Source organism: Legionella nautarum, assembly GCF_001467895.1.
Lineage (GTDB): Bacteria > Pseudomonadota > Gammaproteobacteria > Legionellales > Legionellaceae > Tatlockia > Tatlockia nautarum.
Window position 1 is genome coordinate 1 of sequence record NZ_LNYO01000003.1, and the last position, 57,671, is coordinate 57,671.

Consider the following 57,671-nt stretch of genomic DNA (forward strand, 5'->3'; position numbering starts at 1 on the left):
TTTTTAAGGAACCCGCCCCGTTGGCGTGATGCGTATTCTACTCATCCTCATCGCCTTGTCAAACACTTTTTTAAAAATTTCTTAAAAAATTCTTTCGCTTATTTTAACTATGAAATAAACATTCAATATTTGTCTAACTAGTGGCTGTGTTTTTTGAAAATATCTGGATTTTCCTAACGCGCATTGATCTATTTTACACCATAAGTTATGATTTTGCACACTTTATAAACATTTTTTTAGGATTTGCTATGAGAATCTTTTCTTTACTTCTTATCTTCATATTTTTAAACCCAATTTGGGCCAACCGCTCCCATCATCATGGTTACGATAATCCTTCTAATTATGATAGCCACAATCATGGTCATGATAGCTTTTTATTTGCTGATGCCTTTCAAACTGGAATTGATACCAATAGAAAACCTTTATATCTTTGTATAGGAAAAATCTTTAATAGCGACCAACCAGGAAAAACTTGGGAAGGCTATGGACGATGCAATATCGCTTATGGTGGTAAAGAGTATATTGTTGACCGTTTTGATATACCTTCTCGTGCTAGGTTTAATGGAGCGTATTGGCAAAACTATCCTGAAACTGCTGTTCGAGTAGGCACGGATACTAATGGCACCCCTTTATTTTTATGCCAAGCTTATTTCCGTGGTAGTAGTCAACCTGGTAAAACCTGGCCGGGGTACAATCGTTGTAATATTTCTTATGGTGGTCGGGAAATTATAATAGATCGCTATATGGTTTTGGGAACTAATAGACCCGTACAAGCTGGTAAACATCATCGGTATCTAGGGCGTGGGACGACTATACATATTGGAGTTGGGCCTTAGTCTGTTGTTTTTATGATTTGGTTGGGCCAAGTCCCAACCAATAAAAATGTCAGGCTCAGCGACTGCCTCCTCAGCACGAACGGATTTATACAAAATCCACGAACCCGTGGTCAAGGCTGCGGAGGTTCAGTAATTCGTTCATAACGATAAAAAGTCATATCGTAACTATTTTTTTCATCGCGCTCGCGAAAAATTTTTTCCTCGCAATGCCAAGAGGATTCATTTAATTTTGGAAAAAAAACATCAGCTGCGAATTGATGGTGGATAACCGTTAAATAAATTCGAGTTGCGAAAGCTAGAGCTTGCTCATATATAGTTGCTCCGCCGATAATCATTGCTTCAGGAACGTCATCAACTAAAGCCAGGGCTTTGGGTAGGGTATCGGCTACTTCTACACCGGCTACTGAGATTTTATGGCGGCTCAATATAATATTAAGACGTCCAGGTAAAGGTTTGCCGATCGAGTGATAGGTGTTCCGACCCATAATAATCGGTTTTCCCATCGTAATTTTTTTAAAATGCTGCAGATCAGCTGGAAGATGAGCAAGTAAATGATTATCTTTTCCTAGGCCGTTATTTTCATCAATTGCGGCAATTAAACTAATAATTGTCATTTAGACTCCCTCGTCTTTGCCATTGAATAAGCCATATTGACTGCAGCTAACAGACTATTGGAATCAGCTAATCCAGTTCCTGCTAACTCTAAGGCAGTACCGTGATCGACTGAGGTGCGTATAATTGGCAACCCCAAAGTCACATTTACAGCTGAACCGAATCCTGCATATTTCAAAACAGCCAATCCTTGATCGTGATACATAGCAACAAAAACATCGGCTTGTTTTAAATTCTGCGGTGTAAATAGAGTATCTGCAGGAAAAGATCCTTGTACGTTTATTCCTTTCTTTTTTAATAAGGTCAGCGCAGGATCGATTATTTCAATTTCTTCCCGTCCTAAATAACCACTTTCTCCCGCATGTGGATTTAAGCCTGCCACATAAATTATTGGATTAGCAATAGCAAATTCTCGCTGCAGCGAGGCATGAACTTGTTCAATTACTTGACAAATTACTGAGCCTGTTATGGCCTTAGGCACATCCCTCAATGGTAAATGAGTGGTTACCAAAGCAACTTTCATTGCTTCGCAAGCTAGCATCATCACCACGGTTTCAACCTTACATTGCTTAGCTAAAAATTCGGTATGTCCAGTGAAGGGTATTCCGGCTTGATTAATCACAGCTTTATGCACTGGCGCAGTAATTAATGCAGCGAACTCTCCTTGCAAACATTTATCAACTGCCAAAGTTAACATATCAATGACATAAGGCGCGTTGAGAGGATTTAATTTTCCCGTAAGCACAGGTGCCTTACAAGGAATAGAAAGTATCGTTAGGTGGTTCGGTTCCAACGAAACTGGGCTATTCGCTTGATAATCAATAAAACTAAGCTCTTTGTTTAAATCTTTTGCGCGTTGGGCGAGTAAGTTTCTATCGCCCAAAACAACTAGAGGGAATTCACAAGCAGCAAGGGAGAGGCATAAATCAGGACCAATTCCTGCTGGCTCACCGCTGCTTACGAGTAATGGTTTCATGCCAATCTTTTATCCACAATTTTCACATAGGAATCGGCGCGCATATGTTGCTGCCAATTTTGTACTGCTTCCGTAAATTTGCGTTGTTGTAAAAATTGTCTGACTTGTTGACGTTTAAAGGCTTCAGAGTCATCAATTTTTTTGCGCTCTAAAACTTCGATTAAATGCCAACCGAAAACCGATTTCACCGGACGACTGACTTGGTGAATTGCCAAAGTATCCATGACTTTTTCAAACTCAGGCACTAATTCTCCTGGATTGACCCAACCTAAATCTCCACCTTTGATTGCACTGGCTGCATCTAAAGAATATTGTTTTGCTAACAGGGCAAAATCTTTTCCTGATTTTATTTGTTGGTAGAGATTATTGGCTTGTCTCATTGCCTCATCCATGGTCATGCTTGCATCTTGTTTCACTAAGATATGTCGAACATGGGTTTTGGTTACCTGATGATGTTGCTCAGCGCCATTGACCGCAATAAGTTTGATCAATTGAAAACCATTTCCCGTGCGTATAGGACCAGCAACTTGCCCAACGTTCATGTTGATAACTTGTTTAGCAAAAATGTCAGGAAGCTCGGCTAAATGTCGCTCTCCTAAATCGCCACCTTCTAAAGCAAATTCACCGCTCGATTCTGCAATCGCTATACGATTAAAATCATCTCCGCGCTTAATTTTAGTCAGTAATTCAGTTGCTTTCTGCCGTGCTTTTTTTAACTGTTCGGTCGTTGGCTCTTCCGGCAGAGGGATCACGATATTTTGTAAATGGTAGGTTTGCTGAGTTGTATTATCATTTTTAGAATGTTTTAAATAATCTTCTACTTGCTCAGATGTCACAGCAACATCCTGGCCTACTGCTTTTTGTTGCACTCGGCTAATTAATATTTCCTTACGGATATTTTCCCTAAAGGTTTCCCAACTTAAACCTTGTTTAGCCAGCTCTTCACGCAACTGAGTTAGGGTTATATGGTTATTGCTTGCAATTTTTGCAATTGCATCATTAAGATCCGTGCTATCGACAGTGACATCATTACGTTTTGCAAGTTGTAATTGTAAATCAACATCGATCAAATGTTGCAAAACTTGCTTTCGTAAAACGGTATCTGGTGGAAGTTGCATCTTTTTAGCTCTAATTTGCTCTTTTAGTAATTTAACTTGCGCATCTAACTCACTGGCAGTAATCACCCCATCATTAACAACAGCAACTACCTTATCTAAAGGCTGTGCCGTAACTGTAAATACCTGCAATAGCAATATAAAAAATACGATTCGTTTCAACACGCTAGCTCCCCCTTCATTACCTGACTTTTAAGCACAATTGACTTGTGGTTTATCAGTCTTATTCGTCAGGGCAATTTAGGTTATTCTTAAACAAAATACAAGCAACCTTATTTAATTTAAACCAAATACCCTTATTATTTTTTCTTATCTATGGAACAAATCATTATAACCAGGGATGTAGGTTCGTACTCTGCTCGAAGGATCGCTATTTCCTACAGAACCTAGCCCTTTTAATAAAACTTGTAAAAATACGTTGTTATTATATCGGGGTCGGGCTAGAGAATCCAAGCTTTGGAAAGTACGTCCACCAATTAATCGGACAGCCCAACAACAATTATCATACTGCACACCTAAGAAAGACATCATTTCATATCGTTTACTAATGTTGTAATTGTAAGCGCCCAAAGTACTCCAATGGATGCTGAAAGGCCAAGCATATGCGAAAGTAGCCTGATGTAAAGGATTATTTTGAGTATTAGTGTAGGCCACCCTAGTAATATCGCCATTAACCAAATAGGTATAGCCGACGCCAATAATTTTATTATTACTTGATTCTGGTTGATAATGAAAATTGACATGTCCATTATTAGTAGCCCGCGTCGCAGGATTCCAAACATAATCTGCTGCCACGACCCAGTCGGGGTTAAAATGGTACTCGCCCCGAGCGGCTACGGGCGAGAATTTATTCGTCAATGATAACAATCCGAGAGTATCTATATTCTCTTCACAAAATCCCGTCACACTTTGACACAGTTTGACTCGTCTTTTAGCAAAATAACGAGCTTGGCCGATAGATAGAATTGCTTTTTCTCGACCCGACTCATCGGATAGCCAGCGGGAACTCAGAGAATAAGAAAGTTGATTAGTATCACCAATCCGATCAAAACCTGAAAACCGATTCGTTCTAAATAACTGATCATGGCTGAAGATCATATAACCGGAATCAAAAACTGGGATCTGTGTTTGATCATGAAAAGGAACATAGAGATAAAAAAGTCGTGGCTCCAAGGTTTGTGTGAAGCTCTCGTTTCTAAACGATGTTGAACGTTCAAAATACAAACCACCATCAACATCATAACGCGGGATAACGCGATTAAACTTTGATTTTTGACGAAAAAATTGATCGCCATAATAAAATCGATCGCCATAAATAAGCTGATTTTTATAAAAAAGTTGATCAAGATAATTAAAAGAAGCAGGTCCGTTCACGTCATAATAATTTTCGACCAACTCCACCGAGGGCGTTATATAACCCCAAGGTTTTGAGCGTGGAAGCGAAAGAATGGGATTTAAATGATATCGACCACCCTGGGGTTGAAAAGGTGTTCTTCTTGGCTGGGGAAGCTCAAACAGATTTCTTCCTGGCCAGCGAAAATAATCAAACTGCCCTTGTATTGAAAGCCGACTATCAAAAGGAAGTTCATCATAGCTACCGTTTGCGAGCAATTGCGGTAAACGTTGATAGCTATCGTTAATCGGTGTTTCATTAATTGGATGAAGGGTTTGGTAGCTTTGTAACATCCCACGGAAAAACCAATGATCCGTTACATAAGATAAATCACCCTGACGTAACAACTGTCTTTCGGTCAAGGTCGCTAAATTCGTACTGAAATCTTGTAGAAAATAATCATCGGAAACCTGACTAAAATTGACACCAAGATGCAAGTCACGAGTAATCAGGGTCGAGTCTTGTAATTGAAGAGACCATCGATCGGCTGATTTGGAACGTAATAAAGGATACCTATCGCGATTTTCTAGTAAAAATCGATTAAAGGCTCGATCATGGGGAAGATAGCGTGCGCGAATATTGCCAAAGGATTTTTTGGTCAAATAACGAAACTCGCCGCCCATCATGAAGCCTCGTTTAGTATAAAGATGGGGGATCAAAGTGGCATCATAATTTGGAGCGATATTCCAATAATAGGGAAGCGCCAAATCAAAGCCACCTACATTAGAAGAACCAACCACGGGCATTAAAAACCCGGACTTGCGTTCTCTCGAGGTTGGGAAACTTAAATAGGGTGCATATAAAATCGGCCAGTTATGAATACGCAAGCGTGCATTACGCGCTACACCTATCGACTTTGCATCATCCAATTTAATACTGTCTGCTTCAATTTGCCAGGCATTGTCTTCTGGGGCGCAGGTTGTATAGGTCGCTTTTTGCAAAAAATAATCTTTATTGGCAAAACGCTCAATAAAATTTGCTCGTCCCCAAGCCGGTTGAATAGCGCCACTTTTTCTTATATTAAAACGATATAAAACATCCTCAACTTTTCCTGATTTATCCTCAGGATTAATGGTTGCTTTTTTAGCAATCATTATTCTTCCAGCTTCTAGATACTTTACCTCGCCTAATAATTCAATTTTATTTACTTTATTGGTTTTAGCATCACGATAAACATAAGCGGTTTGAGCATTAACTACGCGTCCGGCTTGTTGTACTTCAACATTTCCAGTTAACTCAGAACGACCTTCACGATAAAAAGATACCTCATTCGCCATAATGCGAACTTCATCATTGGATAATGGCGTAATGGCGATCGGTTTATAAAAACCGCCGCAGAGTGAGGGCGAGGATTTATTCTCTTGCCACCCCAAGCATTGAGCAAATTTAGCTCGATTAGCAGCAGTCAACTCTGCTTCTCTTGCTACCACGCAAGCTTGTATAGGCTCAACCACCACTTCTGACGCATGAGTGACGACCTGATACGTGCCAGCGGCTATTCCGATCGTGGTTGCCAATCCCACAAACAGATAGCGATGACAGATCATTTTATGGAAAAGTTGAGTTATCGAATCAAAGCTAATTTTCACCGCCACCAAAATACCTTATGATTCACATGCGCTCAAGCGCTCAAGAATTAAAGCTGAGGAGTATAGCATGCATGATCGACAAAACGCACTTAACACGTGGCTTGAAAAAATACTTGCCTCAACTCAATTTACACTGACACCTTTAGCAGGTGATGCTAGTTTTAGACGATATTTTCGCCTTCATTATAAAGGGAAAACTCAGGTTGTCATGGATGCACCGCCTGATAAAGAGACGATCGAGCCTTTTTTAGCGATTGCTAATTTATTAAGTGTTGCGGGTATCAATACACCGCTCATTCATGCCGTTGATATCACCCAAGGTTTCGCTATTCTTGATGATTTCGGCGATACTTTATTACTCAATGCACTTTCTGCTGAAACGGCTGACAAGCTGTATAAAGCAGCGATGGATACTTTAAATACTCTCCAACAGGGTACTCTTGCAGCCGCAAAACAATTACCGGCTTTTGACAAACGTTTCATTTTATATGAATTAAACCTATTCAAAGAATGGTTTTTGCAAGCCTATCTAAAAATTGAACTGAGTGCTGCAGAAGAAGGATTAATCGCTCAGACTTTTGATCAACTTAGCAATGACATTATGCAGCAACCCAAAGTGGTTATTCATCGTGATTATCATTCCCGTAATATTATGCTGCTTGCTAACCATGATCCCGCTCAATTAGGCGTTATCGATTTTCAAGACGCGATGTATGGACCTTGTACTTACGATTTAGTTTCTTTATTAAAAGATTGCTATATTCAATGGCCGAGAGAGCAAGTTATGAATTGGTTGACTTATTTCTATCAGAAATCGTCGATAGCCAAGCAAAATTCTCTGCCCACTTTTATTCGCGATTTTGATTACTGTGGCCTACAACGCCATCTCAAAGTGTTGGGTGTTTTTTCTCGCTTATACTTACGTGATGGCAAATCTAATTATTTACAGGATTTACCTTTGACGCTTCATTACGTGATAGCTTGTCTTGAGTGTTACGAGGTCTTTGCTCCATTTTATCAGTTTGTACAAAACAGGATTCGTTTACCATGAAAACCGCGATGATTTTAGCTGCAGGTAGAGGGGAACGTTTAAAACCCCTTACAAACAGCGTACCTAAAGCGATGTGTTTGGTTCATCATAAACCACTTATTCAATATCATGTGGAAAAACTCGCCGATTCCGGTTTTGAGCGAATTGTTATTAATCATGCTTATCTTGGAGGCAAAATACGCCAACATTTGGGAAATGGCGCAAAATGGGGAGTAGAAATCTGCTACACACCTGAACCGCCGGGAGGACTTGAAACTGGAGGGGGGATTTATAACGCGCTGCCCTTATTGGGCAAAGATCCTTTTGTAACGGTGAATGCGGATATTTTTACTGACTATGATTTTAATTTACTCCATTTAATGCAGGCGGTGCAAATGCATTTAGTATTGGTTAATAATCCTCAACATAATAGTCAGGGTGATTTTGATTTGCATCAGCCCAATCGACTGAGTAATCAACATAAACGCTATACTTATTCGGGCATAGCCTGTTACCGACCAGAGGCTTTCCAGCAATATAAAGCAGGACGCTATTCCCTGGTTCCCTTGTTTCATCAATTAATTGAAAAAAACTTAGCTACGGGTGAGCTTTATCAAGGATTGTGGGTTGATATTGGTTCATTGGATCGGCTCAAATTTGCGAATTCATTGGTTGAATGAAAAGTGGGGTGGCTCTGGGTCCCGCAGCCGATGCCGCGGGGATTCGTTACGAAGCAATGACGTATTATTAAGCCGCTGGAGTTGCGCTTGGTCCTTCGTCTTCTGGGGTCGGCGCTGGTTTGGCATCTTTCTGAGCACCCTTTTGAACACCCGCACGATCTGCAGGATGTGTGCGGCTTTTGACAGTAGCTGGAATACCTCTATCCTCAAGGTAGTCTGGTAACCCCTCTTCTATTGTATCTCTTGCATTCTGAGGATCTGCTCTTTGCGGTACACCATCTATTTCGTTGATATTACCTTTATCGTCTGCTTGATAAAGAACACTCTTATCCTCGACCATATCATTTTCTGCTAAGAATGCTTTCAGCAAGGTATCGAGAGGTTTCGCGTCATCTTTGGATAATTTCTTACCATCAGCACTAAAACTACGAATAAATTGAGATTCTTCTTCACTTACAGCAAAAGCAATTTTAACTGGATTGTTAACGGTTTTAGTAAACTCTTCGGCAGCTTTTTCAGCAGCATTCTCTTGGAAATTTTCAAAGTCAGTTTTAACTGGTTCACCTGCCCATTCTCTGCTTTTTGAATTGGTTTGGAGATAAACAAAATCTCGAAAGAATTCCAATTTTTTTAGCATCTTTTTAGAGTTATTAATCATAGCCGGCCCCAAATTGGACATACTTTTCTGGAAGCTGGCTACTAAATAAGCGGCAGTTTCAGAGCTGTATCTAGCTAACTCCATAGCCTTTTTTATTGCATCTACAGTAGGGGCTAATTGCTTTGTGCTGCTGCCGCGGCGTGTTAGAGGCAATGACTTTCTTTCTCTTACCATTCTATTTCTCACTGCAATTGAGTAAACCAATCAACTATTAATTTAATTGATCAAAACTATAATTTTTGATCATTATAGCAAATCCAGCTTGCTTAGCGGTCACTGTTTTTCTCTAATAATCGTTAAGAGAAAGTAAAAAATGTGCTTGTAACCCGCGAAAACCTGTCTCTTTTTTTACACCTGCTAAGGGGAAGTTCGTGAGTCAACATGTAGGTTGAGCCTTGGCCATAGTCGTCGGATTAAGATATTTTTCCATATTTATCTGGCCCCGTTCAGGCTGAGAATGTGTTTACACCTCCTCAGCCTGAACGGTTTTTTAGACTATAAGCTAAACAAGGCTTAGCCGACAGCTATGGCCAAGGCCCAATCTGCTAATCCATTGGATTGGCAAAGCTGTCAGCCAGTGAAGCAAAACTTTTCTTTTTCATCGCATCAAAGGAGAATTCATCGACTTGGATCGCATCCCAACAAGCTCTTTCGACACTAATGATATTGTCAACCTCTTCTTGCGTTAGCTCTCCTTTAGCTACTTTTTCAGCAAGTTTCTCTTTCAATGCACCGAATTTATAGCGTCTAAGATCTGCTATTTTCTTATACAGCTCATCATTCTTAATGATCTTTTGCAGAGCCTGCTCCATTCTGTCGATCGGCTGATTAGGATCACCACTTAGATAGAGTAATTTCGTCATTCGATCCCGATAATGGTTATTTTTCATCATTAACCGTGCTAATCGGTGATCCAGTTTGTCGCTAGGATAAGCCATCGTTTGTCCGAATGGGAATGCGATTATACGCATTAGAATACCCAAGGCTCGAGAAGGGAAATTACGGCAAAAACTAATCATCGATTTTTGTGCTTGATAGAAGCAATATTTTAATGCCCATTGAGCATGCAATTTTTCATCTGGATTTTCGTTATTTTCTTGATAAGAACGCAGTACAGCCATCGCCATATAAAGAAAAGACATGCCATCTGCTAGTCTTGCCGATAAACGCTCCCTACGTTTTAAATCACCGCCTAAATAAATTAAGGATAAATCAGATAACCATGCTAAGGCATGACTCAAACGAGTTAGACGTTTGTATTCGTAGTTCAAATCATTACCTGGTGCCTTAGTAAATAATCCTGCAGTCCATGCTGAGCAAAGCGCTTTGGCAAAATTGCGCATAGAATAATAAATATGCTGCCAAATCAATGGACGGAAAGCCGCTTTATCTCCATGCGAAATAGCATAAAACTCATCCTTCACATAGGGATGACAGGCCATTGATCCTTGCCCAAAAATAAGCAAGTTGCGAGACATAATATTTGCGCCCTCAACAGTCACGGAGATGGGAATACTTTGGTAAAAATCGGAAAGATAATTCCGGGCGCCTGACACAACAGCCCGGCCTGCGTGAATATCCATCGCGCTATTAACCGCGATACGTGCGAGCTCGGTATTAAAATATTTAGTAATCGCCGAAGCAGCAGCCGGTTTTTTATGTTGATTAACTGCAGCAACCGTTAAAAGACGAGTCGCATTCACCAAATAATTTAAACCAGCAATTTCAGCCAATTTTTCTTCTATTCCCTCAAAATTTCCAATTTCAACAGAGAATTGCCGACGAACCCTCGCAAAAGCACCGGTGGTTAGATAAGAAACAGAGGAAGAGGCGGCGCCCAATGCGGGTAAAGAAATAGAGCGACCGATGGATAAACATTCAACGAGCATCTGCCAACCATGACCTGCATTTTTTTGCCCACCGATGATTGTGCTAATAGGAACAAAAATATTTTCACCACGTATCGTTCCATTCATAAAAGGTTGATCCGCTGGCAAATGACGATTACCAATAATCAAATTCTCAGTATCTCGTGGAATTAATAAACAAGTTATTCCCTCATGGCCCTCACCTTTCAGCAAACCGTCTGGATCTTTTAAATTCACTGCCAGCCCAATTAAGGTTGCAATAGGAGCTAAGGTAATCCATCGCTTATTTAAATTAATGTTAAGGCCGAGAACCATTTTACCGTCGACTTTCTTTTTAATGACAATGGCTTCAGATTGAATTGAAGTTGCATCACTGCCTGCGCCTGGCTCAGTCAAAGCAAAACAAGGAATATCAACGCCTTTCGCTAAATTGGGTAAATAATTAGCCTTTTGTTCATCCGTTCCATAAAAATTTAGTAATTCGCCAGGGCCCAAGGAATTAGGGACCATTACCGTGACCGCAGCGGCAGGTGAACGACTCGCTACTTTAAGTACCACATCAGAATGGGCACGCGCCGAAAATCCTTTTCCGCCGTATTCTTTGGGGATTACTAATCCTAAGAAGCCTTTTTCTTTAATGTAATTCCAAATTTCCTCTGGTAAATCACCGGCTTGCTTTATCTTCCAGTTATCAAGCATCTTGCATAAAGTCTGTACTTCATTGTCGAGAAACGCTTGCTCTTCAGCGCTCAACTCTGAAGAAACATTCATTAAGGTCTCCCAATTAGGCTCACCCGTGAATACATCTTTTTCGAACCAATTATCACCGGCATTTAAGGCTTCTTCTTCTGTTTTTGATAATTTGGGTACTTTTTTGCCTACCCGATCAAATAAGAAATCGCTGATGCTGTTGCGCAAGGACTCGGTATTAATCAGAGCTACTACTGCAATGATTACTAACCAGATGAGTAAACCCAGAAACCAATTCATGCCAGTCCAAAAAGTGGCAAGAATCAAAAAAACAGCAGAACCTATTTCCCAAGTTATTGCGCTCATACCGGCGTAGAGTACGACTAAGGTGAATACCAGATAGATAAGAAATAGCAGAGTAGCCATGTGAATACCTTCCTTTACTGATTAGGCGCCTAAGATCTTAGTATATACCTGTCTTGAATCATTTTGCGAGTCATTCAAAGAAAGAGAAAATAGTTTATTAACAGAGGATTACTTGATTTACTGACATGAATCAACTAGCGTAAATCTTTTATCTATCGTTATTATTATGAAAACACGTCTAGTTTGGAATTTTGAAATTGATAGCGATAATTTGCTTAATTTGCAAAACTTGAGCGATTTGCGAGATGAAATACGTTGGGAGTCTCGTTATTTTTGGCCGGCAGATACCCTTATTTGCTTACAGGGTTTAGATCAGCGTTTTTTACTCCTTTCAAACTACACTATTAAACATCGACAAGATTGCTACTCTTTATTAGCTGACGAAAACTTTAATATTAAACATCGACGTATGCAGTTGTTATATAAACCTCTATTACAAGCAACCAACTCCTTATGTGGTTATGGTAAAAAAATTGCTCTTGCTGATTACCCAAGCGATGCAATCCTCCCGGGAACTAAAGCGCTTGATGCGCCCACTTTATTAGCGAAAATTGAAAAAAGCGCAAAAGAAATTCAAGTTGCAAAAGAGGCATTGGTTTATAAATTACCCAGTGAACCAACCATCAAACTGGAGTTGGCACGACTAGTAATTAACCAGAAAGTTTACTTTAGCGCCTGCGTGGAAGGTCGCTCTAAAACGTTAGTTTCAACCATCGCAAAACACTTGCTGGGAGAACAGGTTTCCTGCGACTATATACGTTTTCTTAAACAAACTTTTGCACTACGATGAATAATCTGCTCGCCATCGTACTCAGCTTTGGAAAAATTGGCCTCATCTCCCTGGGGGGAGGCAACTCCATGCTGAAACTTTTGGAGTATGAAGCCGTGACCAATCGTCATTGGATTAGCCCAGAAGAATTTGTCAGCATGGTGGGTACCAGCTTTCTTTTCCCCGGCCTAACGGCTGTAAAACTTGCCGCGTTAATTGGATACAAAGCCGCAGGAATGCTGGGTTTAATTTTCGCTTTAACTTGTTTAAATCTGCCTGGGCTTATTTTAGCTGTTATAGGTTATCAATTATTGAGCACAAATAATGGCCCAATAACTAAAAAAATTATGCTTGCCGTTCAGTATGGCGCTTTAGCTTTGTTAGCCGCGGCCTCTTATTCTGTCGCTCAAAGCGTGATTGAGATGTATTACTCTCTGCCCATTGTTATTGCGACCATTTTGTTTTTCATTGGCTTAGTTTATTTTCAACTTTCGCCCTTCTGGGGATTTATCGCATTTATAGCAATTTGTTTCTTTCTCGTTAAACCAAGTTAAGATCTTTTTTTCCGCTAAAATTCTCTCAATAACAGCTTATTCATTTGCTTTTCTGAATGACTCGCATTTTTTAAATGCAACTGGCAAAATTAACTTATCAATCTTTATGTTGCAATTCAAACAACTTCATTCCGAGAGGTATAGATCGTGAATAGTGATTTAGATAATCCTGAGTACTATATCAATCGCGAATTCACCGCGTTGTCGTTTAACGAGCGTGTATTGCAGCTAGCAAAAAACGAGCGCGTCCCCTTATTTGAAAGAATGCGTTTTCTTTGTATTTGCAGCGGTAATCTGGATGAGTTTTTTGAAATTCGGGTTTCAGGTTTGAAAGAAAAGATCGCGCTTTCCTCCAGAAAACTTTATATTGATGGTCTGCAGGCTGATGAAATTTTTGGACAGTTAAGTAAAAAAGTTCATCTATTAACGGATGAACTCTATCACATCTTTAATAGAGAACTGCTACCAGAAATGAAAAAAGCCAATATCCATTTTCTTTCCGTCGAGGATTGGAATGATGATATGCATCTTTGGGCGAAACATTATTTTAAAAATGAAATTTTACCTATTGTAAGTCCAATAGCACTTGATTTGGCCCATCCTTTTCCACGCTTATTCAATAAAAGTTTGAATTTCATTATTTCCTTGCGCGGCAAAGACGCCTTTGATCGTAATATTGATTATGCCGTAGTCCATGCTCCTCGCTCACTACCGCGTATGATCCCCTTACCTTCTGAACTTTGTGCTAATGGGGGCAGCTATTTTGTTCATTTGTCATCCATTATTCAGACACATATTTACAGTTTATTTCCAGGCATGGAAATCGATGGCTGCTATCCTTTCCGTTTAACACGAAATAGCGATTTATTTTTGCGGGAAGAAGAAATAGAGGATTTAGCTGTTGCAGTACAGCGCGAGCTTTTTTCCCGGCATTATGGTCACGTAGTACGCCTTGAAGTCGATATTCACTGCCCGTCGCATATTGTTGATTTTCTTTTGCAAAAACATCATCTTCATCACGAAGATGCTTACTATTGTGATGGACCAGTGAACTTGCAACGTTACTATAATGTGCTTAATCACATTGATAGGCCAGAGTTGAATTATCCACCGCTCATTGCTCAATACCCTGCGGTAGCCCATAAGCGGAGTTTGTTTAACGTCATTGATGAGCAAGATATTTTATTGCACCATCCTTATCAAAGTTATGAGGTAGTGATTGATTTTGTTCGCCAAGCTGCCGCTGATCCTAATGTTTTAGCTATTAAACAAACGCTTTATCGTACTCACTCTGAATCCATTATGGTAAAAGCCTTAGTCGAAGCGGCTCGCTCTGGCAAAGAAGTCACTGCAGTCATTGAACTACGTGCCCGCTTTGATGAGGAATCAAACTTAAAACTTGCGAATCGTTTGAATGAAGCGGGTGTTTTAGTGCTCTATGGGGTTATGGGCTATAAGACGCATGCTAAAATGACCCTGGTTGTGCGGCGTACTCATGGAAAATTAAAGCGCTATGTTCATTTAGGAACCGGTAACTACCATGAACAAACTGCGAAACGCTATACTGATTTAGGTTTGCTAACCTCTGAACAAACTATTGCTGCCGATATCCAAATCATTTTCCAACAACTAACGGGTTTAGGTAAGACCGTAAAGCTTAAAGCAGTTGCTAATTCACCGTTTACGTTGCAGAAAAATTTATTGCAACTGATTGATCAATGCCGTCAAGCAGCCCTAGAGGGTAAAGAAGCTGAAATCAATATTAAAGTGAATGGATTAACCGAGAAAACCATGATTAAAGCCTTGTACCAGGCATCGCAAGCAGGGGTTAAAATTACTTTATTGGTACGGAGCGTTTGCTGCCTTAAACCTGGTATCCCTGGTATTTCCGACAATATCCGTGTTATTTCAATCGTCGGTCGTTTCCTTGAGCATCATCGTGTTTTTTATTTCCGTACTGGACTAGAAGAACGTTATTATTGTGCAAGTGCCGATTTAATGGAACGCAATCTCTATACTCGTATCGAAATTATGTTCCCTATTTTCAATGAGGCTTGCTGTAAACGCATTAAACAGGAAATTTTAAAAAATTATTTAAGAGATAATTGCAATGCTTGGGAAATGCAGGCGGATGGTAGTTATAAACGGATAGGGAATGGTAGTTATAGTGCTCAGGAAAAATTATTAGAGTTATATGCCAAAGCGGCGGAGGAAGATTGAAACGATTTGTCGTCATTACGAGGAAGCGTTGTAAATCCGGTAGCCCAACCTACGATAATATGATCTTATGCGCTTTACCAGGTACTTCACGTGCCAAACGTGGGACCAAATAGCCAGGCAGTAAACTTTGTAGCTGAAGATGAATGGCACGTGCTGCTTCTTCAGTTAAATCAAAATGGGCAGCGCCTGCTACTTTATCTAAAACATGTAAATAATAGGGTAAAACCCCACAGTCAAACAAACGTTCACTTAAATTTGCAAGGGTTTTTGCATCATCATTCACTGCCTTTATTAGCACAGATTGATTCAGTAGATGACAACCTGCTTGGCGCAAGGCAATACAAGCTTGCTGCACTTGTTCGTCTAATTCTTGAGCGTGATTTGCATGCAATACAACCACTTTGCTCAAGCGAGTTTGAGCAAGCATTGCTAACAAAACCTCATTAATCCGTTCTGGCAAAACCACTGGAATCCGGCTGTGAAACCGTAGTGTTTGGATATGGGGAATGCTGTCTAGTTGCTTGATAAATTCGTCCAACACTTTATCTGCCGCCAACAAAGGATCGCCGCCACTTAAAATTACCTCAAAAATGGTTGAATCTTGGCGGATATAATCAAGAACTTCTTGCCAACCCTTGCGACCAGGATTGTTATTCTGATAAGGAAAATGACGTCGAAAACAATAGCGACAATGAACGGCACAGACCCCAGTTAATGTCACTAGTACACGCCCTTGATATTTATGGATCAGTCCTTGCAAGGGATTTACACTTGATTCAGCAAGCGGATCCTTAGCATAAGTCTCAACAGCCTGTAATTCCTCATCGACAGCAAGGACTTGTAAAAGAAGAGGATCGTGTGGATTTCCAGTTTGCATGCGCGCAGCAAAACCTCGAGGAACTCGGGTTTTAAATTGTTTCTCAGCTAGTGCACTACCTAATTCTAACGGTAATGATAAAAACTCTAGTAATTCATTGACGGAAGAAAATCCTTGCGCCAGAATTTTTTCCCAGGTCACAGAAAATCTCGCCAGTTATATCTGCAGGAATGTCGTTTCGTTTTCATCTTAAAGCCAAAATTCACTCGCAACAGGTATGCAAAATTGATAAACTGCGAACTGTATCGAAAAAGCAACAAAATCTCAACAGTGGAGCACTGATGGCTATCTACAGCACAAATGAATTTAAAAATGGCTTAAAGGTCATGGTTGACAATGCACCTTGTAGCATTCTTGATTGCGAATTTGTCAAACCTGGAAAAGGGCAAGCATTTACCCGAGTAAAAATTCGTAACTTAAAAACAGGGCGCGTAGTTGAACGAACCTTTAAATCAAATGAGTCTTTAGAGTCAGCCGACGTTGCTGACGTAGAAATGCAATATCTATACAACGATGGCGAACTTTGGCATTTTATGGTTCCTGAGAGTTTCGAGCAATATGCAGTAGGCTCAGAAGCCTTAGCCGATGCTCAGCAATGGCTAAAAGAGCAAGATATTTGTATGGTAACTTTGTGGAATAATGAGCCCATTCAAGTAACACCACCAAACTTCGTGATCTTAGCCATTACTGAAACTGATCCTGGCTTAAAAGGCGATACTTCCGGCGGTGGCGGCAAACCTGCTACTTTAGAGACAGGTGCTGTCGTTCGTGTACCTTTATTCGTGCAAACCGGCGAACTCATCAAAGTGGATACCCGCAAAGGGGAGTATGTTTCGCGCGCGAAGGAATAAGCGCAGCGTTAATGCCATCATTTCCGCGGCTGCATAGTTGAATTGAACCTTGGCCCAAGCTAGATTAGTTAAGGAAAAATTCAAATTAACTTAATAGTACGGGTGTTAATGCCGCAGATTACCATCTGCGGCCTTCAAACCAACTTCGATTAGAGTAAGCACGATAACCACGCCAGTAACCTACATTACCCCAACCACCGGAATAATAACTGGTCCAGTAAGGCCGATAACCATAATAGCCTACGGCATAAACATAATCGTTATTATAACCAGGGGAGTAAGTGGTTTCTGCTATTGTACAGCCGGTAAGGAAAGTTGCAGGTACAAACATTAACGCTGCAATTGTTATTTTTTTCATGTTTGCTTCCTTATCAAGATTTGCAATTTAATTATACAACAATAATATAAATTGCACAAAATGGATTATTTTTAATTTTCTGGGGAGGGTAAAGAAATTGAAAAATACAGGCAATGACAAGCCTGAGTATCTGAGCCGCAAAATAACGCACAATGTATGGCGACCTATGAAGTGCTTTAGGTTTCCTGCCGTGAACAGATATACACACCACACTTCAAAACCGATCTCCTTATCTAAAATTGAATTTTGGTTCAGCCAGGTTCAGGTCATTACCTATATGTTTTATAATAGACCATTTGGGTGGTTTTTTGAAATTTTTGAACCTATTTTGCAATGATAGACAAGTGCATAAAAAAATGTTTATGCTGCTCTAATAACTCCACCTATCGGATAGCTATGAGAAATTTTTTACTGAGTCCACCCACATCACCTGATGATTTAGAAAAGTATGTTAATGAAGAGTTAGCACAGGGCAAAAAGGAACTTAGCTTTTTTAATTTGCGCCTCGATTTCTATACTGCAGAACAAATCACTGCCTTTCTCAAAAAAATAACTCAGGCTGGCGTTACCTCTCTTCATTTTAAAAATAATGAACTGGGTTCTACAATTAAGCCGGAATGTTGGGTCGCTTTTTTTGATGGCTTAATTGATAGCTCCATCAAAAAATTGCTAATTGACGATAATCAAATCCATCAATTAGATCTGGGATCCTGGAAGGCCATGGATAATTTTATAGAAAAATGCAAAAGTAGGCTGGAGCTGGTTTCTTTGCAAAATAACAATCTAGTTCTCTTATGCGACGAAAAGCATGAAGTTCTAAATAGACTGGTGCATCATTTAGCTTGCCCCTGTCTAATCAGTTTGAATAATTGGCATACAAACTTAAGCCGATGGGGCGAACTTACTTTTGTTGAAAATACTAGCCAAGCACTATTACTAGCTCGTCACCATATCCTGACAACAAGGAAAACCCAAGCAGATTTTGCTCATGTAGAAGATGAAAAATTGGCCAGTGGTCCCAGCTCCTTCTCACATTAGTCGTAAGAACTCACTCTGTACGTCATTCCGAACGTAACGAGGGATCTCCGAATGCTGGCATAATGCTAAGTCACCGAGATCCCCGGTTTTTTTGACCATGAAGCGGGGTTAATTCCTCTCATGATGCTTGAATTGTCATCCTTGTATAGGTTAGATATTCATCCAACAAAATTATAGTTTTCGAGTTTTGTCAGACAGTTACAGGAGACGTGTGGCCTTAATCACGGAAATTTTCAAATTGCAGAGGCAATTTTATATCTGATTTTTTGAGTAAGGCAATCGCTTCTTGTAAATCATCACGCTTTTTTCCGGTGATGCGGATTTTTTCACCTTGAATAGAAGCCTGGACTTTTAGTTTACTATCCTTAATAAATTTGACAATTTCTTTTGCTGCAGGTTGATCAATACCTTGCTTAAAAGTCATATTGAGTGAAAAAGTTTTCCCGCTATGAATTGGTTTATCTTCTATATCGACACCTGAAGTACTTAAATTACGCTTAGTACAATGATTGGTGAATAAATCTTCTAGCTGTCGCACCTGAAAATCAGATTCTGATTTTAGCGTTACAGTTAATTCATTTAATTCAATACTCGATTCGACCCCACGAAAATCAAAGCGAGTTCCTAACTCTCGAACTGCATTGTCGACTGCATGACGTAATTCTACTTTATTAATTTCAGAAACAATATCAAAGGACGGCATAATCCACTCTTTAGTTATTAGCGCATAACAGTCTATATTAACTTCTTTTCAATGAAGGTCAAAGTATATAAGATTGCCGCTTCATATATAGAGCATGGTATTTCAGAGAACTCTCGAGATGATGCAATTTAAGCCAAACTAAATTTATTTGTATCAAATTTATCAAAATAAGATGTCTGTGAGAATTATTTGTTATAATCCATCCCCAAAAGTTAGCAGGCTCAATCGCTTCTAAAAAAAAAGAGTTTGGTTATGTACAAAAAAGAAGAACTTTTAGCATTTGAAAACAAATTCAAGCAATTATTTGATAACAATTGCTACATCCTCCCAAACTTCCCCACCCAGTTAGCACAAATGCTAACCTCGCTCAGAGAACAAATTGAAGAACGCTCCGATACAGAAGAAACCCGGCTTGATAATGCAGCGGTTCCTTTATTAATTCGGCTCTATTTGCTCAGTATAGGAATAATGGACCTTAATTCTCCTTACTCCGATGAAAAGAGAATTAAAGTAGCAGATGGTATTATTCGCTGTACAAATTTAATTAAAATACTTCTTGCCCAACCCGCTGATCAAGAGATCTTCGAGCAATTGGACGAATTACTCTATTCTGACATCTTTGAGCTAAGAGCCTACGACTCTGCGTGGAAACATTATTTTTTTTCTACCTTGGACAAAATTCTAAACGCCATCAACAGGGTTCGAACCTTTGTATTCAGTATGAATTATCCACGCAGTCGTTTAGCAACTAGAGAGATCATTGGGAAAACCTTAGAAGATTTTTTATTAGTAGCAGAAAACCCATCCACCACGAGTAAACTGCTGTCCTCTCTACGTCCGCAAATAGCGTCATTGAGTTTTTCTTCTACTGAAGAAAATAAAGCCTATACTCTGTATCTGAGTGAGCTAATAACTTCTACTTATGAAAAATTCTATACTCGCAATGCCCAAGAGGAAAAGGCTCTTATTGCCGCTAGGACAATGCTCGAATCCCTCAATCGCTTTGGTCAACAAGTTCTACTAACTAAAGATAATCTAATTATTAATAATTATGCTGAAACAGCGTTTCTAGCAAGCCAGGATCTAGCCATTGAATTATTAAAAGATGAATCCCCATCTATTGAGCGCATGGAGCAGCTAACTACTTGTTTTGATCAAGCGGCTATCGTTATTCAAAATCCCGGCAAAAAAGCAGAGCTAAAAAAATTAGAACTCTTGGTCGAGAAAAGTGATTATAAGCGTTATCACTGTGATAAAGAAAAATCGACTTATGCTATCTTTCGTATCTTAATTTCCGCTTTGTTTCTTGCTTACGCCATCTATGATGTCGTAACTGGCTTCGGAGTTTCACTCGCTGCCCAGCTTTGGGTTATTAGTGCAGAAGCAGGCAGTTTAGCTGTCGGTAGTGGCCAGCTTTATTATTTCTCTAATGGCAAAGTAAAAAATACCCTATTTGCTGATTCTCTAGGAAAATTGACGCAAGCTGCTCGCATAAAATCATATTCTGAAGACTGGCAAGATAAGGAGAATCTAGAAAATCGAAGGGAAGAAATTCTTATCGAATTGAATGAAAGTAAATTTGGGCAAGCCAATCAGAAAATAAATAATCTACTTGATGAACTGGCTTGTTTACGCACCAATATCAATAAAACCAAGATGACACTTATAAGCTCCCAAGCTCGCGCGGTTTTACAAAGTGGAGAAGAGCTTGCTATTGATTTACTGCGGGCAAAATCCCCTTCTTCCATCCGAATTAAGAAACTGCGTAAATGTATCGAGGCTGCAAATACCGTTGTCACACAGCCTGATAATCTTGAAGCAATTCATCGTTTAGTGACTTTAATCAGTGAACGAGATTATGAAGCTAGAAAAATTATTGCTCGTGATTTTTTTATTGCCAGTTTATTAGCGTTGGCATCAGTCGCCTTGTATGTTGTCACGATTACGGGGACTGTATTGTCTGCAGGTATTACCGCTGGAACAATTTTTACTCCAATTACCTTATCCATCACTGCCGCCTATAAATTTGCTCATGCCTTTCATTCCCAGCACACACGCTTTACTGACGAAGCGGAGGCTTTAACTGAATTTGCGCAAATTGCAGGGAAAAACTTGACCTTGATACCTGTTGTTGCCGAGTCGCCAATGACAGTAGATGAGGTTGATTCTACAGTTCCGCCGATTCTTAACTAGCTACTGAAAAGAAAGCGTTGATTTTATCGGCTAGGCTTAATTCAATCCGATCCCCTTTCTGCAGCGCCCCAGTACCTGCAGGGGTACCGGTAAAGACGAGATCCCCTGGCTGAAGAGTAAATTTTGAACTTAGATAATGAATAAGATAGGGAAGATTAAATATCATCTCTTGGACAAAACCACGCTGACGAATTACACCATTTAATTTCATTTCAAAGCAAAGCTCTAGGGGATTTTCAATTGTTTCAGCAGGTACAAACTGTGAAATACAGGCAGCACCGTCAAAGCCTTTTGCTAAAGTCCAAGGTCTACCCTGCGCTTTTGCTTCAGCTTGCAGATCACGAGCCGTGAGGTCAAGACCAATGCCATAGCCAGAAACCACCCCAAGCGCTTGCTCGATTGAGATATTTTTGGCCTCTTTCCCAATCAACAGCAGTAATTCAGCTTCATAATCGACTTCATTAGAAAACTCTGGCAACTGAATTAATTGATTTTCCGTCATTAATGCTGAAGTCGGTTTTAGAAAAACCAGAGGCAGTCCGCTGGGTTGATTGTTTAATTCTGCAATGTGATCGCTATAATTTCGCCCGATGCAGAAAATATTAGAGACTGTAATGGCTTGTTTTGTTGTATAAAAAACTTGTTTCAAAAAACTAACCTCCAGAATAATGTCTTCCTTATTTTTATTTAAATGGTTTAATAATTCAATCGAGTTACAAAAAATTTGCTAGGCTGTTAGACAATGTTAAAATATCCCTCTTTTTATACATCCTTTTAGAGTTTCTCAGTGCATCATTACCACGATTTAATCACTATATTTAATAATTGTTTTACAGAAAAATACAACACCAAGTTAGTGAAAGGTGATGATGAGCCCCTTTATCTTCCTGCAGATGAAAATCGTCCTTATCACGCGATTTTTTTTGCACACGGTTTTTTTAGTAGCGCACTGCATGAATGCTCTCATTGGTTAATTGCTGGGAAAGAGCGAAGAAAATTAGTCGATTTTGGTTATTGGTATGAGCCAGATGGACGGAATCCCGAACAGCAAAAACATTTCGAAATAGTGGAGGTAAAACCACAGGCTTTAGAATGGATCCTTGCAACCGCCGCAGGTCACTCCTTTCGTGTCAGCATCGATAATTTGAATGGGATAGAATCGGATTCAAGTGCATTCAAAGATGCTATCTATCAACAAGTATTAACTTATTGTGAAAAGGGACTTCCAAAGCGAGCAAAATTATTTCGCGATAGCTTAGCCCAATTTTATAAGACGAATCTTGATTTAAAAGCTGAAAACTTTAGCAGAGAGGCGTTATTTTAGATTTTCGCCTTCTTCACGCAAAAGAGCGGCAAGTACTTCTTTTATCTCTTTTTTGTGCTCAGTAAGAGAAAGCGTAGCCTCTCCCAATATAGCATAAACCTCTTTTATTGCAGACTGGGTAGTTAGCTGGGAAAGATGTTCCTCGATGATTTTAATATCTCCTCGTTGCAGAGGTCCGGTAAGCGCTTTTTTATGGCTAGAATTTTGTAAATTTTGCAAGGCATCTTTCATTAACATGCTAGTAATTTTGTAGGCTAGATCTTCGCTAAGACCTGCTAAATGATAACATTCGCTCGCGATATGATGAAGTGTGACTAAATAATTATTAGCAATTACTCCGGCTGCATGGTAAATCGTTTTTTGCTCTTTTTTTATAGGAAATAAATGAGCACCTATCCCTTCAAATAAAGCTTTGACGACAGGAAAAATCTCTAAATCTCCCTCATACCCACAATAGGTACCTCGGAAGGTTTTTGCACTTATCTCAGGGTTAGCAAAGCTTTTGATGGGGTGCACAGACATTGCAAAATGACCCTGGTCTCGAGCATACTGCAAGGCCGTCGAAGAGAGCGATCCGCTACAATGAATAAAAATAGCCCCGGTTTCAATTTTAGCTTCAATAAGTAACTGCTTACAAGTTCTCTCAATAAGATCATCACGCGTAGTGATAAAGTAAATATTAGCCTGCGGTAGCTCGCTTAATTTAAGATAGCTTTTTCCTGCGCCAATAAATTTAACAGATGCATTTGCAGTTTCCTCAGAGCCAGTAAGAATTCCTTTTACTGTACCCAATTGCTCTTGAGTGATTATCCTACCTAGCGTTTTTCCTAAATTGCCACAGCCAATGAAATTAATATTTAGCATTAATAAGCGCTTCCTCAGCTCCAGTATAATAGCTAGGAGTTGTTGTTTTTAGGCGTCGAATTAAAACGCGTCCAAGTTTAATACCTGGTTTTTCAATAGCCTTTACTAATACAGCACAAATTGCGATCAGCATTATTAAAGCGTAGCGATTATGTTGGAACAGACCTCCTGCAATTGTCCACTGTTTGATGTGATCAAAGAGCCAATTGTGCATTAGATAAACAGAGTAAGTCAGTTCAGAGATAAAAAGTATCAACCGATTAAAAAAGAGCTTATCTCTGGCTGTCCAAACTGCTAAAAATATAAGAAAAGCCAACCCTGCAAAATGGACATGTCGCCAACCTGGATTTATTGTCGCGATGAGATGCCAGTGTTGTATGAAAATAAAACCAGTGAAGAGTGACATCTGAGCAAAGCTAACTTTTTTATTTTCATACATCCAAAAAAATGCACCTAAAAACAGAAAAGGTCCATAAATATTTAAATAACCTATAGCTAAGTACTCTGCATGAGGAGTTGTAGGCAGATTGCCGATTATTAAGGCTGCAATCGCTAAAACTCCTGGTAATGCATATTCATATTGGCCAATTATTTTAAAATAGCGCAGAGTAAACATAAATAGGTAAAATAAAACCTCTACTCGTAAAGTCCATTCCACACCACTTAGAGAATAAGGCGTTTGGAAAAAATCACCTACCAAAAGTAGCTGCGGAATTATTATTTGTAAATTAATAATCCCTGGGTGAGCGGAATAAAGTAAAGAGTACTGAAGCAATACAGCAAAAATATATAAAGGATAGATTCTGAAAATTCGTTTGACGAGAAACTCTAAAGGCTGTTCAGTTTGTAAAACATGGGTAATCACGTAGCCCGAAACAAGAAAAAATACAACAACACCAGCTCCACCAGCAAAACAAAGAGGCAAGATTAATTTAATAAGAAACCGCAAGGATTCATGCACGGAATCATCATTAGAAAAACCAAGCAAAATTGGATAGAACTTATGACCAATTAGAACACTACTGAACGAAAAAATTCTCAACCAATCGAGAAATATTATTCTTTTCATTTTTATCCTAAATAGGCGCAATTTTCACTGCGCTAATTATACAATTACCAGCCAGAACTAAAACCAGAATCATCAAGTAGATCCAATAAATACTGGCCATATCCAGATTTAGCCAACAATTTTCCTGCTTTTTCTAATTGTTGATTATCTATCCATTTTTGTCGCCAAGCAATTTCTTCCGGGCAGGCAACTTTAAATCCTTGTCGTCGCTCAATTGTTGAAATGAAATGGGAAGCCTCTAACATTGACTCATGAGTACCTGTATCTAACCAGGCAAATCCTCTTCCCATAATTTCTACTTTAAGTAAACCAGACTCCAAATAGCGACGATTAATATCAGAAATCTCTAATTCGCCACGGGGTGAAGGTTTAACGGATTCGGCAATTTCAACCACATGAGGGTCATAAAAATATAAGCCTGTTATCGCATAGCGAGATTTAGGAATTGCAGGTTTTTCCTCGATACTGAGGGCCTGACCTTCTCTGTTAAATTCTACGACGCCATAACGTTCGGGATCATGAACTGGGTAAGCAAAAATACAGGCGCCATTCTCTGTTTCTTGTCCCTTCATTAAAGTTAGTTTTAAATTGTGACCGTAGAATATATTGTCGCCAAGCACTAACGAGCAGGGAGAACCATTTAAAAAATCTTTTGCAATAATAAACGCTTGCGCTAAACCATCAGGTGAGGGCTGGGCCGCATAGCTTAAATTTAAGCCCCATTGTGAACCATCCCCCATTAATTCGCGAAAATGAGGTAAATCACGAGGTGTAGAGATGACTAAAATTTCTTGTATTCCCGCCAACATTAAGGTCGTTAAGGGATAATAAACCATTGGCTTATCAAAAACAGGTAATAATTGTTTCGAAATAGAAAGAGTTGCAGGGTATAAACGCGTTCCTGAGCCACCGGCTAAGATAATACCTTTTCTTTTCATACATCCACCTCTTATTGTTCGGAATATTGTTTCTGAAGCCATTCGCGATAATGGCCAGAAATGATGTCATCTAACCATTGTCTGTTGGTTAAATACCATTGTACTGTTTTGCGTATACCCGTGGCAAAAGTTTCCGTTGGTTTCCATCCTAACTCTTTTTCGATCTTTTGTGCATTGATAGCATATCTTCTATCATGCCCTGGCCGATCTTTGATAAAGCTAATTAGGCGTTTATAGCTCCCTTCTGGACTTGGTTGCAATTCATCCAATAATTGACAAATAGTATCTACAATTTCCAAATTAGTCATTTCATTGTGGCCACCTATGTTATAGGTTGAGCCAATTTGACCCTCAACTAAAACACGCTCGATTGCATTACAATGATCAATGACATACAACCAATCGCGAACATTTTTTCCATCGCCATATAAGGTTAATGCTTTATTTGCTAAGGCATTGTTGATCATTAAGGGGATCAATTTTTCAGGAAATTGATAAGGACCATAATTGTTAGAACAATTAGTCGTTACAACAGGCAATCCATAAGTGTGGTGCCAAGCTCGAACTAAATGATCGCTAGCCGCTTTACTGGCTGAGTAAGGACTGTTTGGTTCATAGTTTTTTCCTTCGGTAAACGCAGGATCAGTTGGATTGAGTGAACCATAAACCTCATCTGTGGATACATGTAAGAAACGAAATTTTTTTTGCGCCTCCTGACTAATAGATAGCCAATAATGACGTGCTGCTTCTAGTAGTTGGAATGTGCCTTCGATATTTGTTTGAATAAATATTTCTGGGCCATGGATAGAACGATCAACATGACTTTCAGCAGCAAAATTAATAATTGCTCGTGGCTGAAAGTTAGTGAGCAACTGATTAACTAATCTTCTATCTTCTATACCACCTTGCACAAATAAATAATTTTTATTATTTTTTAGCGCCGATAAATTATTAACATTGGCAGCATAAGTTAATGCATCTAAATTAAGCACAGGTTCATCATTCGCTGCCAGCCAATTTAAAATAAAATTGGCTCCAATAAAACCGCATCCTCCCGTTACTAGAATCATTTAGATTTTATCCTTCTTTTCGGAATTCACAGTATTTGCAGCAGCAGAGTGAAGCGGTGATAAATTGATGGAAACCACCTGAAATGATAGCCCGTAATATTCCTTGACTATATCAGAACTAAAAACAAGCGAGTTAACACCAGACAATAGATCCTGTCGAGGGATAGTCGCTACTACATCTATGTTATTTGGAATTATAGCCTTAGGATTAAAGTCCAACCAGCGAAATGCAATATCGTGGTCATTAATCCGCATTTTGAGCGTGTTGCGAATATTGTCATTAATAATATTTGCTAAGGTCACGCGCAATTGATAAACATCAGCGCTAGGTCTTAAATTAAATAGCAAGTTGGCATCTTGTGCTATTTTGGCAGCCAAGGCCTTATGGTGAAAACTATTAACCATCCACCCTGCTTCATCCCAACCATTTCCCGGAATAGGTATATCCAGACCCCACCAATCTCCGAAATCCCATTGGAAGCGATCGGGAGTTGGCGCCTTCCAAATTTTTGTAAAATGTGGGAGCCAAGTATTATCAGCTAGAATATTGCGATAGCGTAAGGAACTCAAACTTTGACCGTGGCGTAAATCTTGACGGTAGCTATCCATCTTAGGATCAGCAATTACCGAACCATCAGGCTCAATGGTCACAATATACAAATCCTTCTTAGGCACAACTTGTACTGGATGTGGTGTCTTATTTTCTATGCCTGAATAAATTTCCGGATATACAAAAGACCAATTGTCTTCATGCTCAAGGCATGAACCTGAACGATGAGTATCATATAACTGCCAGCCTTCCCCAGGGGAACGGCAAACTAAAATTTGATTTAGGGAGTGGTTATAAAAATAAGACAACGCACCTTGCAAATTAGGAGTTAAAAACATCCAGGTATAATTCAACTGATTAGTTTTATCTAAAACGAGTAAGGTTTTATCTTTTCTACCATCGTAATTTTCAACAATTGCTTTTAGCAAAGAACGCTGAATCATAGAAATTTGTACATAATGGCGAAACTGAAATAATTGCGCCGCTAATCCTAAACCAATTAACAAAAAACTTAAACTAATCGCTATTTTCCTGGAGTGCTTTGCAATGAGCATTAAAGGGACTAACCAAACCATCACCGCTCCAGGTGAAGCAAATAAGTAAGTCCGTTGTGTAGTTGCTATGTAACTTGGCAAATAAAGAAAAGTTGAATATCCCAAAATCAATAATAAGAACCCTGCAACAGCTAATCGCAGCAGACTGGCTCTGGCTTCATTATTATCTTCATGCTCTTTGAGAGAAGCTGTCCTAGTGAATAAGAATAAACCATAGATACTACTTAGAATGAGCGCAAGATAAAGATAACCATATAAACCAAACTCTTTAAAAAGCATCCCAAATGCGTCGAACCAGCTACCCAATAAAGCGCGTAAAACACCCACTGAAAACAACTTAGAATAGGGTGTTTGAGTAATAAGTGCCCACAAACTTCGTCCACCTATGAGCGTATTTTGATATGTCTTTATAGCAGGGGTTAAATTATGAAGGTAAACCAGATAGATAGCTAAAGTTGAAACCCAAGCTATAACAAGTAATTTTCGAGACCACAATAGACTGTAAGTGCCGCGTATCCCATGTTCAGCGTAGATTATTAAAAAAGGCAGCATTAAAAGCGGAATTGCAGCCTCATACATACAGATTGCAGCAAAGTTAAAAATTACCGCTAAAGCACTAAAGACAAAATAACGAATCAAAGGCTTAGCTTGAAAGGCTAATACAAAAAAATAACTGGCTAACAACTGTAGCGATAGCGCCCAGTTAATATGAAGACCGCGAAAGGTCATTTGCATAGTATCGGCAGGATAAAGAACTACCAGAATCGCGGCTAAAAATGCCCATTGCAAAGAACCTGTGGCTTTTCTAATTAAAAAACCAAAGCAAAAGCCTTTTATCAGGAAAGACAGCATCAATACCAGGTGCCAGTAATTAAATGAATTGTTATCTAAATAGAAGGCAACGGAGTGAGGAAACACAGTGAGCGGACGTGATGCATGAGCCGCTAAAGGACTGGCTGTATCAGCAATAAAAAATAGGCCACGGGTGGTATAAGTACCGATGATGCCCCATTCTTCAATTAAAGCAGTTAAACTAAATCCGAAGGGCAGCCATAGCGCAATGATTACAAATGATAACGTTAATAACATCAAGAGCCAACCATAATAGGTTCTTCTTTGCTCTCTAGAGGGGGGCAATGAATTTCGCTCAAATCCTGGTGTAACAGCCATGTTAATCCTTAATTGCTATAAATGTTTTTTAGTGTGATCAACCAATCTTATTTTACTCATCACATCTATAATAGGAAGTATTTTATCACTAACTAACAAAGGCAAATCGGGTAACAGATCCCTAGTCTCTGAAGCGCATTGCATAATACACACTAAGGTATTGGAAAGCAATCCTAGACACGAGAGCCTTTAAATATCGATCGAGTGCTAATCTTATCATTAAAAAATAAGCAAGACCTAATTGTCAGTAAGCGAACAAAATTCGCTGTAATTGCGAATATAATCATTCGCTTCGTAATAGTCAGAGGTGAAAACTAAGAGTACTGCCTCCTGGGAAAATTTATATTGTACCCCCCAAGTCATGGGTGGAAGATAAAGTCCTTTATTCGGTGCATCAAGGACGAGCTCTTTACGGTTCTTGCCGTCATCTACCATGACTGAGCAGTTCCCTTTGATGCAAATAAGAAACTGATGACATTCATGATGGGCATGTTCGCCACGAACCTTTTCCGCAGGAACATTAAATACCAAAAAATATCTTTTTGGGAAAAAAGGGATCTCTTTCATAAATTCACCAACCGATAAATCTCCCCGTGGATCTTGCATGAGTTTAAATTGATGCAAGGTCACTTTTCCTACGCCAATTTCAATTGGTTCTGCTATCTTTGCATCAGGTTGCATTTGAGAGTTGTCTGTATCCGCTTTGACATAACCCACTACTTTGCTCGCAGGACTAGTCACAATAGCATAAGGAGGGACTGATTTAGTGACAATCGCTCCAGCGCCTATCATTGCCCCTTTACCAATAGTAATGCCTGGTAAAATCACCGCTCCAGCTCCTATTGAAGCGCCTTTTTCAATGCGGGTTTCCAAAAACTTTTCGGGGTAGAGTTTAGAACGAGGAAATTTATCATTGCTAAAGCTAACATTTGGGCCGATAAATACATCCTCTTCAACGCGAATCCCATCCCAAAGTTGCACGCCAGATTTAATAGTTACCCTATCACCAATGATGACATCATTTTCAATAAAACAATGCGAACAAATGTTCACTTCGGCGCCAATTTTAGCTTCTGGTAAAATAATAACAAACTGCCAAATCCTTGTTCCTTCACCAATGGTGAGTGCTTGGACATCAGAAGTTGGATGTTTAACTACTGAATTATTCATTCATGACCCCATTCATTGATGTGTTTCAATGCGACCACCGCTAAGGGACGCTGTTTACTATTTTCATAACCTCGCCATGCATAGGTACCGATTAGTCCTAGTCCAAACATGTTGAGGGCGCCTAACAATAGCACGGTGAGAATAATCGCTGCGTATCCTGGGACTACAATCATCCCCATGATACGTGCAGCAAAAATAAGCGTTCCTAGACCAAGCGCAAAAAGGGTGCCGACTGCTCCTGTGCGAATCAACATGCGAATAGGATAATCTGTGAATGCAAAAATGCTATCCATCATATAATCTAATTTTTTTCGGAAAGTCCAGGCGGATTTACCATTTTGGCGTTTTTGTCGTTCGTAATTGACCAATTTACGGCGAAATCCAAGCCAGAAAATCAATGCGATAAGCGAAGAGCGGGACTCTTCCAATTGTAATAGTTGATCACGAAATTGCTGGTTACAACCAAACACATCAACACCACCAGGCGGCATATCAGGAATGATTAAACGGCGGTACAAACCCCAAAAAAGATTCGCAGCCATTCGTGATAAAAATGGGTCCTGACGCCCATTTCGCGTACCGATTGCTACATCACATTCATCGGCATCCAGCGCTTTGAAAAAGGTAATTAATAATTCGGGAGGCTCTTGTAAATCAGCGGCCATAACCCCAAAAAACTTTCCTCTCGCTGCAATTAACCCCGAACGTATTGCAGGAAAAGAACCGAAATTACGCGAATGAACCAATAATTGCGCGGGGAAATTTAAATGCTCAAGATTATCTCGAATAATTTCATAAGATTTATCTGGACTACCATCAATAACGAAAACAGCCTCCATGTTCCCCGCAAGATCGTTGTTCATTTGCTTTAATATTTCAAGTAATTCCAAAATAGAGGCTTCGTTTTTATAAATTGGAATAATGACGGAATATTTCATATTCACCAACTATTGACTGTTAACATGATGGGTTTATCAATAATTTTCATACGTTATCCCTAACAAATAAATTGCTAAAGTTGCTTTGGGGTTGAAGTATAATCGGAACGAGAATGTAAGTCTATTGCTCAGCGGCTTGCTGTGGCTAGACGTTGCTGGGGATGGATAAACCAATTACTGGTTGAGAGCTTATCCAAATGCTCAAGCTTTGGAAATTCCTGATAATAGCAACTGTCTTGGCCCAAGAGCTCATTTCCTTTATTTTTGTGGAATGTCGGGCCTTGGCCCAAGATTATTGGGGGATCAGTAAATAATCGACAGTAAATTCTCCCCCGATACACATGCCAATATTATTTCCCCACTTATCAGCATCCGCTTTATCGATAGAATCTGGAATCTTCGCGTAGTATTTAGCTTGGCATTTATCAAAGTTCGCGGGAATTAAGGTTAGGCATTTATCATAATTAATGTTTGCAGCCTTTAGTTTTTTGCTTAAATCAGCATCCTGCATAAAACTCTTGCAAATTATTTCAGGAGCTAAATCCTTAAGCCCCCGCAGCCAAGTGTCTTTGGGAGTACCGTCAGCCAATGCAATAGTGGAAAAAAAGAGAAAACCTATGCCAGTCATTATTTTGCAAAATAGGTTATTAAACATGATCATAGTTTCCTTTTTATAATTTGTTACAAAAAGGATAGTTGCCGTTTCTAGATTTTTCCACCACAAAAAATTAACAGACTAAGTGTTAATCACTATACTTTAGAATAGTGTAAGAGAATTTAGGACAATAAGCATGGAAAATAAACCGATCAAACTACCTGGAGCTGAGCATCCGATTACCATCGAACGAAACCCCAACCGTATTAAGGTGGTGGTTAGCGGAACAATCATTGCTGATACGGAAGGAGCATTAACCTTATATGAGGCAAATTATCCCCCAATCCAATATATCCCACGCAAAGACGTCGATTTGTCCTTGCTTCAACGAAGTGCTAATACAAGCTATTGTCCCTATAAAGGAGACTGCTCCTATTATAATATTTCGATAGGAGGCAAAAAAACTGAAAATGCAGTCTGGTCTTATGAAGCGCCTTACCCTGCTGTTGGAAAAATTGAAGGCTATCTTGCATTTTATCCAGATCGCGTTGATGCTATTGATGAAACTCAGTTCGCCTAGCTTCAGATAAAATTGAGCCATATCTGGTATTTTTATACCAAATAGAAAACAAATTTTACAAACTTGTTAACTTTTAATATACTGTACTGAATTTTTAATCATCGCAAGAAACTGAATGCTTCGAAGCATTAACCCGAAAAAGCTTATGAAGAGCAACTCACTGCAGGCAAAACAGCAAGCACAGCGCTTTTTTAGTCCTGAGTCTGCTAGTTTTTTTTCTAATTCAGAAAAATCCCAGCGCAAGCGCAGACCAGAGATCCCGGGTAATGAAAACATAGCTAAAAAATTGGCTGTGGCTGCCCTATTATCGATGGACGCCCTCTTATAGCCCTTAAACGCTACTTTCTATTTTATACAATGGTGAAAAACCTAACTCAAGAAGCTCATTAACAATTAGCTGCCCCCAAAGACAACAGTTAGTTTTTTATTAAAACAATCAAAAACTAACTGCTATCAAAGAGGAATCAGAGTGATTGACGAGCACTAAGCTTGCACCACATAATCCCATTTAACCCCTTTGCTTATTGCTAGACAAATTTATTTTTCGAAACGCACTCTACTAAAGAAAAGGGCTCATTAATCTGTTTGTGAGTTATTTTGGAGCGAGTACTAAACAGGTTTAACCGGTATGGGTCGACTCTCAAGCAGCCACAAGGAAGTCATTAATATGCCCTATTCTCAAAAGGTAGATGAACACATTCTCATTGATTTGGCGCTACAAGGTGGTGGAGCCCATGGCGCTTTCACTTGGGGAGTTTTAGATCGTTTACTAGAAGAACCAAAGCTTCACATCGATGGCATATCGGGTACCTCTGCTGGGGCAATGTGTGCTGTGGTGCTTGCCGATGGCTATACTAAAGGTGGTCCTGATGAAGCCCGCAATTCGCTCGAATTGTTCTGGAAAAACATCTCTGAAGCAGCTCGTTTTAGTCCCTTACAGCGCAGTTTTCTTGATATTGTTTTGGGGCAATGGTCGCTCGATTACTCCCCTTTTTTCATAACCATGGATATTTTTTCTAGATTGGTTTCTCCCTACGATATTGACCCTTTAGGTGCTAACCCACTACACAACATTTTAGATCAACTTATTGATTTCAAAAGATTGGCACGTAGCGAAATCAAATTATTTGTGACGGCAACCAATGTGAGTACCGGCAGGGGAAAAGTATTTCGCAATAACGAAATCACCGCTGAAGTATTACTTGCATCAGCCTGCCTACCTAATCTTTTCAAGGCTATCGAAATTAATGGAGAACAGTACTGGGATGGTGGATATTCAGGTAATCCCACTATTACACCGCTGGTACGCGAATGTACATCACAAGATACGATTTTAGTACAGATTAATCCTGTCATGCGCCCAGACTTTCCTCGGTCAGCGAGAGATATCCTTAACCGCCAGAATGAGATTTCCTTCAATGCCGTATTACTCAAGGAACTGCGGATGATCGCTTTATTGCGACAATTAGCCTATCCAGGTAAATCAGAGGGGGCAAAATGGGCTCGAATGCGGATACACCGCGTGAGTAGTGATTTAATGCTGAAGCTTAGCTATTCCTCCAAACTCAATGCAGAATGGGACTTTTTTCTTATGTTACGCGATGAAGGGCGCCGCTCTGCTGAAGCCTTTCTCAGAGAACATGCGAAAGATCTTGGCCAACGATCATCCCTTGATCTCGATGCGCTGCTTGAGGGTATTTAACTCATGGGAATCTTTGCGATTTTATTTGGGCTGCCACTATATTAAATAACCATCAATAGCTAAGGTGGCATTGAAATCAAAAAATTACATTTTTTAATGTTAGGTCGCCGTACCCCGGAATATTGATTCCTATCATTAGCTACTCCCTGACTTGATTATATTATGTGTTGATCGGATGAGAGTGCAATCAAGACTTATTAAGAATAGCTCCGAGATCAATTCGGAGCTATTCCTAACCCATGAGTTTGTTCTTGTACTGCCATGCTCTGAACAGTTGGGCGATTTTTCTCTTGTCTTCGACCAAACTGGTGAAAAAATTCAGGGTCATTTTCCTGCAATATTCTTAAATGCCGCTCACGAATGATCATGCTTAAGTTAGGTTTTGCTGGCCACAATTGACCTTTATTTGAACAATAAAAGTTTTCTATCATTAAAGCACCACAGCTACTACCATCAGTCTGTTTAATAGAAGCTCTTAGTTTAATAATGGTTGGTTTTGTAATCCAATCTGCCTCAACTAAATCTCTATAAATGATATCCATTTGTTGTCGTTGTTGCTGTTGCGATAACAGGCCATCAAAATATATGAGCTCTTTAATCTCAGTTCCTTGCAAATTAATTTGCATCCCGACCCAATGATTACTGCTCGTATCATGAATAGGGATAATGAGCTTGGTAACACTATCTGGTGATAAATGAACATTCGCTTTCCAATCATTCAGTAGAGCAGCTATACGAGCATTTGGTGAAGAACTCTGTAGCTGCACGGCTCCTAGACAAACAATGGAAGAGTCTTTAAGCGCTGCCATTCGGTATTCTAAGATTTTATTGATATCTTCTGTTTCATAAAAATAATTTCGATTACTAGGATAATAATCTTTGCGAATTATGGGCTGCGGCTTTCCAGCAACTGCAGGCTGAAAAAGTCTAGCCCGCCCGCTGGTCTGAACTGTTCTTACTGTCGATTCAGAGACTACTTGCGCCTGCAAAGGAGTTCGAGTTACAGGATGAGTAGGAAATCTTCCTGTATAATTTCTGCATAGACTTTCTTCATCTAATAGTCTAGTGTCATTTTTTTTAACCTCTGCTAAAAGCGATTTAAGACGAGGCACAACATGAATATGTCTACATTTTTCATGATAACTAATGCCTTCAGTCAAGAGTCTAGTTTGTAAATGCAAAAGCGCTTCTCTTTCTGCTGGTCTTTGAGCTAATCGAATAGTTAAAGCATCAACGAGATGAATCAAAGACTGATGGTTTATGTAAATGGCAAAGGGCGACCTCATCTTCCTCATCAGCTTAATTAATTCATTCAGAGGCAGATTTTGCCATAAAACATAGACTGAGGTTGATTGGCAAAGTTGATTTCGCTCGTGGGTACCACAAGCCTTAAACAACCAAACAAAATACTTAGCCTCTGATTGAGCAATTAAGGTTTTTAAAGCCGAGAAAGGAAGTTTATTAAAAAATTGATTGACCCGTTCGGTTGCGGCATCTTTTGTTCTCAGCGAAGAGGTGCTACCTGCAGGATCTGAGGTTTTTCTAATCTGAGGCTCTAGCGAGGAGGGATAACTTTGTCCGGATAAACGTAATAAGCGTTTTAATTCTTCTTCATTACGATTTGATATTGCTCTAAATAAAGCGTTTTGGCTGGCAGTATTCCAGTGGGCAGAGGTTTTTGAGTTAGCCGAATCGCTACGCTCCGTAGTAAAAAAAGAATTATGGCTCCGATTCACTCTCCTAGCCTTTTGAGTTCGCCGTGTCGCTATCTCATTCTCTTCCACTTCGGTAATAGAATGAATTCTCTCTGTTCCAGAATTAGAAGTTCGCCGGGTAGCTATCCCATTCTCTTCCACTTCGGTAATAGAATGAGTTCTCTCTGTTCCAGAATTAGAAGTTCGCCGGGTAGCTATCTCATTCTCTTCCACTTCGGTGATAGAATTAGTTATCTCTGTTTCAGAATTAGACAAACTTTTCTCTAAACCAGAACGCCAGGTAGGATGCGCTTCAAGTGCAGTTAAATAGCAAGTTAATGAATCTTGGGCCGAAGGAGAAAAACGTTCTAAGGGAATAGTAATTTGCGACAAAAAATCCTGATATAAAGCATCTAAACGCTCATCTTGGATATGATTTTTATAAGCAATTAGAGAAGAAAGCAGACGGACTGCTAATGTAGGATGCAAATAAGAAAAATTAACAGTTTGATTAGCAATTCTTAGGAAATGTTCAAACCCTTCCTGCTCCGTCGGTGAAATTAAGTTTGTCCAATGTTCCAGCATTCGAACTCGTTGTATTTGAGAAGCATGCAGCGTCTCTAGTTTCATTGCTAATTGTTTCATGACGTTAGAAGGCAACCTATCCCTTATAAAGCCATTTTCTTGCAAGCGTGCAAGACTAGTAAAGCTATTAGCAATGTTTTGAGACCGACAGTCGTTTGAGCTTAACAACTTGGTGATAGCCCCAATCAGGGTGAGGGAGTCAATCGCTCCATTTAGACGCTGTGTTTGGGCTAAATACCCCAAGCCATTAAGACTCATAGAAACATCCTGGGCATCGAGGTTGTTTAAAGTTAAAAGCTTTTTAAGTAGCTTATTCAGTATCACGGCGTCAATTTTTCCATTTAGCCACTGCCCCAGGGCTAAATAGCCTACATTAATAAGGCTGTTACAAATGGCCTGCCCATAGGGACAGTCCAAGGTAAGTAGCTTCTCAAGGGCTTGATTGACTAAGTTAGAATCAATCTTACCTTCTAAACACTGCGCTCGAGCTAAGTAACCTAGTCCATTGAAATAATTGGAAATACTACGGGCATCGAGATCGTTTAAGTTTAACATCTTGATAAGCCCCAGACTCAGTATGCGGGAGTCAATCGCTTTCGTGAGGCACTGTGCCCGGGCTAAATAACCTAGGTCATTGAGACTGTTGCGAAGGGTCCGCGAAGAAAGATCCTTTAAGGTTAGCAGCCTTACAAGAGCTTGGCGAAGTAGATCAGAGTCAATTTTACCTGCTAGATGCTGCGTTTGAGCAAGATTGGCTAATCCCTTAAAAGCATTGGCAATATTTTGGGACTGAGGGTGATTGGACATTATCAATTTAGTAAGTGCCTGATTCAGTATAGCAGGATCAACCGTTCCTGTTAGACATTGCGCTTTTGCTATATAGCCTATCTGGTTTAGACTGTTAGCAATGAATAGGCCTTCGTTATCCCCAACTAAGGTAAGCAGCGTGCTTAAAGCCTGGCTAACTAGGCCGGAGTCAATCTTACCTTCTAAACCCCGCGCTTTGGCTGAATAACCTAAGCAACCGAGAATGTAACTAATGTTTCGAGATTGAAGCCCATCTAAGTTTAAAATTTTAGTCACTGCAAATGCAAGGAGTTCGCTGTTTAGTTTGCCTGCAATCGCATTCGTTTTAACTAGAATACCAATGCCTTGTAAGATATTGCTCAAAGCTTTGGAAGTGGGATCTGAGGTTAGGACTAAAGTCAGGAAAAACTCTATTAAATCAACGGGTAATTGAGTGGGCTCTTCTATTTCGGAAGTGATTTTTCCAATATTGAAGACAAAAAATGCAATTTCTTGAGCTCGTTTTTTAGGTATAGCTAAGCTATCAGCCCACTCATAAAATGGATCTAGTCCAAGTTTAGAAAATAAAACTGTCAATTTCATAAACACATCAGAAACATTTTTTGAAAAATCGGCAGGTTGTGAATTTTGACGCATTAGATTACGAATATCACGAATATCAAGAACAAAGTTATTAATTTCCTCAATATAAGTTGACTGTCCTTTTTTAGAAGAAGCTACTGACCGTTGAAACGAGGGCATTTCATGTCGAGCACGTTTCGCTCCGGGTTTAGAGTTGTCAAGGCTAGTTCTCATTAATACTCCACACATCATAAATCATTTCGGACAACATTTAATCATTTTAACGAAAATCAATACATTGAATATTTGGAATGCTAATACAACTATTTGGAATAGATGAAAGCGTTACTTTTTGGGAGAATCAATTTTATGGCTTACTCTACTAGCTAAGAAACTATCTTTTTTGAATTTCAACTGTATGTTTATAAGGACATGAATAATACGTTAAACCAAGTCAAAATTAAAAATTGGCTATTGCATTTTTTCTTGATTAATTTAATTGTGATTTATGCCCTTGCTTTCAATGATCAAAGATTAAACCCCTATCCAATAGCCTCTTGGATAATCATCAATTACGGTCTGTTTTGTATCAGATCTATCGCTTTTATCAACAGCCAAAGAGAGATGTTAATTTACGAAAGTGGTTTTTAATGCTTCAAAATCTTTATCGAGTTGTTTCGCCCCCATTGCACTCTTCGTTTCACTAAAGAAACCGATTTTGCCTGTACAAAGATAATTAATGCCTAAAACTGCAGGATAGAGAACAATCAATGAACTCAATACAACAGCCACTTCCGCCCAGATATAATTGTTATCGCGGTGAATATCTAAAAGTTCTTTATTTTGAGCTAATAATTCTTTACAAAAATCTCGACACTCTAAAAGTTGGTCTTGTTTTTGAGGATTAGAATCATAAATGGCATCCAGAGTTTTCGTTCTAAGTTGATTAACTACATCACAAAGTTCTTGACCTTCTTTTTGCTGGGAAGTGTTGCTAAGAGACACTCCTTTTTTTTCCAGCTCACAATAGTATTGTTCTATTTGGTAATATAAACGTTGTCTTTTTTCATTTTCATCAAATATCACTACCGGAAAACTAGGTTTCTCAATCTTCTGTTCCTTTAAATGCCCTCTGCACTCTAGGACAACATCCCTTAATGCTTGCATATCTTTAGCAGTGGATTTCTTTAGGGCTTCCAATACTTGTTTTTTTAATTCCGCACTCAATATCGGTTGAGTTTTGGCTAGTCTTTCTAAGAAGTAGAGTAAATCATCCAATGATCTTTGAGTATGGGCACAAGGGGCAAGTAATAGTTTTTCAAAAAACTCAACATATTCATCAAATCGATGAGAGTTTGCCAAAAACCTTGTTACTGACCTTGGGGCATCGGGTATAGACCATAGCTGGCGAAGAATGCTGGTTATCGTATCGTTAAAATCTATAAAAAATGTACCTCCTCTGCCTAGTGGCTTATATTCCGCTAAACCAAAATCGACAATATTCATTTGGAATCGCTTGTGAGTTCCTCGAGGATTAAATTTAACGAGAATATTTTCAGAATGTAAGTCATTATGGACCAACTTTTGCTCAATCAATTGTTCTTTATAGGCTGCAAGTAATTCTTTTGTTGAAGCTAGGATTTTTTGGCGATTATTAGGAAAATGTTTGCAAATAAATTTGTAAAAAGTCTGGTCACCGAGATTTCGCATGACTAGACGGCCTCGCACAGGCTTTTTCATATGCATATGCTTAGCATATTGCCCCACGGAATACTCTCTTTCCGCATCTCGAGTTTCTTCAAATTTCACCACTCTATCTTTATCTAATGCTTGGAATCCACTATTATCTTTCCCTTGGCTAATGGTACAGGCAATTTTCATTACATAACCATAAGCCCCACTACCAAGGCGGATTGCCGATACCATTTCGTAGGCATAACCACGTCCTTTGTTTCTTTCCCTAGCAAAGATAGTTTCTCCCAATTGGTATTCTTGATTGTTATAGGTAAATTTTTTACCTACATACAGAATATCATTATTTTTTTGACGCTGTGACTCGAGATACTCCCACATCCAAGGGTTTTGAGCGATATTAGCTGAATTAATAACTATGGTCATAAATTATTTTAATAGAGATTTATTCATGCAATATACCAGTAAATTATTAATTAAATATTAAATCTGACAATTGCTACGCTAAAATTTGTTTTAAGGTTTCAAGACTAATATTGGCGCCGCTTAGCACAATCACTGCATTTTTTCCTTGATATTTCTGATAATCCGTTGAGCCTGTGAATTTTAAAAATCCGCCGAGAGCTACTCCAGCGGCACCCTCAACCAAAAGATGTTGTGTTTTTATTAGCCTAATCATGGCATTTTTGATTTCTTCCTCCGAAACCAAAATATACTCATCGACAAATTGACGGCAAATATCAAAAGTAATAGCACCTGGCTCTATTCCTCCAGCGGTGGCATCTGATAGAGTGGGCAAGGTTTCCATTTCAATGATATGATCAGCCTTTATTGATTCCGACATCACCGGAGAATTTTGCGGTAAACAGCCAACAATTTTGATCTTTGGATTGAACGATTTTAAATACCAAGCAATTCCCGCAATTAACCCACCACCACCAACAGGAACAAAAACAATATCAATGGTATCGAGTTGTTTCATCAGTTCTAAACCAATTGTCGCTTGACCGCTAATCACTTGGAGATCATTGTAAGGAGAAACATAAATCATCTCTTGTTGTTTCGCATATTCCAAGGCATGCAATTCAGTTTGTACACAGTCTTTTCCATAAAATTCAAGATTAGCCGTATAATTGCGAATATTATCTACCTTTGTCGGCGATGTATTTTCTGGAACAAAAACAACTCCCTTCATGTTTAATTTGCTTAAACCAAATGCAACAGCCGCCCCATGATTACCCGATGATGCAGTGACTACCGCCTGATCACCTGAGGAAGAAGTTAAACTCAGTAATTTATTGATTGCACCTCGTACTTTAAAAGATCCTGTAAATTGCAGATTCTCACATTTTAAAAATACCTTCGCTTTGGTTTCACGACTCAGTGCAATGGAATAATCGAGAGCAGTTTCCCGGATATAGGGCCTAATTCTTTTTTCCGCGTTTAGTACTTCAGATTTAAAATCAAACATAGTTTTACCCTGTCTTCAGTGATTGACCAATAGTTATAAAATGTTGCCCTTGAAACACCGATTTAGTCTAATTTAGAGTTTTATGTCAACCAATAACTATAGAGGCATTAAACATGAGTGGTTTTCGCATGGTAATTTGTTTGCTTGGTTTCATTGTCATTTGCCTTGATTGAATCCCGAGAGCATCTTACATTTTACCAATAATTATAGAAGCGGAAAAAGGAAGATTAGATGATTGAAAAAATAGTTTCCGGAGGCCAAACAGGGGTAGACCAAGCTGCTCTTTCGATCGCGGCAGAAATGGGAATTAATATCGGTGGCTGGTGTCCCAAAGGAGGATTAGATGAAAATGGCAGCTGTATTTTAGATGTTTACCCATCCTTAAAAGAAACTAGTACGACCAATCCAGATGAAAGAACTAAACTCAATATTCAGGATTCTGACGGAACTCTTATCATCGTTCCAACTTGGCCCTTAGCTGAAAAAATAAAAGATGGCACAAGACTCTCTATCGAGTACGCTCAAAAACTAGGAAAACCTTATTTGGTGATTCGCTTAGATAAGAAAAACAATGCTTCCGCTAAATTAAAAGAATGGGTCGAAGCACAGAATATTCATATATTAAACATCGCAGGACCTAGAGAATCGAGCAGTCCTGGCATTAATAAAAAATCTTACGAACTTTTTCGAGAATTATTTTTCGACTTTAAACAAAACTTATGAGGTTTTGTTCCTGTGACTTGCACTCCTCCCGAACTGATGTATCTCTCAATTTGGTTGTCAGCGAAATATCTAACATGTACAGGGATGACAATTCCCGCATTTCCAACATAATGAGAATAACTAACTCAAATTCATTATCTTGTCTATTATTAAATCAAAACATAAGGAAGTGTATGACTATGTTACAGCAATCTAACTACGACGCATGGCCAGAGCTACCCTATCCAGACTTCGCATCAACCTCCTATTTATTACATAGGGGTATGCAAGTGATTGGAAAATTAAAATTAACCACCCCTTTTGAGCCACAATGGGCTAATGTTCCTTTTTGGCTAAATGGCCGAGGCTTAACCACTGGACCTATTCCCTATCACAGCGGGATTTTTACGATGGATCTTGATTTCATCGCTCACAAAGTCATTTGTTCAACAAGTTGGCAATATGAGGGAGAGTTCCACATAGACTCTATGTCCGTAGCAGAATTTACTCAAGCCGTATTTAAATTGCTTTCTCAGGCCGGTATAACGATAGAAATAAATCCTCTACCGCAGGAAGTTGCCAATCCCATTTCTTTCAATAAAGACACGCAACAACGAAACTACAATAAAGCACTTGCCAATGCTTGGTGGAGAATTTTAGTGAGTTCCTATCGAATGATGCAGCAATATCATGCTCAATTTACTGGCAAAACACCGCCTATTGGTTTTATGTGGGGAACCTTCGATTTGCGGGATGCACGTTATCAGGGGGTTGCAGTGCCCACTACTGGATCTAATGCGGGATATATTCGCCGAAATGCCATGAATGAAACTCAAGTTGAAGCAGGATGGTGGAGTGGGAATGATAACTATCCTCGTCCAGCCTATTATTCATTCACCTTCCCCCAACCTGAAGGCATTGAAAACAGTCAAATCAAACCTGTTTCGGCGCGATGGGATAACAACATGGGCTTATTTATTCTTGATTATGATGATCTGCGTAAATCTAAAACGCCGGAAAAAGATTTATTGATATTTTTGGAATCGACTTATAAAGCAGGGGCTGCGCTTGCTGACTGGGAAGTCAGGCTTGTGGGTTCAGGCAAGCCTATTTAGCCTGGGGAATAGTTATTGGCTTTCACTCGCATGAACTAATTTCATCACCCTATTAACAAAATCGAGTCCGGGATCATATTTATCCGTTTGATAATTAGGATCTCGTTCGAGCCAAAGCGGTGAATTTTTAAAGCGCAAATATTCATTATGACCTATCACATATTTTATGCCTGGATATTTCTTTTTTAAGTAACAAACTAAGAAAGCGTTTGCTTTGGTCTGCGCCTCGGTTAAGTCGTCTAAACCGTTTTCTCCGCCTACATTTTCAATACCAATGGCAAAATGATTGAGTCCGATGACATGTCTTGCCATCCAAGTTTCGGGCATGAGTTGGTAGATACTGCCATCACGATCAACTAAAAAATGTGCAGAAACATTTAAGGTTCCTGGCAATTCTTTTATTCGCGGCGAACCTCGCGGAAACGTAGGAGAATTGAAAACACGAAACGTCGCTGCAAAACTGGGGATAGAGGTCCAATGCAAGACAATCATTTTCGGCTCAATCTCGATTGATTTCGAGTCAATTCCATAATGAGTTAACTGGTATTGCCGTGTTAAAGCAATTCGTTCTTCATTAAATTTAATTGGCGCTTGATGAATAATCTGCGGCTCATAGCAGGAAAACGCATGCGCTAAGGAATTAATAAACAATAAGAAAGCTGTCAAAATTTTCATATTATTCTTTTAAAATCATGAAGTAAGCCGCCACATAGTTTGGCAAATCTTTATTTGCCTGATAAAAAGCTTCGCTACTCGTATAACTTCCTGTTAAAAAATCTACCTGATATTGATTATTCTGAAAAGCCCCGCCTGTGTCAGCAAAAATGCCTGCTCTTGTCATTATTTTTCCTGTTTTATCGGGATATTGCACCATCAGCAGTTTCCCCAGACCAAATTGTTCAAGATCCGCAGCAAAAGTAACTTCGCTATCAACAGTAATTTTATGGTCAGCATCCTTACCATAACCTTTGATACCATCTACTGGCTTAAAATACCAGTAGCGCTCTTGTTGGTAAGGATTTTTCGCTTTGTCGTAGGGCACATTGTTACAGCGATGGACATTAAAAGTTTTTGTTTGGTGGTTAGGAAAATCGACCACAATCGTACCTTGCATTAATGCAGCCTCTAAGTCATCTCGTTTTAAATAAGCTAAAGTCGGAATCTTTTTATTGGCTAATGCGCCCTTTAATATGGCTTGCTTTCCATACTGGAAACGAATAAGCCCAGGGGTTGCATCCGCCTCTTCAAGAGTTAGCGCCTCTTCATCTCTCGGCAGCCCATGCAACGCGTAAGGATAGGTGGTCGTGGGACTGTCCGAGACCTTAGCGCGCGGAACATAATACTTGGTCATTAAAATCTTATCGCTAGGTAAATTGGCGATTAATGGTTTACCTGCCTTGAGGAACTTGGTTTGCTCAAGATCAGGATACCAACGAACAAAATCAAAATGTTTTTTTACAAAAGCAGGATCCTGCAGTTCATTTTGATGTTGACATATAAAGGCGAGAGTCGCTTTGACGCGCGAAAGGGGCACCGTAAACACTTTGCCTGCGTGAATAACACGAGGATCATAGAGATTGCCCTTATCTAAATAAGCGAGTGTTTCAGTAGCCGTTTTACACAAAATAGGTCCATTAATATCGAAATGGGTTGTGAACATTGGCTCAGCAGAAATAAAACGAGGAGCAGCGATGACCTGAATACTAACGAATAAACTAGCGAAGATAATTTTTAATTTCATTGTTCACGGGCAAGAAACTTGAAAACAAAATGATACCATAGCTAATCCTTAAAGACAGAATTAAAGGATTAGGTGAAAAATTACTCAAAGAGACAGAAATCATTTGACAATTCTATCTACTAGAAGATAGAATGCCCGTTATGAAACCTACAACGATGCAAGAAAAAATACTGAATACTGCAGAAAGCCTCATCCAAACGATGGGCTATAATGCGTTTAGCTACAAAGATGTTGCCCTTGTAGTAGGAATTAAAACATCCAGTATTCATTATTATTATCCAACTAAAGAAGATTTAGCTGTTGCAGTGATTGAATGGCAATTGGAACGCCTAACCTTTTCATTAAATGAATTGAAAGTAAACCCTTCTCTGACTTTACAGCAAAAGCTATTAAGGCTGGTAGAACTAGTCCTTTCTGTCACCCTTAATAATGACATGAAAATGTGTTTAGGAGGCATGCTGGCATCCGATGTAGTTTCTTTACCGGAAAAACTAAAAATCAAGGTACGCCTTTTTTTTAGCAGCTTAGAAAAATGGCTCAGCGAAGTCTTGTTAGAAGAAAATTCGAAAATTGAAACCTTGAGGTTGCCGTTTTCAATTGAGAATCTATCAAGATATTTATTGGTGCAATTGGAAGGAGGATTACTTTTATCTCGCTTATATGATGATTTTTCTTATATCGAGACAGTGAAACAATTTATTAAAACGACGTTTTAAATTTTTTTATTTAACCTATCTATCTACTAGTAGATAGTCAATGGAGGAATGATGAACTTTAAACATTTGTTGGGCACAACTGCTTTAACTTTAGGCTTAATAACTTCTAACTACGCAGGAAAAATGACGATGACTAATACAGACAGCATTAAAAAAGCCACTTATATAAAATTACTAAGTAAACCAGAAACTCAATTAGATCTTGAGCATTTTCTGCAAAAAGGGGCCATTCTTGTCCGCCAAACTGAACCCAACACTCCTCTATGGTTCGCTTTAAAAGAACAAAATAATTTCGCCATTTTCGACGTTTTCTTAAATGAAAAAGGAAGAGAGCAACATTTTGCAGGTGAAGTGGCCGCTGCATTAAAAGCTAATGCAGCACATTTGGTGCAAGATGGCTGGGAGCAAGGGGTATTACAGAATGTGAATAATTTTGACATCATTGCTACTAACAATTTTTCTATGAAAAAAGTATTGAGCGCAAAAAATGCAGCCTATATTCTCTTGAAAGCGGCACCTGGAAAAAGCCAAGAGCTTGAGCAGTTCTTAAAAAACGCTGCCGAAGTTATTAATCAAACTGAACCCGATACTTATTTATGGCTCGCGTTAAAAACTGATAGCGATACATTTGCTATTTTTGATACCTTCCCTAATCATGAGGCTCTAAAAACCCATTTTGCTGGTAAGGTAGCTGCTGAATTACAAAAAAAGGCTGGCGAATTAATCGCTGAGGGCTGGGAAAAAGGTGTCTTGGCTAAGGTGCATGATTTTCAAATAACCGCCGTTTCTTAATCAGGACTACCTAGAGCAAGAGAACCATAACCATTAGGTTAAAGAGGATTTATCTGTTCCGCTCGAGCTGAGTCCGAGCGGAGCTATCCCCACCACATTAAATAGACTGTTTAATTCATTGATCGTTTTGTTTATCCCGTTCACACTGAGGAAGCGCGCAGCGCTGTCTCGAAGTGCCGCAAAAGGGCGATTGACGATATTGCAAATCAATTCAGCCTAAACAATCAAGAAATTGGCCTAGTCTTGGGGACCTTCGGCCTTGGTTATGTCATTACTACCTTTTTAGGAGGTATTGCAGCTGATAAATTCGGCGCTAAGCGAACTTTAGCAATATCGATTCTATTCTGGAGCGTCGCCTCACTGATTACTGGTATAGCGACAGGTTTGTTCATGCTTATTCTATCGAGAATTATTTTAGGTATCGCCGAAGGACCGAACTTCCCAGCTTTAACAAGAGCAATCGGCGATTGGTTGTCGGAAACAGAACGCAATCGTGCTTTAGCCTTGGCTTTAATTGCTGTACCCGTTTCTTTAGCACTTAGCGGCCCGATCGTGTCGCAACTTATTTTGCATCTTTCTTGGCGAGGTGCTTATTATTTTTTAGCGCTATTAGCTATTTTATGGCTTCCTCTCTGGGGTTGGCTATTTAAAGATAATCCTAAAGATTCACCTTATGTAAACCAAGCCGAGTTAGGTTATTTAAATGAGCAAACGATAACCAACGCTCATGCCCCCAGCAAAGTAACTTGGAAATTTTTATTTTTCAACAAAACACTAGCATTGAACAATTGGGCCTTTTTTGTATTTGGCTATTACCTTTTCTTTTTCATGACTTGGCTTCCGCGTTATCTGAAGCTCAAATACCATCTCGATTTAACACAAATCGGCTTGTATTCAATAGCTCCGTGGTTATTAGGAGCAATTATGATGTGGGGGTTGGGTACGCTATGCGATTACATCTTTAAAAAAACAAGCAGCTTACGCCTCTCTCGCTCCTATCCAATTTTTATTTCCCAATTATTCGCTGCTTTGTGCATTATCCCTATTTTATCCACGGACAATATTTTTGTTGCTCTAATTTTTATTTCCTTAGCTGTCGGTTTTGTATTAAGTGCTAATGCCTCTTATTATGCGGTCAACATTGACATTGCCAAGGAATGGGCCGGCTCAGCGCTTGGTATTATGGACGCAATTTTTGCCATCGCAGGATTTTTATCCCCAACCATCACCGGCGTACTCATCTCACTAGCAGGTCGTTTTGAAGCAGCGTTCCTTTTGTTAGTCCTATTGGGCTTATCCTCAGCCATCCTTACCTTCATTTTTCATAATAGGGAGTCCCAAAATTCATATACTAAGCGAATTTCAAATGAAATCTGATTTCAGAATGAGAAAACTCAGAATTATAAAAATAAACTATAAATAATTAGAAACAAGACTTGCGCCGCAGTCACGACGAGTCCGTTTTGTATCATTGCTTTGACATTTTTGCTTCCGGCAAAACCCATAGCAGCAAACATATTCGCACCAGGATAGGCATAATTAGTTACACGGGTCGCGAAGATCATGCACAAAGCGAATGCGATCATGGGCATTTGCATCTGCAACACAGTAGGAGAAAAGAGCTGATGCAGCATTTTAATCGTTGCTTCAGCAGCGCCAGGCATGCCAAAAGCGCCAGTAAAACCAATTAACATCGATAATACCGGTTTTCCCCCTATATTAATTAAGGGGGCTAATAGTGCTGTTAATGCATTAAATCCTCCTGCTTGATGAATTAAAACCATAAAAGGATCAAATAAAATAAACAACAGGAAGAGATGTAGGCTTTTTCGCATTCCCTCGATTAATAATTTAAAAATTTGTTTTAAGCTTAATTTACTTGCCAATCCAGTAATAAGCGCCAGAAATAACATGACAAAAATAACATAAGTTGTGTGCGCATGAGCTAATAAGCCATAAATTACACAAGCTATAAAAGAGATCACAAAAAGCCAAGTCGTTCGCTTTTGTTGTTTATTAGGGGCAAAAGGCTCTGAAGTATCCTCTTCTTGGCAAGATTCATTCGCATATTTTCGTTGTAATCGGTTAGCCATAAACCAGGTAGTAATTAAAGTAATCAAAGCCACAGGAAGAGCGGCATAAAGAAGGACAGACTCATAACTCAGTCCTGTAACACCCAGTAAAGCCACTACAGGAGGGGCAAAGGGCCCAAGAATTAAAGCTTCTTCAGCAGATGCCTGCATTAATACAGCCAAACTGGGGCGTGATAGCCCAACAGAACCTGCAATAGGACGTAGACTAGGTGCTAAAATCGCTAGTCCGCCAGCCAAGGTGCCAAGTAAACCTACAATGATAAATGATGAAAGCACGATCCCGATTTTCGCTCGCCGCTGGGTATTTACCCCAATCCCATAAACAATTTTGTGCACTAACGTATGACTGACCTGAGTATGGGTTAAGATCTCACCTAAACCATGCCCTAGTATAATAATAAAACCCACTAAGGCCATGAATGAGCCTAAAGCATTAGCCAAAGAATTTCCGATAGCAATGGGACCGCTCAAAGTCCACAAATAGCCTAGTCCAACACAGAGTGCAGTCGCTATTAAAGCATCAACATTGCGAAATAACATCAGGGCATAAAGAACAATAATCCCTAAACTGGCTAATTCAATGTAGAAAGACATTAATGGATTACTCCAATCTGATTCAATCCTTGGCTAATGCCTTCAATTCCTAAACCAGGTTTGTCTGACAAAATAATTTTATCGCCAAGTCGTTGAGCTCCACCAAGAATAGGGTTGTCACGAATCAAATAAATAGGATCAAGGTCCGCATAAAAGATATCAGGCTTACTTAAAGCAAAACTGGCAATAGCCGCAATTCCAATCGGTGATTCCAGCATACACCCAACCATTATTTTCATTTCTGCTGCTTTAGCAATATTATAAATCGCTTGGGCATTCGCAAGGCCAGCCGATTTCATCAACTTAATATTAACCCCATCACAAGCATTCATTTTGGCAATATTTAGGGTATCTTCGGGAGAAAAACAAGCCTCATCTGCAATGATAAGAGAATCAACCTGTTCGCTAATCGCTTTTAAGTGCTGTAGATCCTGGGCTTTAATCGGTTGTTCGACCAAAGCGATATTCAACTGCTGTTGTTCCAAGGAATCAATAACCTTTAAAGCATCTTCATAAGACCACCCTTGATTGGCATCGACAAGTAAAATGATAGAGTTGCCCACCTCTTGACGAATAGCATGCACGCGCTTGAGGTCTTCAAGTGGCTTTAATCCTAATTTTATTTTTAGTGTTCGATGCCCTTGATTCACTAGCTCAACAGCATCCTCCACCATAGCGTCAATCTCTTTAACGCTTAGCGTAATACAGGAGCTAATGCTGTTCTTATTTCCTCCCAACAATTGGTAAAGAGGCAGACCACAATATTGGGCAAATAAATCATGCAATGCGATATCAATGGCTGCTTTTGCAGAGGTATTTCTTACTAGGGCCTGAGTATTCATTTGGAGTAATAAATTCAATTCAGCAATACTTCGACCAATCAACTGTGGACCAAGAATGGTTTTAATGGCAGTGATAATGGATTCCGTACTGTCGCCAGTGATAGCGGGAGTCGAAGCAGCTGAACCATAACCCAAATTACCACTATCCGTTTTAATCATTACCACCACATCCTCAACGCATTCGGTACGCCTTACGGCTGTGATAAATGGGCGAATTAATGGGATAGTTAATTGCGCAATATGAATCTCCGTGATGTTCATCTAAGCACCTTATTAAAGTTTATTGCGTCTAACAATATACTCAAAATCCTTTTCTTATACCTATTTCGGGTTTAACCATTTCTTGTTCAATATTAGGTAACTTATTATTTTTGTGTGCGTGAAAAGCGATATGATCAAAACAAATTAGTTGCCTGGTTTTTTGAACTCCTTCAATCATATCAGTCGTGGTTTCTGCAATGCGACCATAAATACGAATGTCTCCTTTTCCATGCTCACCTAACAATCTTATTTTACAAATATAACCTGTGCCTTTTAATTCTCTTATTGCGAAGGCAATTCCTGTACCATTGTTAGAAATCAATCCTCTGCCAAGTATATCAACAATCGATTTAATAATAGCTTGCTCATCCTGTTTTTCTTTTTCGCATTCCAAAATAATTTTCTCAGTATCGAGATAAGCATACCAACGTCCTAGCGGAATTTGGGGTAACCGACTTAAGGCATAGACGGGATCTTGTTCGGAATCAGAACCATAAATCTTTCCTGTCTCTTTCCAAGCGATGGAAGCCGGCTTATTGGGGAGTTTAGGTCTTCTACCAGAAGAGGCTTCACTCTCTGATGAGGCTTCTTGTTTTATTTTTTTAGGCTTTTTATTTCTTGCAGGCTTACTCTGCTCAAATTGTTCGGTCATTAAAAAGTAGCTGTCATGGTTGGGAGTTGAAGACCTAGGAGAGATTTGTTCTTTTGGCTCTGTAGTAACTAGAGTGGTCGAAGACGCTTTCTCTACTAGCTTTTGAAAAGCACTATATTTTTTGCGAAACTCGTGGAGATTTAAGTCCATCACTGCTAGCTCGATGACAGGAGGCTTTCCTTTTATAGTGAAAAACTTTCTGGCAAACCGACAATGCTCATCTTTAATGTGTATAAATAATTGGTTAGTTTGAAGGTTAAATTCATAGGGTTTATCAGCCCTTAGTTGTAAAGTATCCAGAAAAGAAACTAAAGTTGCTTTTTTTTCTTTAAAAATTTTTAGCTTTAAGAGTGATATTCTCTGCTCTACTTGACCGATTTGTTTGCGTAAATCATCAATCCAAATTGAACAGGTGCGGGCGCTAGTTTGTTTTGCGACTTTTTTTAATACCTTTTCCGGAATGGCTACCATGTTTTCATTCAGTCTTAATTGCAAATCTTTTTTTAAAAAATCCAACTCATGGATGGCATAATCCAAAGACTCTTCGTAACGTCCTGCGAAAAAAAGTTGGGTACTGAGTTGATTACAAGCATGAGCAACAAGATTACTGCAAGTGAAGACTTTAGTTGAATTAATTTTAAGCACTCTATCTATATTATTTTTGGCTTTTTGAATATCTAAATCAACTTGGAGGTAATACAACGATAAAAGACTATAGTAAATGACTAAATAGCTGGATTCTTTAGTAAGCTTCCCTTGGCTTGAGATAGCGTCGTACGCTTCTGCGCTGTGTAAAAGGGCAGCATTAATATCTTTTTTTTGACTATAGCAACAAGCAAGTTCTGACTGGAATAAAATTAAATACTCTTTAAGTGAGGCAGAAAATGAATTAAGCGGTTTTTGTTTTTTTAATTGAGATATTTCAGAAAGAATACCATCTGCAATTTTATGTAAACGTTTTTCTATTGAAATGATTTCTTCCAAGTAGTTACAGCGTGTTAGAGTGGGAATAAGATTGCCAATCAGTATAAAAAAATACTGAAAAGCGTCCTGTTGTTCAAGAAAAGTATTTTTATCGCATTGAGCTAATTTTCTAATCAGAACATCTATTGCAGCCAGCTTAGCAGTCATAAATTCCCTAGTTAACACCGGATTTGTAGTACCGAGGTTCTCATCTGGCTCTTTCATAAATTCTTGTGTTAAGCGCGGGGTTACTGCGGTGGGATTTTTAGTTTTTTTAAACTCAGCTATTAATTCACCTATGTGTTCAATAACTAAAAATAAATATCGGTCCCTTGAATTTGGCTCTCCGGGATGCAGGATGAAGCCAGGTATTATTTTGCTCGGTTGTTGATGTATCTTCGGTAGGGAACGACTTTTGAAGGCTGTACTGGGCAAGCTCAATAAATTTTCAAGATAAACCAAGCCATCTAAGATGGTAGGACTCTCAGGAATTAAGGTTTTATCGATTTTCAATTGCATATCAGATTGCCTAGCAAGATTAAAATAAGGCATTTTATTTTAATCTTGATCAGGTGGTCAATTTTAATTTTATTAATGCAATTTTTGTATGAATATTATAATTTGGGCTCATAAATAAACTCTATGCAACTTGACTAAAAACTCCTCGGACGTTCACAGTAGGCCTAGAAATTTATGACTTATCTGCTAGTTTAAATTTTAACCACTCTGTAGCAATCTGTTGGGCGTTTTAACCAATATTTCTGAATTTAATATTTGCATTCACAAAAACCATATTAAGAGATTTTTTTAAGTAATTAGTTGAGGTTATAAATTATTAAGACATATAATGAGCTATTTGGGTGAAAAATATGTTTTTTGGTGAAGCGAAAGAAAATTTCCAAAGAGAGCTCAATCAATATTTGCATGACTCTTCATTATTTGGGGGACCTCTCACACCAGAGGGCAAGAAAAGAAAGAATGAGATTGTCATAAAAGGCAGAAAATTCTTAAATAGTATTTCTGAATTACATGAGCTTAATCCTAGATCAGATCACAAGGAAATTTTAAATTGTGCGACTGAACTACTAAAAATCCCCTCTGTTAATAATTATTCTTCGCTTTGCGATTCAGTAAATTCAATGAAAAGAACTTGGGACGATTCGAATTATTCTGCCGCGCGATTACACATTTTCACAAGCTCTCTTGAGTTCACTATAACCTCGGGGCTTACAGTCTTTGGAGTAGTGGCTACTGCTAAAGCAATAAATACCATGCTTCTTGCTACCACTGTGTTAGCAATGGGCCCCTGGGGAGCATTGGCCCTAGGCGTCGGGATTACTTTATTAGGTGCTGTTGCAGCAACCTTGGCTGCTTTTGAAATCTATAAAAATTACAGATTATATAAAGATTATCAATTAGCAGAAATTACTGAATTTGTTGATTTTATAAAACCTAAATTTCCTCAACGTGTTTCAAGTGTAGAACTGAGTTCAAGTGGTGACACTAATGATAATTTACCTTCGGGACTTGCTGTAACTCCCTGATTTGATGAATATTGCACTCTCTTCTTGAGATTTTTGAAACAAATAGCCGGCAAGTTTTATAAATCCACGACGGTTGGTTAAACCTGTTAATTCATCCGTGATGGATACTTGTAACGATTCCAAATCCAATTCTACCATTTGAGTAAGATCAGAAATTATATTGGTATCAATCAGATTCATTGCTTTAGGCTTGTTATCAATTAAACAAAACACACCCACATTATAATTTCCTACCTTTAAAGGACAACCTAAATAAAACCTAAAATAATTATTGCCATGTGATTTTTAAAAGGTCCCAATGAGCCCCTAAAATTGTAGCGCTGATGCTGGAATAGAATCGAACTCCGTTAATCTATTACTTTAATTAGTATTGCCAGCCCTCTCATAGAATTACTATCTATCAATTGTGAGATGTATACTCCGGAGGAGCCAAAGTAAGTGAACAACAAGTTGATAGTTCAGATAGTAATAGTGATGGACAGTCATTAATTTTAGGTATTTGTGCTTGTTTTTTAGAAATATAACCATGCTTTTCAGCATTGACTATGAAAGAAAACAAACCATCAAAATATCCATCAATATTTAAAAATCCAAAAGGCTTATTAAAACTACCTATTTTAATAGCATTCCAGGTATCAAACGCTTCTTCTAAAGTGCCCAAACCACCAGGCATTACAATAAATGCATCTGCCTTTTGCTGCATCAGCATTTTTCTTTCTTGCATGTTTTTAGTGATAATGAGTTCATCTAGCGATGTTAAAGGTTTTTCTAAGGCAATAAGATTTTCAGGAATTATTCCTGTTACCTTTCCACCTAAATCGATTACACTTGTTGCTAGTAGCCCCATTAAACCCAAACCAGAGCCCCCATAAACCAAACGAATATTAGAATCAGCTAGTTGCTTCGCTAATTGAACTACGACATCTTTAAAGAGCGTCGAGTTACCAAATTTCGCCCCCAGATAAACACAGATTGATTGCACATTACCACCAAAAAATTAAAAGGATAAAAGATAACTTAGAAAATACGTATGCTTAGAATAAAAAATCAGCTATTATTCAGAGGATTTTTGACCCCAAGCAGGATAAAATTCTAAAGACTTTGCGTCTGGCCACTGCTTTTTAATCGCAGTGAGCATGTTTTTGGCCATTTCTCTTAAATGAGGAAGCATCTCTTGTTTGGATGCTACATCTACAAAAGCTTGAAGACGAGATAAAAATCTTGGCCTCACCGTATTATCTTCTGGTTTCCACAAGGAACCTTCTGGCACAAGTCCTGATGGCCCAACCCTCTCTTGAAGCAAAATACCTTCAAGAAAAGGTAAAGTTTGTTGTAATACCCAAAAACCACAAGCTTTAGTATAAGCGATGCTATATACCAAATCATCAGAAGCAGCAGGAATAGTGCGTTTTAACTCTTCCCTATAAATAATCTCCAGGGATTCAATAACATCAAGAGGGATGGCTTTAGCACACCAACAGGTGGGCATACTCATGCGTAAATAAGTGCCATCTAACAATGCATTTCGGACAAAACTCCATTCAAAATCAATCAATTGTAAATCTTGACCATCATGATCAAAAACATTATCAGGACAGATATCACCGTGAGTCAAAACAGTAAAAGGACTTGGTTTTAGCATTGTTGTAATAATATCTGTTGCCTCGTCAATCAATGGCTGAGTAACAGGTAAATTTAATTGTCTATTTGCTAACTCAAGTTTTGGCAATAGATCCTTTAAAGCAAAATCAAGTTCATCTTCTGTTGTTTCCGCATTTACATGAATTCTGCGTAAGATCTTTTCATAATGTTCTGTATGACCATACGTACTAGCATGAAAACTACCTAATGCTTTCATAAATCGACTTAATGCAGCAATCGCTTTATTTTGATCTGGAACAGTTAAAGAATCAACGAGGCTGACGTGCTGTTGTCCTAAATCTTCAATAAGAATAAAACGATGTTGTTTGCTTGCACCATAAAATTTAGGAACATTATGAGCAGGTTGAGGAATACTGCTCAGAAATTCAAGACCAGCCCAATCACGAGCAAACCGAGCATAAGCCTCTTGATCATCTTCATCAGACTGCTCTGGCAGGGATTGTTTTAAAATAACATTTTTGGGAATACCATTTTTCGCACTGTCGAGTGCTATTCTTAAAACAATATTTCTTCGTTCAGGCTCGTTTAAAAAATGAATTGAATCAATATTGAGTTCTGTTGCAAAACTTGCTTGCAGTAAATTTTTAACCTCTCGTAAAACTTCAGGGTTAATACCTTGCTTAACCATAACTAAGTAGTTGGGATCTTCACTAAATAAAGTGCGGATAAACCCAGATTTTTCATAACATCTTATCGCATTACTATTAAGCATATCAGGATCAACTACAATAGCTGAAAAAGTAGTAAGAAAATCCTCGATAAATTGATTGATTATCTTAATGCCAAAACCTTGTCCACGCCTCTTTCCTTCGGCTATAAATAAATCCATCCCAACTAAATCAGCTTGCTTATATTGTTTAAATAGTAAGTTGTGCTGCCCATGAATCCCTTCGGGAAAAGCATGTTCTAACTGATAATATTGAATGAAGCCAATAGGAATCTCGTCCTTATAGATAATAAAGCTTGGTACATTTTCTTTGCCTAAGATTCTTGGCTCATATTTTTCTCTAATTGCTTCTAATGACCAATACTTGCCTCTTGCATACCATTGATTAATAGACGGTTCTTGAAACCATTGATAGAGAAGAATTAAGTCATTTTGCTTAATTTTTTTAAATTTAAACATATTTATTTGAATCTATACCACCAGTTATTTATTTTAACATGACCTACAAAGAACCAGGCTTTTTTAAAGATTTTTTCCTTTCAGAAGCAGGCCTACGCTCAACTTTTTTCACATCCTCTACAGGTAGTAATTGTTCAGGGACTATGCCACGCTCTAAGAGCGTCTTACGTACATGTATTCTTGCATGCTCTTTGGTATTGGTAATTACTGCAGCAAAATCTTTTTGCCTTTGGGAGTTACTTCAAGGTAGCGGCCTTTTAATCATGAAGACGTTGATTTAAAGGAATTTAGGACTTCTGGACGTTTTAAAACTTTGAGGGCGGCGGCTATTTAATTTTTTAATCAATGTGTTGTATTTAAATGATTATTTTCTTGATCAATAAAAATACACCCCCAAATGTACCCCCATACTTACAATGTCTATGCCTTTTTTGTTAATTTTTGCATTTCAAAATGCATGATTAATTTAACAAGTACATCTTTGTGTACTCGACTACCTGTTTGTAGTAATTGCCATAATGCCACTTCGGGAAAATTTAACAGTATTTGTATGCGTTTTAATGTATTTATATCATGGCTTATTCCAGCCTCAATCCGCTGTAAGGTCACTTTGCTGATATCAAATGCTTCAGCAAAATCATGCTGTGTAATGTGTAGTTCCTTTCGCAAATTCACAATATCTTGTGGATCAAATTCGTTAGAATAAACCAGTTCAAAAATAAAACTAGAGGGTCCACGCTTCCCTATTGTCCCTAATAATTTAATTGGATTATTTTCATCAATAGAAATTCCTTGTGCTTTACAATAGTCTCTATAAGCCGGATTGGATCGATCAGGAATTCTATCCATGAGGGATGAAAAGAGTTTTCCCTTCTCAGATTGATGACGTAATTTAAATAAATCGAGCTCTGGCCCAATCGGTATCGCGCTTTTTGAGCGCGCATAGCTTTTGTTATAGATTAATTCGTAGCGATCTTGGTTTTTGTCATATAAGAGTTCACCAACGAAAACTCTTCTTTTTCTACCCTCATGAAAAATATGCAATCGTGTTTCATCTAATTCAATTGGTGCATTCATGTTCAAGCTCCCCAAATCGTTTTTTAACTAAAGCTTTTATTGCTTCTTTCATGAGCGAGTTACAAAAACTATCATCAACTAATTGAATAATCTGAGTTAATTTTATGCTCTGATAAAATTCTTGAATATCATCTGTATATCCAAGTCGTTTTAATTCCTTCACATAATCACGCATACTTGGTTCATACGTTGTAAGGGTACTAATTCTCCCTGTTGGATTAAAATCAGCTTTCAACATCTCACCATCTTCAAGGCTTAAATAGGATACATTATCGTAAATAGGAGATAGTACTGTGCTGTTTGCTGTGGTTATAAACGCGAGATTTCTGCCATGACGATCATTGTTGCCAATTAACGCATCAAATAACAGAGCTTTAATAAACATTCTTACATCATTTGGACGTTGTGTTTTTTGAGTAATAACATGAATAATACCTTCACAACTATGTTGCTCATCTGTTCTAAAATGATATATATGTTGTAAATCGACGGGGGCTCCAGGCTTAATAAAATTTTTGGTAACAAAAATTTTATCACCATAAAAAGCAATATAATAAAACTCTGCTACAGCAACATCTAAATATTTACCTATCTGATTACAGAGATATTCTACTTCCGGTAACTGAGGAGCATCTTTTTGCCGCATCTTTAATATATATGCCGAACCATGAAGCTCAGCAGAATATTTTTTAAATTTTCCATGAAAAAAACTATCGTTTTGACGGGCTAAACTATTAATAGGATCAGATGAGGTAGTGGGCCTTTGTTGTAAACTCGTAAATTCTGCTGATGTAGGAACATTAAACCATTCGGTAAAACATTCGAAGTGTAATCCATAATGGGATAGATTGGGGTCTTTTATGGACAATTGACATTTTAAGCACTTCATTATGCAACTCAAAAATTGATACTATATTAATTATATGTTGATATCCAAATAAATCAACATTAAGTTGATATCTATATAAATCAATTTAACTATGACTTATATAGATATCAATTTTATCTTGCTTAACATTGG

50 protein-coding genes (1 of these 50 running past the window's edge) are annotated in these 57,671 nt (G+C 38.7%); 19 read left to right on the forward strand and 31 right to left on the reverse strand.

All coding sequences use genetic code 11. The annotated features are described in order from the left end of the window. The first annotated feature begins 248 nt into the window (after positions 1-248). Positions 249-836 carry a DUF3421 domain-containing protein gene (locus tag Lnau_RS01395; RefSeq protein ID WP_133134946.1) on the forward strand — a complete coding sequence of 196 codons (588 nt, stop codon included), beginning with the start codon at positions 249-251 and terminating at the stop codon, positions 834-836. Positions 837-946: 110 nt separating this feature from the next. Here the strand turns inward: Lnau_RS01395 and Lnau_RS01400 are convergent, their stop codons facing one another. The 4 genes from Lnau_RS01400 to Lnau_RS01415 form a co-directional block, all read right to left on the reverse strand. Continuing rightward, entirely contained in the window at positions 947-1,450 is a 504-nt protein-coding gene (locus tag Lnau_RS01400) for a dihydrofolate reductase (protein ID WP_058503369.1), read from the reverse strand. Continuing rightward, positions 1,447-2,424 (reverse strand): 4-hydroxythreonine-4-phosphate dehydrogenase PdxA, encoded by a 978-nt coding sequence (gene pdxA / locus Lnau_RS01405; RefSeq protein WP_058503370.1) that lies wholly within the window; start codon positions 2,422-2,424, stop codon positions 1,447-1,449. Before pdxA ends, Lnau_RS01400 begins: the two co-directional genes overlap by 4 nt. After that, the gene (locus tag Lnau_RS01410) at positions 2,421-3,704 is read right to left on the reverse strand and encodes a peptidylprolyl isomerase (protein ID WP_083503749.1); all 1,284 of its coding nucleotides are present in this window, start codon (positions 3,702-3,704) and stop codon (positions 2,421-2,423) included. Before Lnau_RS01410 ends, pdxA begins: the two co-directional genes overlap by 4 nt. Positions 3,705-3,848: 144 nt before the next feature. After that, complete coding sequence (locus Lnau_RS01415) at positions 3,849-6,527, reverse strand: LPS-assembly protein LptD (RefSeq protein WP_238585897.1); 2,679 nt, start codon at positions 6,525-6,527, stop codon at positions 3,849-3,851. A 61-nt stretch (positions 6,528-6,588) separates the two neighbouring features. On the opposite strand from Lnau_RS01415, the gene Lnau_RS01420 reads away from it, so the two are divergent. Together Lnau_RS01420 and murU are read left to right on the forward strand one after the other, a co-directional pair. After that, positions 6,589-7,572: an aminoglycoside phosphotransferase family protein gene (locus Lnau_RS01420; RefSeq protein ID WP_058503371.1), complete on the forward strand. Its 984-nt coding sequence runs from the start codon at positions 6,589-6,591 to the stop codon at positions 7,570-7,572. Next, positions 7,569-8,231, forward strand: a complete 663-nt coding sequence (gene murU / locus Lnau_RS01425) for an N-acetylmuramate alpha-1-phosphate uridylyltransferase MurU (RefSeq protein ID WP_058503372.1) — start codon at positions 7,569-7,571, stop codon at positions 8,229-8,231. The genes Lnau_RS01420 and murU overlap by 4 nt, the downstream gene beginning before the upstream one ends. A 67-nt stretch (positions 8,232-8,298) precedes the next feature. On the opposite strand, the gene Lnau_RS01430 is transcribed toward murU, so the two are convergent. Together Lnau_RS01430 and Lnau_RS01435 are read right to left on the reverse strand one after the other, a co-directional pair. Beyond that, positions 8,299-9,063 carry a hypothetical protein gene (locus Lnau_RS01430; RefSeq protein ID WP_058503373.1) on the reverse strand — a complete coding sequence of 255 codons (765 nt, stop codon included), beginning with the start codon at positions 9,061-9,063 and terminating at the stop codon, positions 8,299-8,301. A 371-nt stretch (positions 9,064-9,434) separates the two neighbouring features. Next, a complete protein-coding gene (locus tag Lnau_RS01435) occupies positions 9,435-11,873 on the reverse strand; it encodes an acyl-CoA dehydrogenase (RefSeq protein WP_058503374.1) in 2,439 nt (812 codons plus the stop codon). 166 nt (positions 11,874-12,039) lie between these two features. Between Lnau_RS01435 and Lnau_RS01440 the strand changes: the two genes are divergently transcribed. The 3 genes from Lnau_RS01440 (at position 12,040) to ppk1 (ending at position 15,416) form a co-directional block, all read left to right on the forward strand. Continuing rightward, positions 12,040-12,663 (forward strand): hypothetical protein, encoded by a 624-nt coding sequence (locus Lnau_RS01440; RefSeq protein WP_058503375.1) that lies wholly within the window; start codon positions 12,040-12,042, stop codon positions 12,661-12,663. Continuing rightward, on the forward strand, positions 12,660-13,196 hold the full coding sequence (locus Lnau_RS01445; RefSeq protein WP_058503376.1) for a chromate transporter: 537 nt from the start codon (positions 12,660-12,662) through the stop codon (positions 13,194-13,196). Before Lnau_RS01440 ends, Lnau_RS01445 begins: the two co-directional genes overlap by 4 nt. 147 nt (positions 13,197-13,343) lie before the next feature. Beyond that, on the forward strand, positions 13,344-15,416 hold the full coding sequence (gene ppk1 / locus Lnau_RS01450; protein WP_058503377.1) for a polyphosphate kinase 1: 2,073 nt from the start codon (positions 13,344-13,346) through the stop codon (positions 15,414-15,416). A gap of 49 nt (positions 15,417-15,465) precedes the next feature. Here ppk1 and epmB read toward each other — a convergent pair whose 3' ends face one another. Then, positions 15,466-16,434 (reverse strand): EF-P beta-lysylation protein EpmB, encoded by a 969-nt coding sequence (gene epmB, locus Lnau_RS01455; RefSeq protein ID WP_420795469.1) that lies wholly within the window; start codon positions 16,432-16,434, stop codon positions 15,466-15,468. A 140-nt stretch (positions 16,435-16,574) separates the two neighbouring features. Here epmB and efp point away from each other — a divergent pair, with 140 nt between their 5' ends. Beyond that, positions 16,575-17,144 (forward strand): elongation factor P, encoded by a 570-nt coding sequence (efp, locus tag Lnau_RS01460; protein WP_058503418.1) that lies wholly within the window; start codon positions 16,575-16,577, stop codon positions 17,142-17,144. 118 nt (positions 17,145-17,262) lie between these two features. On the opposite strand, the gene Lnau_RS01465 is transcribed toward efp, so the two are convergent. Then, on the reverse strand, positions 17,263-17,502 hold the full coding sequence (locus Lnau_RS01465) for a hypothetical protein (protein ID WP_058503379.1): 240 nt from the start codon (positions 17,500-17,502) through the stop codon (positions 17,263-17,265). Between the two features lie 396 nt (positions 17,503-17,898). Between Lnau_RS01465 and Lnau_RS01470 the strand changes: the two genes are divergently transcribed. Continuing rightward, positions 17,899-18,540 carry a hypothetical protein gene (locus Lnau_RS01470; protein ID WP_058503380.1) on the forward strand — a complete coding sequence of 214 codons (642 nt, stop codon included), beginning with the start codon at positions 17,899-17,901 and terminating at the stop codon, positions 18,538-18,540. 217 nt (positions 18,541-18,757) lie between these two features. Here the strand turns inward: Lnau_RS01470 and Lnau_RS01475 are convergent, their stop codons facing one another. Further along, the gene (locus Lnau_RS01475; protein ID WP_058503381.1) at positions 18,758-19,243 is read right to left on the reverse strand and encodes a YajQ family cyclic di-GMP-binding protein; all 486 of its coding nucleotides are present in this window, start codon (positions 19,241-19,243) and stop codon (positions 18,758-18,760) included. 252 nt (positions 19,244-19,495) lie between these two features. On the opposite strand from Lnau_RS01475, the gene Lnau_RS01480 reads away from it, so the two are divergent. Further along, positions 19,496-21,436 carry a hypothetical protein gene (locus Lnau_RS01480; RefSeq protein WP_058503382.1) on the forward strand — a complete coding sequence of 647 codons (1,941 nt, stop codon included), beginning with the start codon at positions 19,496-19,498 and terminating at the stop codon, positions 21,434-21,436. Here Lnau_RS01480 and Lnau_RS01485 read toward each other — a convergent pair. Next, on the reverse strand, positions 21,429-22,085 hold the full coding sequence (locus tag Lnau_RS01485) for a fumarylacetoacetate hydrolase family protein (protein ID WP_058503383.1): 657 nt from the start codon (positions 22,083-22,085) through the stop codon (positions 21,429-21,431). The genes Lnau_RS01480 and Lnau_RS01485 overlap by 8 nt on opposite strands. Before the next feature lie 138 nt (positions 22,086-22,223). On the opposite strand from Lnau_RS01485, the gene Lnau_RS01490 reads away from it, so the two are divergent. Further along, positions 22,224-22,760: an elongation factor P hydroxylase gene (locus tag Lnau_RS01490; RefSeq protein WP_058503384.1), complete on the forward strand. Its 537-nt coding sequence runs from the start codon at positions 22,224-22,226 to the stop codon at positions 22,758-22,760. Here the strand turns inward: Lnau_RS01490 and Lnau_RS01495 are convergent. The 8 genes from Lnau_RS01495 to Lnau_RS01530 all read right to left on the reverse strand — a co-directional run bounded on the left by Lnau_RS01495 (position 22,752) and on the right by Lnau_RS01530 (position 31,738). Further along, positions 22,752-23,624, reverse strand: coding sequence for a Rossmann-like and DUF2520 domain-containing protein (locus tag Lnau_RS01495; protein ID WP_058503385.1), 873 nt, complete (start codon positions 23,622-23,624; stop codon positions 22,752-22,754). The two genes, Lnau_RS01490 and Lnau_RS01495, sit on opposite strands and share 9 nt — an antisense overlap. Then, on the reverse strand, positions 23,611-24,693 hold the full coding sequence (locus tag Lnau_RS01500) for an acyltransferase family protein (protein WP_058503386.1): 1,083 nt from the start codon (positions 24,691-24,693) through the stop codon (positions 23,611-23,613). The genes Lnau_RS01495 and Lnau_RS01500 overlap by 14 nt, the downstream gene beginning before the upstream one ends. Positions 24,694-24,737: 44 nt before the next feature. Then, the gene (rfbA, locus tag Lnau_RS01505) at positions 24,738-25,631 is read right to left on the reverse strand and encodes a glucose-1-phosphate thymidylyltransferase RfbA (RefSeq protein WP_058503387.1); all 894 of its coding nucleotides are present in this window, start codon (positions 25,629-25,631) and stop codon (positions 24,738-24,740) included. Between the two features lie 11 nt (positions 25,632-25,642). Continuing rightward, positions 25,643-26,701 carry a dTDP-glucose 4,6-dehydratase gene (rfbB, locus tag Lnau_RS01510; RefSeq protein ID WP_058503388.1) on the reverse strand — a complete coding sequence of 353 codons (1,059 nt, stop codon included), beginning with the start codon at positions 26,699-26,701 and terminating at the stop codon, positions 25,643-25,645. Then, complete coding sequence (locus Lnau_RS01515) at positions 26,702-28,975, reverse strand: hypothetical protein (protein WP_058503389.1); 2,274 nt, start codon at positions 28,973-28,975, stop codon at positions 26,702-26,704. Between the two features lie 237 nt (positions 28,976-29,212). Continuing rightward, a complete protein-coding gene (locus tag Lnau_RS16860; protein WP_058503390.1) occupies positions 29,213-30,145 on the reverse strand; it encodes a WxcM-like domain-containing protein in 933 nt (310 codons plus the stop codon). Next, positions 30,142-31,083 carry a glycosyltransferase family 2 protein gene (locus tag Lnau_RS01525; protein WP_058503391.1) on the reverse strand — a complete coding sequence of 314 codons (942 nt, stop codon included), beginning with the start codon at positions 31,081-31,083 and terminating at the stop codon, positions 30,142-30,144. The genes Lnau_RS16860 and Lnau_RS01525 overlap by 4 nt, the downstream gene beginning before the upstream one ends. A 292-nt stretch (positions 31,084-31,375) precedes the next feature. Then, positions 31,376-31,738: a hypothetical protein gene (locus Lnau_RS01530; protein ID WP_058503392.1), complete on the reverse strand. Its 363-nt coding sequence runs from the start codon at positions 31,736-31,738 to the stop codon at positions 31,376-31,378. Between the two features lie 136 nt (positions 31,739-31,874). Between Lnau_RS01530 and Lnau_RS01535 the strand changes: the two genes are divergently transcribed. From Lnau_RS01535 to Lnau_RS01545, 3 genes are all read left to right on the forward strand, one after another. Then, positions 31,875-32,258: a DUF427 domain-containing protein gene (locus Lnau_RS01535; RefSeq protein WP_058503393.1), complete on the forward strand. Its 384-nt coding sequence runs from the start codon at positions 31,875-31,877 to the stop codon at positions 32,256-32,258. Between the two features lie 145 nt (positions 32,259-32,403). After that, entirely contained in the window at positions 32,404-32,586 is a 183-nt protein-coding gene (locus Lnau_RS01540) for a hypothetical protein (RefSeq protein WP_133134947.1), read from the forward strand. 339 nt (positions 32,587-32,925) lie between these two features. After that, positions 32,926-33,960, forward strand: coding sequence for a patatin-like phospholipase family protein (locus tag Lnau_RS01545; protein WP_058503395.1), 1,035 nt, complete (start codon positions 32,926-32,928; stop codon positions 33,958-33,960). A gap of 215 nt (positions 33,961-34,175) precedes the next feature. Here Lnau_RS01545 and Lnau_RS01550 read toward each other — a convergent pair whose 3' ends face one another. The 3 genes from Lnau_RS01550 to Lnau_RS01565 all read right to left on the reverse strand — a co-directional run bounded on the left by Lnau_RS01550 (position 34,176) and on the right by Lnau_RS01565 (position 40,770). Then, entirely contained in the window at positions 34,176-37,841 is a 3,666-nt protein-coding gene (locus Lnau_RS01550) for a Ulp1 family isopeptidase (protein ID WP_058503396.1), read from the reverse strand. A gap of 393 nt (positions 37,842-38,234) precedes the next feature. Next, on the reverse strand, positions 38,235-39,725 hold the full coding sequence (locus Lnau_RS01560) for a protein kinase family protein (RefSeq protein ID WP_058503398.1): 1,491 nt from the start codon (positions 39,723-39,725) through the stop codon (positions 38,235-38,237). 73 nt (positions 39,726-39,798) lie between these two features. Continuing rightward, complete coding sequence (locus Lnau_RS01565; protein ID WP_058503399.1) at positions 39,799-40,770, reverse strand: threonine/serine dehydratase; 972 nt, start codon at positions 40,768-40,770, stop codon at positions 39,799-39,801. A gap of 231 nt (positions 40,771-41,001) precedes the next feature. On the opposite strand from Lnau_RS01565, the gene Lnau_RS01570 reads away from it, so the two are divergent. Continuing rightward, a complete protein-coding gene (locus tag Lnau_RS01570; protein WP_058503400.1) occupies positions 41,002-41,493 on the forward strand; it encodes a putative molybdenum carrier protein in 492 nt (163 codons plus the stop codon). A 173-nt stretch (positions 41,494-41,666) separates the two neighbouring features. Beyond that, a complete protein-coding gene (locus tag Lnau_RS01575) occupies positions 41,667-42,587 on the forward strand; it encodes a DUF5996 family protein (RefSeq protein ID WP_058503401.1) in 921 nt (306 codons plus the stop codon). A 12-nt stretch (positions 42,588-42,599) separates the two neighbouring features. On the opposite strand, the gene Lnau_RS01580 is transcribed toward Lnau_RS01575, so the two are convergent. Next, positions 42,600-43,262: a peptidoglycan recognition protein family protein gene (locus Lnau_RS01580; RefSeq protein ID WP_058503402.1), complete on the reverse strand. Its 663-nt coding sequence runs from the start codon at positions 43,260-43,262 to the stop codon at positions 42,600-42,602. A gap of 1 nt (position 43,263) precedes the next feature. Beyond that, positions 43,264-44,328 (reverse strand): MltA domain-containing protein, encoded by a 1,065-nt coding sequence (locus Lnau_RS01585; protein WP_058503403.1) that lies wholly within the window; start codon positions 44,326-44,328, stop codon positions 43,264-43,266. 131 nt (positions 44,329-44,459) lie between these two features. Here Lnau_RS01585 and Lnau_RS01590 point away from each other — a divergent pair, with 131 nt between their 5' ends. The 3 genes from Lnau_RS01590 to Lnau_RS01600 all read left to right on the forward strand — a co-directional run bounded on the left by Lnau_RS01590 (position 44,460) and on the right by Lnau_RS01600 (position 47,213). Continuing rightward, positions 44,460-45,044, forward strand: a complete 585-nt coding sequence (locus Lnau_RS01590; RefSeq protein ID WP_065240226.1) for a TetR/AcrR family transcriptional regulator — start codon at positions 44,460-44,462, stop codon at positions 45,042-45,044. 48 nt (positions 45,045-45,092) lie between these two features. After that, a complete protein-coding gene (locus tag Lnau_RS01595) occupies positions 45,093-45,836 on the forward strand; it encodes a putative quinol monooxygenase (RefSeq protein ID WP_238585898.1) in 744 nt (247 codons plus the stop codon). 189 nt (positions 45,837-46,025) lie between these two features. Continuing rightward, positions 46,026-47,213 (forward strand): MFS transporter, encoded by a 1,188-nt coding sequence (locus tag Lnau_RS01600; RefSeq protein ID WP_338011300.1) that lies wholly within the window; start codon positions 46,026-46,028, stop codon positions 47,211-47,213. A 23-nt stretch (positions 47,214-47,236) separates the two neighbouring features. On the opposite strand, the gene Lnau_RS01605 is transcribed toward Lnau_RS01600, so the two are convergent. Genes Lnau_RS01605 through Lnau_RS01615 form a run of 3 tightly spaced genes read right to left on the reverse strand, consistent with a single transcriptional unit; the run spans position 47,237 to position 51,760 of the window. Continuing rightward, positions 47,237-48,523, reverse strand: a complete 1,287-nt coding sequence (locus Lnau_RS01605; RefSeq protein WP_058503406.1) for a TRAP transporter large permease subunit — start codon at positions 48,521-48,523, stop codon at positions 47,237-47,239. Next, positions 48,523-49,626, reverse strand: a complete 1,104-nt coding sequence (locus Lnau_RS01610) for a dipeptide epimerase (RefSeq protein WP_058503407.1) — start codon at positions 49,624-49,626, stop codon at positions 48,523-48,525. Before Lnau_RS01610 ends, Lnau_RS01605 begins: the two co-directional genes overlap by 1 nt. A gap of 40 nt (positions 49,627-49,666) precedes the next feature. After that, the gene (locus tag Lnau_RS01615) at positions 49,667-51,760 is read right to left on the reverse strand and encodes a hypothetical protein (protein WP_133134949.1); all 2,094 of its coding nucleotides are present in this window, start codon (positions 51,758-51,760) and stop codon (positions 49,667-49,669) included. A 341-nt stretch (positions 51,761-52,101) separates the two neighbouring features. Here Lnau_RS01615 and Lnau_RS01620 point away from each other — a divergent pair, with 341 nt between their 5' ends. Beyond that, a complete protein-coding gene (locus Lnau_RS01620) occupies positions 52,102-52,785 on the forward strand; it encodes a hypothetical protein (protein WP_133134950.1) in 684 nt (227 codons plus the stop codon). A gap of 400 nt (positions 52,786-53,185) precedes the next feature. On the opposite strand, the gene Lnau_RS01630 is transcribed toward Lnau_RS01620, so the two are convergent. The 5 genes from Lnau_RS01630 to Lnau_RS01650 all read right to left on the reverse strand — a co-directional run. Next, the gene (locus tag Lnau_RS01630; RefSeq protein WP_058503411.1) at positions 53,186-53,767 is read right to left on the reverse strand and encodes an LOG family protein; all 582 of its coding nucleotides are present in this window, start codon (positions 53,765-53,767) and stop codon (positions 53,186-53,188) included. A gap of 72 nt (positions 53,768-53,839) precedes the next feature. After that, positions 53,840-55,573, reverse strand: a complete 1,734-nt coding sequence (locus Lnau_RS15965) for a GNAT family N-acetyltransferase (RefSeq protein ID WP_065240227.1) — start codon at positions 55,571-55,573, stop codon at positions 53,840-53,842. Between the two features lie 420 nt (positions 55,574-55,993). Further along, entirely contained in the window at positions 55,994-56,650 is a 657-nt protein-coding gene (locus Lnau_RS01640; protein ID WP_058503412.1) for a helix-turn-helix domain-containing protein, read from the reverse strand. After that, positions 56,634-57,539, reverse strand: coding sequence for a HipA domain-containing protein (locus Lnau_RS01645; RefSeq protein ID WP_058503413.1), 906 nt, complete (start codon positions 57,537-57,539; stop codon positions 56,634-56,636). Before Lnau_RS01645 ends, Lnau_RS01640 begins: the two co-directional genes overlap by 17 nt. Before the next feature lie 122 nt (positions 57,540-57,661). Continuing rightward, on the reverse strand, positions 57,662-57,671 hold the final stretch of the coding sequence (locus Lnau_RS01650; RefSeq protein ID WP_058503414.1) for a hypothetical protein. The gene runs 539 nt beyond the window's last position; the window shows 10 of its 549 coding nt (coding positions 540-549); its start codon lies beyond the right edge, outside the window; its stop codon occupies positions 57,662-57,664.

Excerpts from the sequence above, each read along its gene's own strand:
- Lnau_RS01395 (WP_133134946.1), top strand. The coding sequence starts at position 249 with ATGAGAATCTTTTCTTTACTTCTTATCTTCATATTTTTAAACCCAATT.
- Lnau_RS01400 (WP_058503369.1), bottom strand. The coding sequence starts at position 1,450 with ATGACAATTATTAGTTTAATTGCCGCAATTGATGAAAATAACGGCCTA.
- pdxA (WP_058503370.1), bottom strand. The coding sequence starts at position 2,424 with ATGAAACCATTACTCGTAAGCAGCGGTGAGCCAGCAGGAATTGGTCCT.
- Lnau_RS01420 (WP_058503371.1), top strand. The coding sequence starts at position 6,589 with ATGCATGATCGACAAAACGCACTTAACACGTGGCTTGAAAAAATACTT.
- murU (WP_058503372.1), top strand. The coding sequence starts at position 7,569 with ATGAAAACCGCGATGATTTTAGCTGCAGGTAGAGGGGAACGTTTAAAA.
- Lnau_RS01430 (WP_058503373.1), bottom strand. The coding sequence starts at position 9,063 with ATGGTAAGAGAAAGAAAGTCATTGCCTCTAACACGCCGCGGCAGCAGC.
- Lnau_RS01435 (WP_058503374.1), bottom strand. The coding sequence starts at position 11,873 with ATGGCTACTCTGCTATTTCTTATCTATCTGGTATTCACCTTAGTCGTA.
- Lnau_RS01440 (WP_058503375.1), top strand. The coding sequence starts at position 12,040 with ATGAAAACACGTCTAGTTTGGAATTTTGAAATTGATAGCGATAATTTG.
- Lnau_RS01445 (WP_058503376.1), top strand. The coding sequence starts at position 12,660 with ATGAATAATCTGCTCGCCATCGTACTCAGCTTTGGAAAAATTGGCCTC.
- efp (WP_058503418.1), top strand. The coding sequence starts at position 16,575 with ATGGCTATCTACAGCACAAATGAATTTAAAAATGGCTTAAAGGTCATG.
- Lnau_RS01465 (WP_058503379.1), bottom strand. The coding sequence starts at position 17,502 with ATGAAAAAAATAACAATTGCAGCGTTAATGTTTGTACCTGCAACTTTC.
- Lnau_RS01470 (WP_058503380.1), top strand. The coding sequence starts at position 17,899 with ATGAGAAATTTTTTACTGAGTCCACCCACATCACCTGATGATTTAGAA.
- Lnau_RS01475 (WP_058503381.1), bottom strand. The coding sequence starts at position 19,243 with ATGCCGTCCTTTGATATTGTTTCTGAAATTAATAAAGTAGAATTACGT.
- Lnau_RS01480 (WP_058503382.1), top strand. The coding sequence starts at position 19,496 with ATGTACAAAAAAGAAGAACTTTTAGCATTTGAAAACAAATTCAAGCAA.
- Lnau_RS01495 (WP_058503385.1), bottom strand. The coding sequence starts at position 23,624 with ATGCTAAATATTAATTTCATTGGCTGTGGCAATTTAGGAAAAACGCTA.
- Lnau_RS01500 (WP_058503386.1), bottom strand. The coding sequence starts at position 24,693 with ATGAAAAGAATAATATTTCTCGATTGGTTGAGAATTTTTTCGTTCAGT.
- rfbA (WP_058503387.1), bottom strand. The coding sequence starts at position 25,631 with ATGAAAAGAAAAGGTATTATCTTAGCCGGTGGCTCAGGAACGCGTTTA.
- rfbB (WP_058503388.1), bottom strand. The coding sequence starts at position 26,701 with ATGATTCTAGTAACGGGAGGATGCGGTTTTATTGGAGCCAATTTTATT.
- Lnau_RS01515 (WP_058503389.1), bottom strand. The coding sequence starts at position 28,975 with ATGGCTGTTACACCAGGATTTGAGCGAAATTCATTGCCCCCCTCTAGA.
- Lnau_RS16860 (WP_058503390.1), bottom strand. The coding sequence starts at position 30,145 with ATGAATAATTCAGTAGTTAAACATCCAACTTCTGATGTCCAAGCACTC.
- Lnau_RS01525 (WP_058503391.1), bottom strand. The coding sequence starts at position 31,083 with ATGAAATATTCCGTCATTATTCCAATTTATAAAAACGAAGCCTCTATT.
- Lnau_RS01530 (WP_058503392.1), bottom strand. The coding sequence starts at position 31,738 with ATGTTTAATAACCTATTTTGCAAAATAATGACTGGCATAGGTTTTCTC.
- Lnau_RS01535 (WP_058503393.1), top strand. The coding sequence starts at position 31,875 with ATGGAAAATAAACCGATCAAACTACCTGGAGCTGAGCATCCGATTACC.
- Lnau_RS01540 (WP_133134947.1), top strand. The coding sequence starts at position 32,404 with ATGAAGAGCAACTCACTGCAGGCAAAACAGCAAGCACAGCGCTTTTTT.
- Lnau_RS01545 (WP_058503395.1), top strand. The coding sequence starts at position 32,926 with ATGCCCTATTCTCAAAAGGTAGATGAACACATTCTCATTGATTTGGCG.
- Lnau_RS01550 (WP_058503396.1), bottom strand. The coding sequence starts at position 37,841 with ATGAGAACTAGCCTTGACAACTCTAAACCCGGAGCGAAACGTGCTCGA.
- Lnau_RS01560 (WP_058503398.1), bottom strand. The coding sequence starts at position 39,725 with ATGACCATAGTTATTAATTCAGCTAATATCGCTCAAAACCCTTGGATG.
- Lnau_RS01565 (WP_058503399.1), bottom strand. The coding sequence starts at position 40,770 with ATGTTTGATTTTAAATCTGAAGTACTAAACGCGGAAAAAAGAATTAGG.
- Lnau_RS01570 (WP_058503400.1), top strand. The coding sequence starts at position 41,002 with ATGATTGAAAAAATAGTTTCCGGAGGCCAAACAGGGGTAGACCAAGCT.
- Lnau_RS01575 (WP_058503401.1), top strand. The coding sequence starts at position 41,667 with ATGACTATGTTACAGCAATCTAACTACGACGCATGGCCAGAGCTACCC.
- Lnau_RS01580 (WP_058503402.1), bottom strand. The coding sequence starts at position 43,262 with ATGAAAATTTTGACAGCTTTCTTATTGTTTATTAATTCCTTAGCGCAT.
- Lnau_RS01585 (WP_058503403.1), bottom strand. The coding sequence starts at position 44,328 with ATGAAATTAAAAATTATCTTCGCTAGTTTATTCGTTAGTATTCAGGTC.
- Lnau_RS01590 (WP_065240226.1), top strand. The coding sequence starts at position 44,460 with ATGCCCGTTATGAAACCTACAACGATGCAAGAAAAAATACTGAATACT.
- Lnau_RS01595 (WP_238585898.1), top strand. The coding sequence starts at position 45,093 with ATGATGAACTTTAAACATTTGTTGGGCACAACTGCTTTAACTTTAGGC.
- Lnau_RS01605 (WP_058503406.1), bottom strand. The coding sequence starts at position 48,523 with ATGTCTTTCTACATTGAATTAGCCAGTTTAGGGATTATTGTTCTTTAT.
- Lnau_RS01610 (WP_058503407.1), bottom strand. The coding sequence starts at position 49,626 with ATGAACATCACGGAGATTCATATTGCGCAATTAACTATCCCATTAATT.
- Lnau_RS01615 (WP_133134949.1), bottom strand. The coding sequence starts at position 51,760 with ATGCAATTGAAAATCGATAAAACCTTAATTCCTGAGAGTCCTACCATC.
- Lnau_RS15965 (WP_065240227.1), bottom strand. The coding sequence starts at position 55,573 with ATGTTTAAATTTAAAAAAATTAAGCAAAATGACTTAATTCTTCTCTAT.
- Lnau_RS01640 (WP_058503412.1), bottom strand. The coding sequence starts at position 56,650 with ATGAATGCACCAATTGAATTAGATGAAACACGATTGCATATTTTTCAT.
- Lnau_RS01645 (WP_058503413.1), bottom strand. The coding sequence starts at position 57,539 with ATGAAGTGCTTAAAATGTCAATTGTCCATAAAAGACCCCAATCTATCC.